Consider the following 57,671-nt stretch of genomic DNA (forward strand, 5'->3'; position numbering starts at 1 on the left):
CAGGTGTTTGATGATGGGTTCGGCCTTGGTTCCCTGAAAAATCCCTACCAAGGCACCCTTTTTGCCCTTGGCTTTCTTATTGGTGATCATGGTATAGAGTTCTCCCTGAGATAGCGCAGTCTCATCGATGGATAAATAGGTCCCCATATTCTCCGGATACAAAAGCCATGTGCGGGCATGTGACTTCTGATTCCAGGACATAAAACCACTCATGTAATCCTTATACTGACGTTGGAGTTTTTTTCCGTTTACACTACAGCCCAGGTCCGGGTACTTTGGAAATGCCCCTCATTGGGGAAACTACCGGGGTTTTTATTCCCCGGCAGGCCCGGATAGCCCCATTTAAGAGGTTGTGTTTACACCGGACCGGGATGGGTTAGCGGCTAAAGCAAACCGGTTAGCGGCAGACTTGATTAAGTTCGCCGCTTTTGTGTATGCGTATGCATTCATAAGCAACCGGGTTAACCGCTAACCCGATTGCTTACGCATTCCTTCCCTTTCCCTTTTACCGCTAAAGAGCTTCATGGCACCGTAAAACTATTCCCTTAAGCGGTTGACGTAACCCGGTTTGCCGTCAAAGCAGTTGGGTATGACATCGGAAGTAAACCCGTTAGCAGTTAACGTAACCCGGTTTGCCGTCAAAGCAGTTGGGTATGACATCGGAAGCAACCCGGTTAGCGGTTAACGTAACCCGGTTTGCCGTCAAAGCAGTTGGGCATGACATCATAAGCAACCCGGTTAGCAGCCAACCTATACCCTTTAGCCGCTAACCGGACCCCTGCCGGCGTCAAAGAGATTGCTTTAATGGTCCTTTTGTAGTTGGTAGTTAGGTTATTGATTTACTGAGTTGATAGCATGTAGTTTAGCTATTGAGGTATTATGCCGATAGCCAGTTTTTTTGGTTGTATCAGCATCTGAATAACTTAATAACCGAGTAACCCAATAACTCAATTTTTTAGTTTGTAATTAAAGCGTTATAAATGGATATGCAGCACTGAAACGCTAAATTTTAACAACGTAGAGACGGCTGAGTTTCCCGGCGTAGGTTGCGCAGCCCTGTCGAAGAATATGTACTGGCAGAAGGAGATGTTTCGACTACGCTCAACATAATGTAAACAACGATTGTCATTTATAATGCATAACGGGTATGTATACTATTAACTTAAATATATATAGTAATGATCCGGGAAAACTGCAAAAAAACATGTAATGGTTATGTAGTAAAGGCCCTCAAAACCATACTGTTTATTTTAAATAAAAATTAACATTCCGTACTTTTAAGACCTCTCCCGCTTCGTCTTTTCAATAATATCGAAACGATCTCCATATTATAAGACCTTGCTGGTTATCCCTGTTAAATTACGGAATCCCCCATTTTTCCTACATCCCGGAACGGCGCTGAATCAGCAACACACTTTTAGTATTTCCAAACGTTAAAACAATGTTAAAAAACAAGATTTGTCTTTCTGTTGACACAAGATACCTTTTCCTCCCGCGTTATAAAACCGATTGAACTCTTAATTCAAAATTAACTACTATTATGAAGAAAGTGATTATTGTGACTGTCCTGGGAAGTCTCGTTTTTACTTCTTGTGTATCCAAGAAAAAGTATGTGGCACTGGAACAGGATCTTTCTAATACCCGGAGTGTTTTACAAAAAACCACCATGGAAAAGGAAGAGCTGGAAAGCAAATTCGCTAAAATTGAACACCGCGTTTCCGAATATAATGCGAAAATCAATTCCCTTCGGGAAGAGAATGATGAAAAACTCGTTCAGGTCGGTGATCTTGCCGTGATGTCCAACAACACCAAAGCCAAAATGATGGCTACCCTGGCGAAAGTTAGCCCCGAAGAACTTGCTAAGGCTCAGACACTCGAGGACTCCATCAACCTGGCTATTTCTCATAATCTGAAGAATTCCATTACGGATAGTTCCAACAGTGAGGATATCGATATCAACGTCGATCAGACTGTTGTGATGATTTCCGTATCGGATAAATTGTTGTTCCGCAGTGGTAGTTATCAGGTCAACCGCAAGGCCTTTAGCCTTTTACAGAAACTCGCAGACGTTATTAACTCCGAGCCGAGTATGGAAGTTATGGTTGAAGGACATACCGATTCTCAGAAAGTCAAAGAAGGCGCCTATATCAAGGACAACTGGGAACTCAGTGTACAACGCTCCACAGCTATCGTCCGACTTTTACAGAATAAATACAACGTAGACCCCAAGCAGATGATCGCTGCCGGACGCGGAAGTACCATGCCGCTGGTAGAGAATGATTCTGCCGAAAACAGGGCCAAGAACAGGAGAACCCGCATTGTTATTATTCCTAACCTGGATAAATTCTTTGCACTGCTCTAATCCCGATTTCTTAACGTTCTATATATAAAAATGCCCGGAAAAATTCCGGGTATTTTTTTGCATTATTGTTACCATTACCCGGATATTTTTAAGAGAAAACAAGAGGTTAACAGTGCTGACCAATCGGTTATTATTCGTAATTTACCTTCTATGAACTCAAATTCCGGAAGATCTATGAAACTTTATTACACTTCTATCCTCTCCCTGATCATCCTTACGGTAGCCTGCAAAACAGATCGTAAAAATGATCACACTAAAACATCCGGTAGTGATTCCATTGCTCTTGTAGAAAAAGCAAAGGGCATTCACCAAAATGTCATTACCATAGACACTCACAACGACATTAACGTGCGTAATTTTACGGATTCGCTCAACTACACCATGGATCTGGACACCCAGATTACACTTCCGAAAATGGAAAAGGGCGGCCTCGATGTTACCTGGCTCATTGTCTATACCGGGCAGGATTCCCTGAACCCCGAAGGTTATGCCAGAGCCTATGATAATGCCATCTCCAAATTCGAAGCGATTCACCGACTGTGCGAAGACATCGCACCCGATCGCATAGCTCTCGCTCTCACTGCCGATGATGTACGGGAGATTCATGCTTCCGGGAAAAAAGTAGCCATGATCGGCGTTGAGAATGCCTATCCTATGGGAACAGACCTCTCCAATGTAAAAAAATTCCACGGCCTCGGGGCGAGGTATATGTCGCTTTCCCATAACGGGCACAGCCAGTTCTGCGACTCCAATACCGGCGAAAAAGATAGTATATGGCTGCACCACGGACTCAGTGATCTCGGAAAACAGGCCATCAGGGAAATGAATAAATGGGGCATTATGATAGACCTCTCTCATCCTTCTTCCGAATCCAATAAGCAAGCCATAGCCTTATCCCGGGCACCTGTGATAGCTTCCCACTCTTCCGCAAGAGGTTTGTGTAACCACAGCAGAAATCTGAGCGACGAAGAACTGCTTATGATAAAGGATAATGGTGGCGTGGTACAAACCGTGGCATTTCCGGCTTATGTAAATACAGAAAAAAACAATGCCCGAAGTACGGCGGAAAAGAATATCAAACAAAAGGTTGCAGATTCTCTCGGTCTTAAAATACTGGAAAGCGATGCTTTTTCCGTATTGTCTCCCGAAGAGAAAAAAGATTATATGGATAATGTATATGGAAAAATTAACGAGATCAGCACAAAAATTATTGCAGAAAGCGATTCGCTACCACCCGGAGTTAATGTCAAAGATTATGTAGATCATATCGATTATATGGTAAACCTTATCGGTATCGATCATGTCGGCATCAGTTCTGACTTTGACGGTGGTGGCGGGATTAGCGAATGGAATGATGCTTCTGAAACCTTCAACATTACGCTCGAGCTTGTAAGACGGGGATATTCCGAAAATGATATCCGCAAATTATGGGGTGAAAACCTGCTTCGCGTACTGGATAAGGTACAGGAAATTTCCAGGCAACTACAACAAGAGCCTATAGACAGCTAACAATACGCACCTATTATCCGCATATCCCGGTTTTCCTTTAAAGACCGGGATTTTTTGTATGATATAACCGGTTTTTTCCTTCGTTCAATAACGCTATCTTTGCATAGCGTTAAATCTGAAAAAAAGTATATTTTATGCAAGAAAAGGGGACTGTTTACGAATGGAGCCGTAAATTCTATAACCTGCTTCTGGATCAGGGGATTTCCGAATCATTATCGGTTCAGTTAAACCTAGTGCTCAATATTACTGCACTTGTCATTTTTGTACTGCTGCTCGATTTTATACTTAAAAAAATCGTCATCAGGGCTTTTGCTATCTTTTCAACCAAGACCAGGACCACTTTCGATGATTTCCTGGTACAGAGTAATTTTCCCAAATATATAGCTCATATCATACCCCTGATTATCGTAATCAGGATGACCCCTGTGGTCTTCTCTGACTTTCCGGGATGGGGTACGCTCTTTCTGAAAATGGCAGATTTTTACATGACCGTTCTTGCCGTTTGGATTTTCCGTAGTTTTTTACGCTCCCTCAAAAATTATTTACGCACCAAAGAAGTTTACAAAGACAAACCCCTCGACAGTTTTGTACAGGTATTCCTGATCTTTGCCTGGATTATAGCGGCGATATACCTGTTTACCGTACTCACAGAAAAAGACCCTATAGCTTTCCTTACGGCTTTGGGTGCTGCCTCTGCTGTTATCTTACTTATTTTCAAAGATTCTATCCTCGGTTTTGTAGCCAGTATACAGGTAGCAGCCAACGATATGGTACGTATCGGGGACTGGATTACCGTAGAAAAATACGGGGCGGACGGAGATGTCATGGAGATCAACCTCGCTACGGTGAAAGTACGTAACTTTGACAATACCATAACCACTATCCCAACATACGCTCTTATATCCGACTCGTTCCGGAACTGGAGAGGAATGCAGGAAAGCGGAGGGCGAAGGATAAGGAGGGCGCTTTACATTGCCGTAAGCAGTATCCGCTACCTTACCGAAGCGGAAATTGAAGACCTGAAAAAAATACAGCTTCTCAAATCCTACCTGGAACACCGGCAGACCGACATCAACAAATACAATACCGATAATAATGCCGATAAGAGTATATTGCTCAATGGTCGTAACCAAACTAATATGGGTGTTTTCAGGAAGTATATAGATACGTATGTAAAAAACCATCCGGCGATCAATAAAGAAATGACCATGATGGTTCGCCACCTTCCGCCCACTCCACAGGGAATTCCGTTAGAGATCTATATTTTTTCCAGTGATAAACGATGGGTCAATTACGAACATATTATGGCCGATATTTTTGACCATGTTCTCGCCGCCATTCCTTTTTTTGACCTTGAAGTTTACGAAACACCGAGTAGCAAAGATATGAAACGGCTGGCTCAGGCTACTGCCCGGCAACAATAATATACCTGCTCTATAAAAAAGCAGCCTGTGTACGTTTTTACACAGGCTGCTTTTTTGGAGTATTGATATGTCTATTTATATACGGACTCTTTTTTGAAATGCTTGACCAGAAGGTAATAAACAACCGCCCTGTACTTATTTCGGTTAGAGCGCCCGTATTTCTCGATAACAGCATCTATGGCCTTATCGAGATCAGCACTGTCTTTTAATCCGAGTTTTTTGATCAGAAAATTATTCTTCACCGTAGCTAACTCTTTCGGATCTGTACCCGATACGGTCTCCGCATCGGCATTATAAATGGATGGTCCCAATCCGACGGTTACTTGGGTTAACAGATCCATGTCTGCTTTTACACCGCACTTATCCTTAAGATCTGCAGCATACTTGGCAATAAGTTCGTCTCTTTTGCTCATCAGTAATTCTTTTTAAAGTTAATAAGGTGTTCTAATTTAACAAAAATTATCCGACTTTTATCGCAATGCCATTTTTTATTCATCAAAATTATCGGACAAATGTCGGAAATAATCGATCAAAACACCATCATTTACCGTTCTGGGTGTAAACACTTCAAGCAATCGTGGTCCTTCTGCTTCTTCATATAACAGCTTCAATCCTTTCTTCAGTCCGGCTTCATGATCCGCTTTTATGTACGTCAAACCATACATCTTGCAAAGGTGCTCGGCACTTAATCCGTGAACGGTTTCAAAGTATGTATCGAAGTTATCCGTATTTTTGTGACCGGGAAGGATCCTGAAAATGCCTCCTCCCCCGTTGTTGACTACAATAATGCGAAAATCTTCTCTTTTGTAATTATTCCAAAGGGCATTGCTGTCATAGAAAAAACTAAGATCGCCCGTAACCAGGGTGGCGGGAAGACCTGAGGCTACGGATGCCCCGATAGCCGTAGAAGTACTGCCGTCGATACCACTTGTACCCCGATTACAAAATATCTGCCAGCCCGTTTTCATAGCAAACAACTGGGCATAACGTATGGTGGCGCTGTTACTGAATTGCAACAATTGTCGTTCCGGGATAGCTTGAAAAATATGGTGATACACCTTAAAGTCCGAAAAAGGAGTACTTTCTGTATACATATCATGCTTTTTTTCCCGGCGTTCTTTTGCTTCGGACCAGTATGCACGGTAATCTCCCGCCACATAATGCATAGCAGGAATACTATTCGCGAAAAATGTGGCAGGATCGGTCTTGAAATGATAGGTAAGGCAAAAAAACGTGTCATACGCCTTTTTGGCATCCACATGATAATGCCACTTCGGTGCATATTTCCTCAAAAAGGCTTTTATTTTTTTTGAAACCACCAGTCCGCCAAACGTCAGCAGGAGTTCGGGACGGAGCTTTTCCAATGCCTCCTCCGTTTTCTCTATCGGAGCTATGATCTTATCTATACCCGGAAAAAAATCGGGATGATGGAGGTTTGATGTGGTTTCGGTAAAGACGATAACCGAAGGATCCTTTCCCAGGACATCAAGGTATTCCCGGGGAATATCACCGGGATGATTTACACCCACCAATATCATTTTCCGTTGTGCACTGTTCCAGCGCTCCAGAAACTCCGCGGTCCATGCATGTTCGTCCGCTTCCGGCATGACTTCCGGAAACCATGGTTTGAATACGGGTACATCGGCCTCCACGACTTCATAAAGCGGTTCTTCGAAAGGAACATTGATATGTACCGGTCCCTTTTGAGTAACAGCCGTATGTAAGGCAATTTGTATCTGTGCCTCGTTGAATTCGTCTTCTCCTTCTATGAGGTTGGCAGAAAACAGAATGTGATTGGCATACACGTTCTCCTGCCGTATGGTTTGTCCGTCTCCTATATCTATTTTTTCCGCAGGACGGTCGGCCGAAATGACAATCAGTGGAATATCACTGTAAAAAGCTTCACAAACCGCCGGGTAATAGTTGAGCAGGGCCGACCCGGAAGTACAGACCAATGCCGAGGGTCTCCTCGTCTGCTGGGATATTCCCATGGCAAAAAAGGCTGCACAACGTTCATCCACCACGCTATAGGCATTAAAAAAATCGTCATGGGTAAAACCAATGGTCAAAGGCGCATTTCTCGATCCGGGAGATAATACGATATCGGTTATATTTTTTGCTTTGCACAACGCAATGACCGTTTGTGCAAGTGGTATTTTAGGATATATCATGTAGTATAACTTATGCTGAACAAAACCATAAGGCTTCGAAGCCTTCATGCACGGGAGGAGCCTCCGGCACACAACAAAAGTAGAGCTCTGGCGGCTAAGAACAAAAGATTAAAGTCAATACTTTAGGCTACTACGTTGTCCGGCATAAAAAAGGCGTTCAGGGCTTCCTCAACAGTATTTTTTTCATGGTCTGCGCCTTATGGCAGGTTTCCTCCCATTCGGATTTCGGATCGGAATCCCGTGTTATACCTCCCCCGATATAGAGCGATGCCGTATGTGCTCCGAGCTGCATACAACGCAGGTTTACGTATAAAGCAGAATCTGTATTATCCGATGCTCCCTCCGTTGCCGGAACTATCGCGGTATGCAATTCGCCCAGAAATCCGGAATAAAAGCTCCGGTCATATCCTTCGTTTTCCAGGATAAATCTTTTGGCCTCTTCTTTGGGAAATCCGCATACGGCCGGTGTAGGATGCAGGCTGTTTAGCAGCGAAGCTATATTTTCTTTTTTGTAACCATCGATCAGGGAAGCTTGAATATCTGTTTTGATATGCAACAGGTTCCCTGCCCTGTGTGTCTCTGCCGCCGATATTTTCAGACTGTTTACACGAAATCGCAAGCTGTCTACTATAGCATCGGTAACCACCTGTTGCTCCTGTTTCTCCTTTTCTCCCCAGTCTACTTTGGTCGTGCCCCGGAACTTCTGGGTCCCGGCCAGTGCCATGGTATGTAGTACACAGCCTTTGATATGCAACAAGGTTTCCGGGGTCGCACCAAGCCATAATCCCGTCACCGGGTGATACCAGATATAGCAAAAGGCATCCGGATAATGTTCCAGTAACCTCCGGAAAACCGCTATGGGTTTTTCTCCGTCAATCCGGATCTCCTCCGTTCTGGAAAGCACTACTTTTTTCAGCTTTCCGTGACGGATGGCCTCCACACCTTTCCGAACCAGCTGCAGGTGCAGTTCCCTGGCTTCCTGTTCCGGACAATCCTGTATATCCGATGCTTTGTCCGGTGCATCGGTTTTCGGTTTCACGGGCAATACAGCAAACATCTTTCTACTCTCTGTGTACGGGATGAGCAGTGTATCCTTCCTCTGATCGAAAGGAGAGAATACAAAACCTCTTTCCGAAAAATCCCGTACCCGGAACACACGGTCATCATGCTGCAAGAGGGCTTTGAGTAATCCTGGTTGTTCTTCTTTCCCCGTTCGGTCATCAAAAGATTTTCTATAGGCTACAAAAGGCAGTCCTCGTTCATAATGCTGTTGTATGATCTCAAAAAAATCACTCAGATCTGTCATATCATCAATCTTCGGTTACATAAATAGGTCTGTTTCATTCGGCGCGGAAGATCAATCCTTCTTCTTCGGTAAAGTTATAGTCGTAAGTTTACAGACCGAAACCAGGTTTTCTTCTTCATCGGTCAGCATAATCTGCCATAGCTGCGTAGTTCTTCCTTTGTGCAATATCGTGGCTTTTGCATATACTGCACCACGCTTTACACTTTTTACGTGATTGGCCGCAATCTCCACACCGCGGATAAAATAATCACGGCTATCCAGAAAAACATACGCTGCAGCGCTACCCACACTTTCCGCGAGGGCTACCATAGCTCCACCATGTAAAACTCCATCGGGTTGGTATACCCTTTCATTCACCGGCATTTTTGCCACCAGATAGTCCTTTCCCACATCGGTATATTCGATTTCGAGAGTTTCCATGAGTGTATGTCTGCACATGGCATTGCACGCATCGAGTATTTGCTGCCTGTTTTTCATATTTCTTGTTTTGCGTTGTAAAAATACAAAAGAAAGCAGGAAGGAAGAAGCCTCCTGCAAAAGAAGAATAAAAACGAGCGACAAGCAGTTATCAGAAATACATACAAGACATCCGAATGGGAAAATCTGAAGCCATTCCCCTACAAAAAACAAGAGGCTGCCCAAAAGACAGCCTCCCCTAAAATGTTCTCAGGTCTTAGTCCCGAAAAACGTTAATACAGGTAATTCAATGCAACAATGTCATAGTACCCCCAATTTCCGCTTACACCGGAGTTAAAGCAAGAGAGCATTACGGAACTGGAATCATATCCGGTAGGTGTCCCTGGAATATGTACGGCACCTACACCGGCTTCTCCTTCATTAACATTCTGTCCACAGCTCTGACGGCTAAACCAGTCGGTATGACGGGACCCTAAACAATGCCCTATTTCGTGCATGATCACGTGGCGGATCACTGCTATCGAATAGCTGTTCAGCCCGGAAAAAATCTGTACGAACTTATAGGGATTTCCTCCGGAAGGAAAACCGGCCTGCCCACCGGCTCCACCGGCAGGGCTATACACTACAATATCATAAGGAGTGTAGTTGGTACCGAATGTCAGCGTAAACGTGAGACCCAGCCCAAGGTTGTTATAATTAGCAATAGCCTGTTGCAAGGCAGTCTGCATTGCAGACGACAGGCCCTGGCTGCTCCCCGTATAACCGATAACATTAATGGTTCGCGGGCTGCTTACCAGGTTATAGGTACGATACTGCTCGGACACCACTCCTCCGTGCAATTCCATCTCGGAAAGGTGTTCTTTGGACATGACGATATCGCCTTCAAGTAAATAATTGGTTTCGACACTTCCGTCGGGAAGGATCATGTCCGTAAGCTTTACATCATGTGTATTCAGCTCCAGGGAGGCAAGCTTATCCAGTACTTCCTGGCTTACTTCCTGCTGAGCTTCGATGTTATCTTCTTTGGGGTCATTCTGACAAGCGGTTAATAACAATCCTATCCCGGCTACGGCCGAAATAAAAAAATACTTCATAGTTTTCATGTAAAATTTGATTTGAGTTAATAATTATTTCTTACCATAAGCTGACGTCATAACTTACGTAGGTATCTAACAAACATAACAAAATATTTTCAAAATTTAACATTTAATTATGTTTTTTTTATTTTATTTAACGATCGTTTTTACATAATACCCCTTAATTTGTAAACATGAATACTAAAAAACTCCTTTTTACCTTACTATCTATAACTTTATTAAGTTTTTACGGGCAAACCGTAAAATGGGACGGGTTCTTACAGAAAAACGGGAAAGGGGATTACGTTCTTATACACAAAGATGCTTCGGAAAAACTCCCGGAAACTTATAAAATGGTCCGGGTATTGGACCGGGAACACATCATAGTCCTTTCCCCGGAACAACAGCCTCGATATTCCGGAAACAAAAACAGCGCCGTGCCGGTAAACGACCTGTGGAAAACAGCCCCCGGGGTCGATCTTAGCGCTTCCGAAACACAACACTATATACTCAAAACCAACGATGGCCACAGCCTGGAGGAGTTTTTGAGTATATACGATATACAGGCCGATCTTCTTTATATGAATTATTACAGGATCCAGACCTCCGGAACATTTATAGCAGAATACCTTCTACCGCTACCCTTTGTCACTTATATAGGCGCGGAGTCACTGTCCCCTTCGAAAGAGAGTGATATTCCGGATTTGAACCTCGGTATTAACAAAGTTTCCTTACTTCATCAACAAGATCCCGGCCTGACCGGCAATACCATGACGTTATCGGTAAAAGATGACCGTTATGATATCGACGATATCGATATTGCAGGCAAGCACACCACATCCGGCAACGAAGCTGCGCAGCGCAGTGCTCACGCTACTGATATGGCTACTATCGCAACGGGGCGTGGAAATACTTCTTTACACGGAAAAGGGGTTGCCCCCGGGGCCCTGTTGTCCTCTTCCGATTACCATACGCTTTACCCGGACGCTGATCTCGAAAATCTCGGTATCTTCACGCAGAATCATTCGTATGGTACAACGATCGAAAACTTTTACGGATCTGTGGCAGAAGCGTATGACACCTATATCTATGATCATCCGGACAGGCTTCATCTGTTTTCATCCGGAAACGCGGGAAACCAGACTCCTCCGGATGGCAGTTATGCAGGTATCACGGGCTATGCCAATCTTACCGGGAACTTTAAAATGGCCAAAAACATCATCACCATAGGCACCGTGAATCCGGATATGTCTGTTCCCGAATTTTCTTCCCGGGGCCCTGCATACGACGGAAGAGTAAAACCGGATCTCGTGGCTTCCAGTTCCATAGGCACCTCCAATGCCAATGCACTGGCCTCCGGAATTTCGCTTTTGATCCAACAATCATACAAAGAACAACATTCCGGAATGTATCCGCCTGCCTCCCTTGTCAAGGCCCTGCTTATAAACGGAGCCGATGATATCGGAACTCCCGGACCGGATTTCAGCAGTGGTTACGGCAACATCAATGCGGCAAAGAGTAATGATATCCTTACCGCCGGGCAGTATATCACCGGCAGTATCCGGCACGAAGAACAACAGGAGTTTATCCTTGCCGTTCCTCCAGGAGCTTCGCAATGTAAAATAACCCTATGCTGGACAGACCCTCCCGCTCAACCCAATGCCAACATTGCTCTTGTCAACGACCTCGACCTGAGAGTCCTTCACGAAGAACGGTCTTATCTTCCCTGGGTACTCAACCACGAACCGGATAAGGCGTCACTGGAGCGTGCTGCCCTACAGGCGGCAGATCATCTCAATACTACGGAACAGGTTCTCACCGGGACTGTTACCGGTAGTGATATTCGCATTCAAATCCATGGGTACCTCATTAATGAAGGTCCGCAGGATTTTTCCCTGGCGTATTCCTGGAGCTATCCGGGTGATTTTCAATGGACCCATCCCGTAGCGGGAAACAGTTTTCCCTATGGCGGCGAAAACCTGGATTTTCTGCGTTGGGAAAGTACGCTTTCTGCCGATACCGGTCAGCTCCAGGTAAGTTATGACCTGGGGGCAAGCTGGCATACACTCGACAGCGAGGTGCCTTTATCCAGGGGATATTTTTCCTGGGATCCCATAGATGAAGAAGGACATACCGCTATGGTCCGCATACTTGCGGCAGGTGAAGAATTCAGATCTCCCCCCTTCCTTATTTCGTATGCGCTTCAACCGCGTATCAGCCTCAAGTGCGGTGACATTACCGAACTCTCCTGGCGTACTAATTCTGCTGCCATAGCCTACGACCTGTTTTCTTTACAACACCATGTTATGGAATACACCACGCGGGTTACCGATACCACTGCCGTAATTTCCGGAAGTTCACCTTATCATGCTGTTGCCCCTGTATACGAAGGCGGGTTAAGAGGGGTACGAAGCAGGGCTATATCGGTGATTACGGACAGGGAGCAATGCTACTGGGAATCTATTTATGCCACAAACCTGGAAGAAGAAAACAGTAATCTTCTTTATTTTTCACTGGGAAGCGTTTACCGGGCAGCCCGCATAGAAGTATTCAAGATTGTCGGGGGTGAAGAAATTACCATAGCAGAAATATCTCCCGTTAACCGTAAAACATTCCGGATTACCGATGACGAACCAATTGAAGGAGGAAATCAGTACCGTGCCAAACTGGTACTGGATGACGGATCAGAAATTTACTCGGAAACCGTAAGTGCCATTTTCCTGGCCAGAACCCCCTTTCTGGTCTTTCCCAACCCGGTAACAGCAGAAGGTATTAGTGTTTACAGCAAAGAACTCGAAGACGGTAAAGATGCATCTATATACTTATACTCGGCAGATGGCAGACTCATGCTCCGGGAACAGATAGTCTCCGACCGGGATTTTATTTCCCTGGAAAGCCTTGCCAATGGAGTTTATTTCTACCGTATTGAGGTGGATGGTAAAAAGCGTAAATCCGGAGGGTTGATACTATATCGCTAATCGAGTACTACTATAGTTTTCCGGTCACCGGTCACCGGTCACCGGTCACCGGTCACCGTATAAAATACGTGCTGCAGACGGAATAGCCTGCCGGAAATCGTGCCCGGCACCCGGAACAATGTCCAGCTTCCAGGCAAAGGGACTTCCGAGACCGGTAGCTATACGATCTGAAATACGGAAGAAATACAAAGCCCTTTCATAACGGTTGGTCCCCTGCTGCGCATCGAGTTCCGTATGATGCCTCAACCCGGCACTATCCGGATTATTGTCATTCTCCCCTATCTGTAGTATCAGCGCTCTCGAAAAATAGTCATGCGGAGAGATCAGGGATACGGGACTTTCTGCTATCCCATAAGGAAAATGTACTTCTCGGTCCGGAACGGTGTACCAACCCGAAGAAGCAGCAATGACCCTTGCTGCTCTCGCCTCGGGTTCGAACATTACAAAGCGGTGCGCAAACTGGGCTCCGGCGGAATGTCCGTAAATATCGTAAGTATCGGCCCTGTTCCCGGTACGCAATTTAATCTCATCAAATAAAGGCTCGAGTATGGAAAAAGTCCATTGGTCTCTTGGATTCAGTGTGCTTGCAGACGGCCTGTTACCATTGATGAATACATTTCCCAGATTGTAACTGCTTCCCCCCGGATAAAAATTATCCGAAAATTCGGGAGCTACGATTATTGCTTTATACGCCTTTGTCGTCGCTGTCCAGGCATCCCTGTAATCGGCACCATTTCTGGAAGCCCCGTGTAAAACAAAAAGTACAGGCATTTGTGTTACATCCCCGTCCGGAATAAAGTAATATACCCTTACGGGAGATTCACGCAAAGGAGCATAGCCCGAATAACTAAAACTCCCCGTACCGGAAAGGACTTCATTATCAGGAGACGAAACATCATTGTTATCGCAGCTACACATCAATATAAAAATCAGTAAGGTGATCAGAAAATTCCTCATAACTAAGGATTTGCAAAGGGCTAAATATACACGCTGGCATGCACGCTACAGCATACCTGTAGCCCTCAAATCTGCATACCAGTAGGGTTACCGGTCGGTGTATTCCATGATCATCTTGTTGTATATCGTTGCCATTTCTCCCACTTTTTTGGGAATCAGTGGTTTTCGAACGGCCGCATACCCCAGAATCAGTCCGTTTTCCGGATGGTCTATAAAACACTTGCTATAGGCATGTGCCGTGAGGTGTTTTTCCTTAAATCTCCGGATAACCTCCTGGTCCGATACCGGCAACGAGATATCACCTAACACATGCAGGCTCCGTGTGGTATGCTCCCTCAATTGAAATGAAGCATGAAATTCTTGCCGGACGGCCTCCGTAAAAAGCTCCCGCCGTTCCTCCGCAACCTCAATTACATTCCTGATATGGTGGTACAGGTAGTTTTTTTCGATAAACTGGTTCATGACCACCTGGTTGGATGGCGAAACAAAACGATGTGAATGTTTCTGCAACGCTTTGACGGTATCCAGAAGATAATGAGGAACAATCATATATCCGAGACGTATAGACGGATGCAGGAGACGATTGAATGTTCCGAGGAACACTGTTCGCTGGTCCGGGTCCATACTGAATACCGAAGGCTCTTTTACCCCCCAGTTACTAACTTCGTGTTCGTAATCGTTTTCTATGATGATACTGCCGTGTTTCGAGGCCCATTTCAGCAGTTCCTGCTTACGATGACCACTCATTTTTATTCCTGTAGGATAATGCCCGGAAGGCGTGATGTGGATCAGTTTCGGCGAGGGTAATACATCTTCTTCCGGAAGACGTATCCCCTCCCCATCTGTCGAAGCCGGAACGATATCAGCTTCCAGGCTTCGGAAAATAGAATGCACATTGGGAAAAGTCGGATTTTCCAGGACCATCCGGTCGCCACGGTTAATAAGGGCATTCCCTATAAGATATAAAGATTGTAAAGACCCGGAAACGATAATGATCTGTTCGTGATCGCACCGGATTCCGCGCATCATATTCAGATACCCGGCAATGTTACGCTTAAGCACTTCAACCCCGGAGGAATTCGAATAAGAAAGTGAAGAAGCTTTTATCGTCCGCCAATAGTAATTGGAGAGGTTTTTCCATTGATTTACAGGGAAAATATCAAGCGGAGGAAGCCCCGGACGAAAGGCTATAGCTTCTTCGGAAGTCGTATTGATCAGGTCTACATTTTCTTTAAAAGCTTTTCCCTTGTCTGAAATTCCGGGATATACCGTGTTTTCGGGTATTTTATAATCGGATAATCCCTCCGGTGCCATCCGCCTAACCCTGTATCGCGCCCCCTGTCGTACTTCGATAAGCCCTTCAAGCAGTAAGAGATCGTAAGCCTTGATAGCCGTACTCCTCGATACCCCGAGATAGCCGGCCAGCGTTCTTGTGGAAGGAAGCGGAGCCCCTTCGGGAAGTTCGCGGTAAAGTATCCGGCTTTTCAGGTATTCGCTGATACGAAGGTACAGGCTCAGATCCTGACGATACACCTGTATATCCAGCTCTCCGAGCACTTTCCGGGTTAGTATATCCAAACTGGTAGTCATAATTAATCTTAACTGGTATGCTAAAGGTAATAAAAACTTTAGTCTCTTTGAAATATGATTTTAATCAAAAAAGGCTGTTTATTTTTAAATATTGACATCATAAGCTCGAATTTTTTACATAAATAAAAAACCTGCAACCATTGCCCCTTCTTTAAGCTTAACTGCATGATAAATATATTGCCGAAAATAATCCCGTAACCTTAACCATGTTCCCGGGGTGTCAATCGGCAAAAACTTATAAAAACATAGGCACAACATAACCAAGTCAAAGATGAAAACAAGTACTCCTTTTCTGTATGTTTTAGGTATTACAATACTTCTGCTGAGTGCGGTATCCTGCAAAACAGACGATGTCGAAGAAGGTTCTGTCGTCATTCCTTCCGAACCTGTCCTGATACCGGATGCAGCTTTCGGCGAATATATGCTCTACAACGGTACGCCCGGGGTCTACGAACAAACGGAAGACAATGAAGTAAAATACTATCTCGATCCGCGGGAGGTTGCATCGGTAAGCGAACTTTTACTCAGCAAAACCGGCAGTAATATCGAAGCGCTTCAAAATGCGGGGCTCGCGACTGCGGAGCTAAAGATCAGCGATCTTACGGGACTGGAATATTTTATAGGATTGCAACACCTGGTCCTGACCTCCAACACGGTCAGGAACATAGATGTATCCGCACTGATCGCACTGGAGCAACTGGAGATCAACTTCAATCTTATCGGTCAGCTCGATCTCTCCGGAAACCCCAGGCTTACCATGCTACGATACCGTGCCAGCGGAAACGCCACCGAATCGGAAGTACTTACCGAACTGGACCTGAGTTCCAACACACAACTGCGTCACCTGTTTTTGCCTAATCACCAGTTTATAAATATCGATCTTTCGAACAATCTTCAGATTGACGAATTGCTCGACCTGAGTGATAACCCCGGGCCTGACGGAGATCCGGAAACCGGCGATATCATCATCCCTGCCGCCATATACAACCAGCTCGAAGAAGCTAACCGCAGCGGGGTCATTTCCGATGCCCAGGCAGAAACTACAGTAATCCTCAGTGCGGACCCTGCTTCATTTTCCGAAAACGAAGGATCGTCTACCATTACGGCTACGCTGAACAAGATCACCGACAACGATGTAACCATCAGTTTATCTTTTTCCGGTTCGGCAACCCTCGATGAAGACTATGCCGTAGAAAACACTACACTCGTTATTCCGGCCGGAGAAACGAAGGTTTCTACCGTTATCACTGCTATACAGGATACGGATGAAGAAGGTAATGAAACCATAGAGATCACGGTATCTGATGTCAGTAACGCAGTGATCGGTATGGCATCTCCGCTGGTCCTCACTATAGAGGATGACGACAAATCGGTGCCGCTGGTCCTGAACGAAATCCTGTACGACCCCTCCAACAGCGGTCTTGACGGCGATGCCAACGGAGATGGCGTATATGCACAGAACGAAGACGAATTCATAGAACTGTACAATAATTCGGAGGAACCTCTCGATGTCAGTGGCTTTAAAGTCTACGATAGCGAAGCCCTTGAAAATGACAGTCCGCGGCATCTTATCCCCGAAGGTACGGTGATCCCGGCTCATGGTGTTCTGGTCATCTTCGGCGGAGGAACGCCTACGGGAACATTCGGCGGAGCGATCGTACAGACCTCCACTACGGGAGACCTCAATCTGAACAATGCCGCAGATGTACTTACGGTCACCGATACAAACGGAAAAGTGATCATTACTTTCGATATCGAACCGCTGTCCAATAATCCTAACGAATCGTATACCAGGAATCCTGATATTACGGGAGATTTTACAAGACACAGCGACGTTAACGGCCTGTTGTTCTCACCGGGGACCAAAACGGATGGTAGTTCTTTTAACCCTTAAAAAAAGTACGGATGTCTTATCTCGGACCTTTGATAGCCATAGTTTTTATTGTAATCGTAGCCCGGTTACTGCTCAAAAAGTTCTACCCGCATGCGGTATTGCTCATTGCCGGATTGCTTATGCTCGCTGTTTCCTTCTGGTTGCCGGGTCATGAACCCGCAGTAGAAGTCACAGGAGGGCCTTTTGTATTCGATCTTTTTCGCTATATCAATAGCTCATTTGCCGAGACAAATGCCGGCGTAGGACTCATGATCATGGCTATCGGCGGTTTTGTGGCCTATATCGATGATATCGGTGCTTCGGAGGCGCTGGTTTACCTGGCCCTGAAGCCCTTGCGACTATTCAGCAGGCAACCGTATCTCTTAGCGGTACTGGTCATCCCCATAGGACAATTATTATTTGTCTGTATTCCGTCGGCTGCCGGGCTGGGACTGTTGCTCATGGCCTCTGTATTCCCCATACTCATCAACCTCGGAGTGAGCAGGTTGTCTGCTGTATCGGTAATTACGTCGTGTACAGCCATGGGTATGGGACCTGCGTCGGCCATAACGGCAAGCGCCACTTCCATCATCGAAAAAGATACGGTATTTTATTTTCTGAAAGACCAGATCCCGCTGGCCGTTCCGCTTAGCATAACCATGATGGTCGCTTATTATTTTGTCAACAGGTACTACGACAAAAAAATGAAACGGGAGGAAATCCCGGTTCCGAAAATTGAAAAGTCCCGTCTGAAAGCACCCCTGTATTACGCCATTATCCCGATACTGCCGTTGATACTGCTCATTCTGTTCTCTCAATTGTTCGACTTTTTTGCCATACCCATCGAGCTCAATACCACAACCGTTATGTTTATATGCCTGTTCGTTGCCCTGACGTTCGAACTGGTGCGAAAAAGAAAACCGAGGGAAGTCCTTAAGTCCATGTCCGTTTTCTGGAACGGCATGGGAAATATTTTCAAGAGTGTGGTGACCCTGATCATCGCTGCCGATATTTTTTCCAAAGGACTGATCAGTCTCGGGTTTATAGACGGGCTCGTTGGAACCTCGCAAAACCTCGGATTGGGCGGGGCGGGTATCGGCATCGTGATGACGGTCATGATCTTCCTCGCATCCGTGCTTATGGGAAGCGGAAATGCCTCTTTCTTTGCTTTCGGACCGCTGGTTCCCGATATCGCGGCACAACTCGGAATGAAGAGTTCCGCCATGATTCTGCCCATGCAGTTTTCAGCCTCTATGGGAAGAACGGTTTCTCCCGTTGCCGGGGTCCTGATCGCCACGGCGGAAGTTGCGGAAGTTTCCCCGTTCGACATCGTGAAACGCAACGTCATACCCCTTGGTGCAGCCCTTATTGTTATGATTTTATATCTGTTCATATAATCCATTATTCTATGTTGACTTTAATCAAAAACGCGAATATATACGCACCCGAACATCTCGGAAAGAAAGATATCCTCATCGGCAACCGGCAGATCCTCGCCATAGAAGACTCCATAGCACCGCATGAAACCTTTACGATCTGGGACGCCCGGGGCAAAACACTAACTCCCGGTTTTATAGACCAGCATGTACACATTATCGGTGCCGGTGGCAAACACGGTTATGCATCCATGACCCCGGAAATTATGCTTGGCGAATTTATTTCCTGCGGAACGACCACCGTGGTAGGGCTTTTGGGTACCGATGGTACCGCAAGAAGCGTTAAAACGTTATATGCAAAAGCCAAGGCACTGACAAACGAAGGTATAAGTGCATATATGTTTACCAGTTATTTCAGTATAGACCCCGTAACAATAACCGGCTCCATACAGGATGACATGGTATTTATAGATAAGGTGCTGGGATGTAAGGTAGCAATAAGCGATGAACGCTCCTCCTACCCTACGGCTACCGAACTTCTTCGCCATTTGCGGGAGGTACGCGTCGGCGGACAGATTTCGGGAAAAAAGGGAATTCTCCATATCCACCTCGGAAAAATGACCTCACAGATCGATATACTGCTCGAACTTGTTGAAAAATACGAATTCCCTATAGAAAACATCTCGCCGACCCACGTGGGACGTACCAAGGCCCTGTTCGAACAGTCTCTTCAGTTTGCAAGACTCGGCGGAATGATAGATATCACCACGGGAGGAACCAAATATACCGATCCCTACAAATCGGTACTTTATGCCCTCGAACAGGGAATCTCCATAGACCAGCTCACTTTCAGCAGCGACGGTAATGCAGGACTGGGAAAAACAGACGAAAACGGGAAACTAATCGGCTTTACCAAAGCCCCGATCCATCTCAATATGGAACAGACCGCAGCACTTATCCGCGAAGGCGGACTACCCGTATCGGAAGCCATAAAACTGGTTACCTCCAATCCCGCCAAAAATCTTGCCCTGAAGCAGAAAGGACATCTCAAACCGGGATATGATGCCGACATCTGCTGTTTTGATGATGATTTTAACCTTACCGATGTCTTTGCCATGGGCAAGCAAATGATGCGTGATAAAAAGGTACTCGTCAAGGGCAACTTCGAAGCGTAGTTAAACAAAACCATCCATGAAAACGATAAAAAAACTTCTCGTAATATCCATCCTGATGGTACCTCTTTTCGGAGCGGCCCAGATATATCTGGATAAATATAATTTTGGCGAAGGGCTGAACTTTTCCGGTGAAAAAGGATATAAAATGAGGCTGGAAGGATTTATTCAGCCCTATATGGAAACCAAGAGATATACGGGTACTGACGACTCCGAACTCTACAACCGTTTCCGGATGCGGCGCCTGCGGATGCAACTCTCCGGAAGCCTCGCAGACGAAAAGCTGAGCTACCGGTTGCGGCTCGACCTCAGTGGAACATCCGAAGCCGATCTGGACGAAGCCAACAGCAATATTCTGCTCGACGCTTACATCCGGTACAGTATCGATGACAATCTGTCTGTGACATTCGGACAAAAATCAACACCAACGGACAACAGGGAACTGAATATCAATTCACAAACCCTGCAATTGCCCGAACGGAGCAGGATTACCTCCGTCTTCAGTACCATACGGGAATTCGGGGTTTTTCTGGACGGAACCTATCGTATTACCCCCGGGGGCATGTACGTGAGACCCGCTGTGGCCATAACCAACGGAGACGGACAAAATGCCTTTAAAAAGGATTACGGAGGACTCAAATACGGCGGACGACTCGATTTCCTTCCTTTCGGACTGTTCAGCAACTTCGGACAGTTCCGTGAAGCGGATATCGTCCGGGAAAGAACCCCAAAACTCGTTGTAGGTATGAATTACAGCTATAACGACGGGGTAAGCAGTCGTCGTGGAAGAAACAGCGGCAGTATTCTCTATCTCAACGATCGCAACGAAGAGGAATTACCGGATTTTATAAAACTCGGAGTGGACTTTATGTTCAAATACCAGGGATTCTCCATGCTCGGGGAATACGTCAAAGGTTCTGCAAAGGTCAGCAAAGATATTACCCAGCGGGTACGGAATGACGGTTCGGTATCCTCCGGTTTTGAAATAGACGGACAACAACATGTTGCCAATTATATAAAGAACCGCATGATGCTCGGGGAAGGATACAATATACAGGCCGGATACATTTTTACCAATCTCATTTCCGTAGATGCCCGATATACCCATCTGAGAGCGGATAAATATTCCTTTATGAACAATGGAACGTTCTATAACAGACCCAATTACTATACCATCGGGGTAAGCAAATACCTGAGCAGGAACTACGGCGCCAAAATCCAGGCATCGTTTACCTATGTCGATGCCGCACCGGGCTCTAATGATAATGCGGGGAATCCTATCGACGGGAACGAATGGGTAGGACGCCTCATACTAACCATTGGTTTTTAAACTCGTACGCCATGAAGAAACTTATTATTCTGATATTAGCATGTACAGGCCCCTTTTGCTCCGCGCAATTATTTAATCCGCAGAGCAAAAAGATTACCGCACGGTACTTTCCCGAAATGGAGGCAGAGATTAATACCCCTGCATTCCTTAAAAAAAGAGGTTTTACGAATTACACGGAAATGATGTCTTTTCTGGAACCCCTGGTAAAGCAACATCAAAAAAACATACGGCTATCTTACATCGGGAAGAGCCAGAAAGGACTTTCCATTCCCCTGCTTCTCATTAGTAACCCGAACAGCAGCGCGGAAAAGATCAGGGTATGGATACAGGCCGGAATACACGGCAATGAGCCTGCAAGTACGGAAGGGGTTCTATTCCTTATCGGACAACTGCTCGAAAACCCGGAATACCGGGACCTACTCGACCGGGTGGAAATAGGTATTATTCCTATGGCCAATATAGACGGCTCCAACAAGCAATTACGCCCTGCCGCTAACGGACTGGATCTCAACCGGGACCAGACCAAACTCATGGTTCCGGAAAGTGTAGTGCTCAAACAGGCATTTACGGATTTCAATGCGCAGGTCGCTCTCGATTTTCACGAATTCCGGCCTTATCGCCGGGATTACCTTCAGATGGGCACATTCGGGCTTACCAATGCTTATGACGTGATGTTTCTCTATAGCGGTAATCTCAATGTCCCCGAACCCCTGAGAAAATATACGGAACACGCCTTCGTAGAACGCACAGAAACACGGCTTCGGAAAAAGGGCCTGACCACGCATGCGTATTTTACGTCTTCGGACTACCAGGGCTACACGGTGTTCAACCAGGGATCTGTCAATGCCCGGTCGAGCGCTACCTCCTATGCCCTGGCAAACTGTATTTCCACCCTGGTGGAAGTCCGGGGTATCGGACTGGGCCGTACATCGTTCAAACGTCGTACAATGACTACGTTTCTTATCGCCTTGTCATACATAAAAACCGCCGCAGAAAACGGAGATGCTATCCGGGAAGTCCTCGCCGCAAGTTCCGAACAACGCAAGGATGACCCGGCAGTTGTGAAGTCCAGGAGGAAGGTTTTACGTCGCCCCCTTGATTTTATCGATCTCCACACAGAAAAAAAGACGGAAGAGACCGTCATACTCCGCGATGCTCTGCAATCTACTCCGTTGCTCGGCCGTCCCTTGCCAAAAGCCTATATCCTGTTACCAACCCAGGAAAAAATGGCAGAAAAACTACGGGTTCTAGGTGTAACCGTAGAGATGTCGGACAAAACCGTGGAAATCCCGGTAGAAACCTATCGCATCAGGGAATATTACAGGGCTGCCCAAAAATACGAAGGGACCCACCGTCAGACCGTAAAAACCACACTGTCCCCGAAAACCATAACCCTGCCGGAAGGAAGTTTCATCATATATACAGACCAGAAGAATATAGGATTAGCCGTAGAAACCCTCGAACCCGAAGCTTCCAACAGCTTTGTATCGTTTAACCTGATCCCTACGGGAGAAGGCGAGGAATTACCGGTTTACAGGTATAACAGTAACATCAAACTTTAACGAGCCAACACGACATAAGATGAAAAAAATATTTGTTTTTGCAGCTCTTTTTCTATCCGCACAGCTCATCCTGGCACAGGAAGAAAAAATAAACACCAACAAGGCCGATTTTGAGTTGGGAAAAGGACTACGGTTTTCTTTTGACAACGGCGATTATCAATTTAAGATAGGTGGTTTTATACAACCGTCATACACTTATTCCCGGATAAAAGATGAGAAAGCCGAGAACCGGTTCCGGTCTAAAAGGTCTTATTTTAATATTTCGGGAAAAGCACTCAAAGAAAAGGTAAGCTTTTTTATCCAGACCGATTTCAGCCTGGACAGTCCTTTGCTGGATGCCTGGGTTGCTTATCACCCTACCGATGATATCCGGATCACCTTCGGGCAAAAGCGTACGTTTACCAACAGCCGTGAGATGACCTACGATGAAGATGTAATGCAGTTTACGGAACGCAGCATGATAAGCACCGTGTTTAGTGATACCGGGCGGGAGTTCGGGCTATATGCCGAGGGCAGGTTTCAGTGGGGTAAAGCGGGAATCATGCCACAGATTGCCATAACTTCAGGGGACGGAAGAAATTCCTTCGGATCGGATTCGAGGGATACGGACAAAGGCGGATTAAAATACGGAGGTCGTCTTGATGTATATCCGCTCGGGTATTTCAGTGAAGGGAACACCGGTATGACCGCAGACCTTATGCACGAATCTTCCCTGAAAATGGTTGTAGGTGCGGCAGCCAGTTACAACGACGGTGCCAGTAATGCTATGGGTGAAGGCCACGGTGATTTTGCTTTGTATAACGAAGATGGAAAAGTTCAGTTACCGGATTATCGCAAGGTCTATGCCGACATCCTCTTAAAATACCAGGGGTTTTCTCTTCTGGGAGAATATGCCAATACCTCGGCTACCGGACTGGACGATATATATATCAACGAAGCTGCAAGCCTTGCACTGGCCCCGCAACAGATCAGTTCTTACCTTCTTATCGGTGATGCCTGGAATACCCAGCTGGGATATGCGACCTTATCCGGATATGCTCTTGATCTCCGGTATACACAACTGCTCCCCGAATTTAAGGACTACAGCAATTCCCTGTTGCAGGATACCAAGGCCTACACCATAGGGTTTTCTAAATATTTTAAAAACAATGCCTTTAAGCTGCAAACCAGTTTCTCCAAAATCGATTACGAGGCGGGAAAGGACGAGATCCGCGCCGAACTCCTGCTTCAGGTTGTTTTTTAACCTCATAGGTATTTCACGATACTGTACCCCGTAGTCATGAGGGCTGTCGTGTTTACAGAGAAGTGTCCGGTACATCCGGACGAGATTTAAACGCTATTGATCATGAATTTATTCGGTAAGCCCGGAAAACCGGCAAAACGCTATATGTTCCGGATATCCGGTCCGTTATTATTCCTGTTACTCGAAATTACCGGTGGGCCGGAGTCGATGTCTCCCCTGGCCTATCACGTCTTTTGCATTACGATATGGATGGCCTTATGGTGGATCACCGAAGCCGTTCCCATCGCAGTAACAGCCTTGCTTCCTATCATTTTATTTCCCATGACAGGAGCTGTACCTATCGGGATAACTACGGCTTCTTTCGGGCATAAATACATTTTTCTGTATATGGGAGGTTTTATGCTGGCTATCGCCATAGAACGCTGGAAACTTCACCGGCGGATTGCCTTGAGTATTATTTCCCTTATCGGTACTAAAGTTCCGCATATCATTCTCGGTTTTATGATTGCGAGCGCTTTTCTGTCGATGTGGATATCCAATACGGCTACAGCAGTAATGATGCTTCCCATAGGTATGGCGATTGCAGATCAGTTCCGGAAACACACGGGCGCAACGTCTTCGGATTTCGGCAAAGCCCTGATGCTCGGTATAGCATACAGTTCCTCCATAGGAGGAATTGCCACATTGATAGGTACCCCGCCAAACCTGGTTCTGGCCGGGGTACTGGAAAAGATATATGGCGTTAAGCTCGGTTTTTTCGAATGGTCCAGGTTTGCTTTTCCTCTGGCTGTAATCCTCCTGGCGATAAGCTGGAAATATCTTACCCGCTACGCTTATGACCTGCGGGAAGTTTCCTTCCCGGGGGGTAAAGAAGAGATCAGAAATATGAAACAGGAGCTCGGTCCTGTTACCTATGAAGAAAAAGCCGTTCTGGCTGTATTTGTCATCACAGCTTCAGCATGGATATTCCGTGCACTGATCCAGCAGTGGATTCCCGGTATCGATGATACCATTATCGCCATGATGGCAGGCGTTTCCCTGTTTATCATTCCGGCAAAATCCGAAAGACGAAGCCTTATTTCCTGGGAAGAAGCCGTAAAACTACCCTGGGGGATCATACTGTTGTTCGGAGGTGGAATGGCCCTCGCCGAAGGATTTTCACAGACCGGTCTCGCCAACTGGATAGCCGAACGTATGACCGAGCTCGATAATATGCCGTTCTGGGTGATCCTTATACTCCTGGTCACTGCCGTCAATTTCCTGACCGAAGTTACTTCCAATATGGCCACTACGGCTATGTTGTTGCCTATACTTGCTCCCATGGCCCTGTCGCTCGACCTGCATCCTTTCCTGATCATGACAGCAGTTACGCTCGCCGCATCCTGTGCGTTTATGCTGCCCGTGGCCACACCGCCAAATGCTATCGTATTCGGTTCGGGCTATCTCCGTATACCGGATATGATGAAAAGTGGCGTAGCCCTTAATGTAATATCCATCATCCTGGTCACCGTTTCGGTCTATTTTATTCTTCCTGTGATCTGGGGCATTGCCGCAGAACCCTTCCCGGAAGCCCTGAAATCATTTCTCTCGAAGCACTGATTGTCAACGATATTAATACACGTATTCAACACTACTAAAAACATGTTTATGAAACACGCTAATTTTCCAAAAGTCAAAAAAGCCTATCGGAATCTTCCGGTACCAGAACTGGTGGAACGTTCTGTGATTCTCGGCGAAGGCCAGCTTACGGATACCGGGGCACTGATGTGCACTACCGGAGCATTCACAGGAAGGTCTCCGAAGGATCGTTATATCGTTAAAGACCCTATTACGGAGCGTACGGTATGGTGGGGAGACATCAATATTCCCTTTGAAGCGGATAAATTTGACCGCTTATATCAAAAAATGCTGAAATACCTGGAAGACAAAGAAGTCTATGTACGTGATGTTTTTGCAGGTGCGGATCCCCGGTATACCATGAAGGTAACGGTGATCAACACGGTCGTCTGGCACAATATGTTCTGTCATAACATGTTCATTCGCCCGGAAGCGGAGGAATTAATCGCTTTCGAACCTGATTTTACCGTGATATGTTGCCCCGGATTTCATGCTGATCCCGCTTCTGACGGAACGCGGAAAGCGAATTTCTCGATCATCAACATGGAAAAAAAGATTATTCTTATCGGCGGCACCGGATACTCCGGGGAGATGAAAAAGGGTATATTTTCCGCGCTTAATTTTTTACTTCCCGTAGTCGATAATGTACTTCCCATGCACTGCTCTGCAAATATGGGAAAGGACGGCGATACCGCCATCTTTTTCGGACTTTCCGGTACGGGAAAAACAACGCTCTCAACCGATCCCAAAAGATTCCTGATCGGTGATGACGAACACGGATGGACCGAAGATAATGTCTTCAATTTCGAAGGGGGCTGTTATGCTAAGACCGTAGGGCTCTCGTACGAAAAGGAACCGGACATATACAATGCCATTACATTCGGGGCAATTCTCGAAAACACCGCTTTTTTACCCGGAGGGCGGGAAGTAGACTACAACGATATTTCCATAACCGAAAATACCAGGGTCTCCTACCCTATTACACATATCAGGAATATCCGGAAACCATCCGTAGGAACGATCCCCGAAAATATCTTTTTCCTCACCTGTGATGCTTTCGGAATTATTCCTCCCATACAAAAACTTTCCAAGGCCCAGGCCATGTATCATTTCATCTCGGGTTATACCTCTAAAGTAGCGGGTACGGAAGAAGGGATTACGGAACCTACGCCCGCTTTTTCAGCCTGCTTCGGGGCTCCGTTCATGCCATTACACCCCGCGGAATACGCCAGGTTACTGGGAGATAAGATAGAAAAACACCAGACGAGGGTGTGGCTCGTCAATACCGGATGGACCGGTGGCCCGTACGGTATCGGCTCCAGGATAAAACTGAAATATACCCGTGCGATGATCGATGCAGCATTGTCCGGCGCACTGGATGATGTAAATTACCGTCCGCACAGTGTCTTTAACAGTCTGATACCGGAAAGCTGTCCGGGGGTTCCGGATAAAGTACTCAGCCCGAGACAAACCTGGAACGATGATAAAGCATTTTATGAAACCGCCAATAAACTGGTTCACAAATTCCATCATAATTTCAAAACTTTCGAAGCCATAGCCGGAAAAGAAATATGCGAAGGAGGCCCGTTACTCAAATCGGGATATTAGCCGTATTTCCGGAAAGGCATTTGCCGTAATAAAACGAAAAAGCTGCCCGGTTTCCCCGGACAGCTTTTTTTATCTCAATCAAGGAATTATATATCCCTTTATTTTACTTCTTCGAAGTCTACATCCTGTACATCGTCGCCCTGCTGCTTATCTCCGTCTCCGGAAGCTGCTCCGGCGTCAGCTTCTGCTCCGGCCGCACCGTTTTGCTGCGCTTCGGCCTGGGCTTTATACATTTCTTCACTGGCGGTCTTCCAGGCTTCGTTTATTTTGGCAAGCGCAGGTTCTATCACTGCTACATCCTTGCTTTCATAAGCCTTTTTCAACTCTTCCAGGGCATCTTCGATCGGCTTTTTCTTATCGGCAGAAAGCTTATCCCCGAATTCTTTCAATTGCTTCTCAGTCTGGAAGATCATGGCATCCGCTTCGTTGAGCTTGTCTACCTTCTCTTTAGCAGCCTTATCCGCTTCCGCATTGGCTTCCGCCTCTTTCTTCATTTTTTCGATCTCTTCTTCGGTAAGACCCGAAGAAGCTTCGATACGGATATCCTGAGATTTTCCGGTGGCCTTATCCGTTGCAGAAACCTTGATGATACCGTTGGCATCGATATCGAATGTCACTTCGATCTGAGGTACTCCTCTCGGTGCGGGCGGAATCCCGTCGAGGTGGAAACGTCCTATGGTTTTGTTGTCATTGGCCATAGGTCTTTCTCCCTGAAGTACATGGATTTCTACGGAAGGCTGGTTATCAGCTGCCGTAGAGAATACCTGCGACTTCTTTGTCGGGATGGTCGTATTCGATTCTATAAGTTTGGTCAATACTCCACCCATAGTCTCGATACCGAGAGACAGCGGAGTTACATCCAGTAATAATACGTCTTTAACATCTCCGGTAAGTACACCACCCTGAATGGCAGCTCCGATAGCCACTACTTCATCGGGGTTTACACCTTTGGAAGGTTTCTTACCAAAGAACTTCTCTACCTCTTCCTGAATTTTAGGAATACGTGTAGAACCACCTACCAGGATTACTTCATCGATATCCGATTTGGATAATCCTGCATCTTTAAGTGCTTTTTCACAAGGCAGCATCGATCTTTTGACAAGCTCGTCCGCAAGTTGCTCAAACTTGGATCTTGTCAATGTTTTTACAAGGTGCTTGGGGCCTGAAGCCGTAGCAGTAATATAAGGCAGGTTGATCTCTGTCTGTGTAGAAGAAGACAATTCTATCTTGGCTTTTTCAGCAGCTTCCTTAAGCCGTTGCAATGCCATAGGATCTTTACGCAGATCTACGTTTTCTTCCTTGTTGAACTCCTCAGCCAGCCAGTCGATGATGACTTCGTCGAAGTCATCACCCCCGAGGTGAGTATCACCGTTGGTAGAAAGTACTTCGAAAACTCCGTCTCCGAGTTCCAGGACAGAAATATCGAATGTTCCCCCACCGAGGTCATAAACCGCGATCTTCTGGTCTTTGGTGGATTTATCCAATCCGTAAGCCAGGGCAGCCGCCGTGGGCTCGTTGATAATACGTTGTACTTTAAGACCTGCAATCTCACCGGCTTCTTTGGTAGCCTGTCGCTGAGAGTCGTTAAAGTATGCCGGAACGGTAACGACCGCTTCGGTCACTTCCTGCCCGAGGTAATCTTCGGCAGTTTTTTTCATTTTTTGCAGGATCATCGCAGATAATTCCTGTGGCGTATACAACCTTCCTTCTATATCAACACGCGGTGTATCGTTATCTCCTTTTACCACTTTATAAGGAACCCTTCCCGCTTCTTTGGAAGACTCGGAAAATTTATTCCCCATAAAACGCTTGATAGAATAAATGGTTTTATGCGGGTTGGTCACGGCCTGACGTTTGGCCGGATCACCTACTTTGATCTCTCCTCCTTCAACAAAAGCGATGACAGAAGGTGTTGTCCGCTTTCCTTCAGCATTAGGTATCACTACCGGTTCGTTACCTTCCATTACGGAAACGCAGGAGTTGGTAGTACCTAAGTCGATTCCAATAATTTTACTCATAATAGTGTGTTCTTATTTTTTTACTTGGCGTTTTTACTCGTTTGCTATTCCTTAAGTCAATCATTGTGCCAAAAGAATATCACCTCCTTTTTACTGCCATATTTAAAGTATTCCTGTCATTTTGACCGAAAACGATCGTAAAGTCCGCGGCAAAACTCCGGATGTACCCCTGTTTCCGGGGCATTATCCCTGCGATAATCCCCAAAAAGTATCAGCTTCGGCACCAGTTCGGTTTTAATTTTCAGGGTGCGGATATATCCTCCGAAAAACTCGCTTTTCCTCCTTCGGATTCTCAACTATTCGTTTATATTTGCTCTTGTGAAACTGTGTGTTATATAACACAGCCATGTTATTTAAATATATTTTATAACACGTATACTGTCTCCTTTGCCGGAAAAAAGCGGCATACGGACAGTTGTAGTAAGATGACCAGTATAGTATGGAGTGTATCAGTGTTTTTGACATGCTAAAAATAGGTATCGGACCATCAAGTTCGCATACGCTCGGTCCCTGGAGGGCCGCAGAACGATGGATTGCCGAACTGAAGGAAGAAGATTCCTTTAACGACATCACTGCTGTACATGCAGACCTTTACGGGTCATTGTCGCTTACCGGTAAGGGGCATGCCACGGATCTTGCCGTTGTTCTGGGACTCTCCGGTAAAGATCCTGAATACATCCCTATAGAAGAGATCCCGGAAGTGATCAGTGAAGTAAAATCATCCAAAAAGATACAATTCGGAGGGATCTATGCCGTAGATTTCGACATGAACAGCCACATTGTTTTTCACAAGGAATTTCTACCCTTTCATGCCAACGGTATGCGCTTTACTGCCACTTATACCAATGGAAAAACCTGTTCCGAGACCTTTTATTCCATAGGCGGAGGCTTTGTCGTAAAAGAGGAGCGTATCTCTGCAAAAGAAAACCGGAAAGCCTTTAAACAATTTCCCTTCCAGGTCGAAAACGGGGCACAATTACAGGAATATTGCAACCGTGAAAACAAGACCATCTGGGAAATCGTTCTCGAAAATGAAAAATCGCTTCGCGACGAAGAGACCATAGACCGGGAATTACTCCGGATATGGAATACCATGCTCGAATGTATGTACATCGGTTGTCATACCGAGGGGACACTCCCTGGCGGGCTGCAGGTAAGACGAAGGGCTTATGATTCTTATCAGAAGCTCAAAGGAACCTTACCTTATAATACACCCCGGGAGTGGCTTGAAACCATTCGGGATACGGAAGTAAAATTCCGTCAGATCCTGAAATGGGTCAGTTGTTTTGCACTAAGTGTCAATGAAGTCAATGCTTCTCTGGGCAGAGTAGTCACTGCCCCGACTAACGGCAGTGCCGGGGTTATCCCTGCAGTACTGATGTATTATATGGTCATAGAAAATCACGATGCGGATTTTGAGGATGTCAAGCGCTTTTTACTCGTCGCCGGAGAAATAGGCAGTATCTTCAAGAAAGGAGCCACCATATCGGCCGCTATGGGCGGATGTCAGGCCGAGATCGGCGTATCGTCTGCCATGGCTGCAGCCGGGCTTACGGCATTGTCAGGTGGTTCTACGGAACAAATCCTCATGGCCGCAGAGATCGCCATGGAACACCATCTCGGCCTCACCTGCGATCCTATCGGAGGACTGGTACAGGTACCCTGTATAGAACGTAATGCCATGGGAGCGATCAAAGCTATTAATGCTGCGGAGCTTGCCATGGACTCCGACCCCAAACATGCCAAGGTCCCGCTGGACAAAGTCGTCAATACCATGTGGGAAACTGCCAAGGATATGAACTCCAAATATAAAGAAACTTCGGAAGGCGGACTTGCCGTAGGAGTATTCCTCTCCGATTGTTAACGGACTACCAACGGCCTCCGGCACCGCCTCCGCTGCTGCTTCCTCCGCCAAAACTACCACTGCTGCTGCTTCCTCCGGAAAAGCTCCCTCCCCCTGAAGAAGAGGAAGAGCTTCTTTGCTTTTTCGGGATTTCCACAGTTCCCAGGGAAAGTGTGTAATTGCAATAGACACATTTACGGATACGCTCCCCTTTTCCACTGGCCTTATAGGTTGCCGGTTTGATCGTCTTAACCTCCGGCTGTTTGAAAGTATGATAATGACATTCCGGACATTCAGAAAAGTCTTTACCTCTTATCCCCTTCCAGCCTATACCCCTGACTTCTCCGGAAATTTGGTGTTTCCAGATTTCGTAACTCTTCGATAATGCCCATTCTTCCTTTAATTGCCCCGCATCCAGCAATGCCGTCTTTTTCTTTAACTTGTCGCGATCAAGACGCTCCCAGTTACCGGAATTATCCGGAGGCAGAAAACGCTCCTGCATGGATTTTTTTCGATTACGATACTTCAGTATACTTACCAGGGCAACAGGTGCAAACAGCAGCGGAACCACCATCCGGCGATGGTATTCTTTAAGGGCCTGCAGACGGTTTTTCTCATCCCGGAAGGATTTGATAACCTGTTGCGATCCTGTAAAGTACCGGAACGTTAATATAATACTTCCGGTAAGTGCCAGGTACCAGGGCAACAAATCGACACGCAGGAGTATATCGAGGTTCATTCCCGTAAAGAGCGATATAAAGATGCTGCCAAAGAACAATCCTATCACACAACCACATCCCCCGAGAATACTGGTTAAACCGACATTTCCCGATTTCCCCTTTAAACTCTTGCCCTTTAAAACTTTTCTCCTGAGCACAAAACTACTCCACCATACAAGACCAATAAAAACGACAAGGATTAATGCCGAATCCATAAAGATCATTTTATTCTTATGGAAAAAAGATTCTTTTCGTATTTCTGCCCTCAGCTCCCCGGCTTTGGCCGGATCAAGCAGGACTTCGCGTATCACACCGGCAGCTTCCAGCATTCCCCCGTCGTAATCCCCTGCTTTGAAATACGGTACCAGGTAGCGCTCTCCGATACGCCTCAATAACGCATCGGGGAGTACGCCTTCCATACCCGAACCGGTGATAAACCTGTAGGATCTGCGGTCCGTAGCTATAAAGAGCAAAAGCCCGTTGTCATTGTCTTTTTTTCCTATTCCCCATGCTTCGAAAAGTTCAAATGCAAAACCAAAATCATCTCCTCCCGAAAAATCGCGAATAACAACCATGGCAAACTCTGCACTTGTATGGTGCTCGATATCCGAAGCTATGGCATTCAGAGAATCGACAGTAGTGCCCCCCAGGATGTAATCCGGGTTACTTACAAAATACTCCTGTCCGTTCAATTTCGGATCGGGTATGTGCTCCACATGATATTGTGCACGGCTTTTGCTGCACAGCAACACCATGAAAACCGTAATAACAAAAAATCTTTTCATCATAAAATCCGGAAAGAATTATCCAAAACGTCACCAAAATAAACCGTGTTATCCCAAAACACCTAATTTTTTAAGAAAAAAAAGAGAAAAATACCGGTTTTCCGCGAGTAGGGTTAGTACAGCGATACAAGAATTCACCCGGTACCATCTTTAGGTTAACCGTACAATTTACTACTTTTACCATAACTTTACTTTGACGAGGCATGAATTCGGTGAAGACCATAACCTGCAGCCCCTGAAAACAAATTACAGCGTCTGCGGACTTTTCTGTTTGCAAATGGCCGTTGAAGTGTGATAGCTATTAAAATAAAAAACTAAAAAATACACTCCGATATGTCTGTTGCTAAAAAAGAATACAAGAGAATTACGGTAAAATCGCTCATAGAAATGAAAGAGCACGGGGAAAAAATAAGCATGCTAACAGCTTATGATTACTCCATGGCCAAAATTGTCGACAGTGCAGGGATCGATGTCATCCTTGTCGGTGACTCTGCCAGTAATGTCATGGCAGGACATGAAACCACACTGCCTATTACGCTCGACCAGATGATTTATCATGCTTCTTCGGTAATCCGGGGTGTAAAAAGAGCCCTCGTTACGGTAGACCTCCCGTTCGGAAGCTACCAGTCCGATCCCAAAGAAGCATTGCGGTCCGCGATCCGTATTATGAAAGAAAGCGGGGCCCACGCCATAAAACTCGAGGGCGGTAAGGAAATCAAGGAGTCCGTCAAAAAAATCCTGAATGCAGGAATTCCCGTTATGGGACATCTCGGTCTCACCCCGCAGTCTATTTATAAATTCGGGTCGTATACCGTACGCGCCAAACAAGAAGAGGAAGCGGCCAAACTGAAAGAAGACGCTATATTTCTCGAGAAAATGGGATGTTTTGCCATCGTATTGGAAAAGATCCCCGCCCAACTCGCCAGCGAAGTCGCAGAGAGCGTTTCTATCCCTATTATAGGTATAGGTGCCGGAAACGGTGTAGACGGGCAAGTCCTGGTCCTGCACGACCTGCTCGGAATGACTTACGAGTTCAGTCCGCGCTTCCTCCGCCGTTACATGAATCTCTATGAAGATATGTCCAACGCCATATCGCAATATGTGGATGATGTCAAAGACGGAGATTTTCCAAACGATAGCGAACAATATTAACAGCGTATAGAATACACGGGACGCGGACTGCTCTTATACAGGCAGTAGTCTGCGTCTCCCCTTTATTTAAACATGACGAAGTTACGTTCCGATAAAAACAACCTCAGGGTTCTTTTCGAAGACAACCATATCATCGCGATCAATAAACGTCCCGGTGATATTGTACAGGGCGATAAGACCGGCGATCAGCCCCTGAGTGAGGTTGTAAAAGAATACCTCAGGGAAAAGTATAACAAACCCGGAAATGTGTATCTGGGGGTCGTACACCGGCTCGACCGCCCGACAAGCGGTATCGTGATCTTTGCAAAAACCTCGAAAGCCCTTCCGAGGCTCAATAAGATGTTTGCCGATAAAGAAACACACAAAACGTATTGGGCCGTTGTGCAGAATGCACCGCCCGAGAATGAGGAAACCCTGGAACACTGGCTGGTTCGTAACCCGAAGCAGAACAGGTCTTATGCTCACCTCAAAGAGGTTCGTGATGCCAAGAGGGCTTCTTTGACCTATCGGATCCTGAAAAAACTGCAACGCTATTACCTGCTCGAAATAGATCTTCACACAGGCAGGCATCACCAGATCCGGTCACAGCTCTCGGCCATCGGATGTCCGATCAAAGGAGATTTGAAATACGGTTTTAACCGCAGTAATAAGGATGCCAGCATTCATCTCCATGCAAGAAAATTATCGTTTGTGCATCCGGTAAAAAAAGAAGAAATAACCATTGTCGCCCCCCCGCCTTCCGAGGATAACCTCTGGCAGGGTTGCTTGTCATAAGTCCCGGGTCGCGCTGTGCGCAAACCAGGACTTGGTATTGTACATTCCACCAAGGGACAAAGCATACATAAAAAAACCGGGCACCACGGTTTTCCCAAAAGAAATAACCGTCCTGTCCGGAGTTTTTTCTGTACTAAGGTTACGGAATGCCGACAGGCCTATTCCGCTTCACTTTTGATCACCAAACGGAAGCCTTCCCCGTGAATGTTGAGGATCTCCACATCTTCATCTCTTTTGAGGTATTTACGGAGCTTGGCTATATACACATCCATACTCCTGGAGGTAAAATAGTTATCATCTCTCCATATTTTGGTAAGGGCCAGTTCTCTTGGCATAAGATCGTTTTCGTGCAAGGCCAGAAGACGTAACAATTCATTCTCCTTGGGAGAAAGTTTTATGGGTTCTTCATCCCCGTACGTCAGGAATCTCAGTTTGGAATTCAGATGGAACTTGCCGATCTGAAATTCGAACTGGTTGCTGTCTGCCGAACCTGCAGTAGCTTTTCTTTGCAGAATGGCCTTGATCTTGAACAACAATACTTCGGAATCGAAGGGTTTGTTCAGATAGTCATCTGCTCCCGCCTTATACCCTTTCAGGACATCTTCCTTCATGGTTTTGGCGGTCAGAAATATGATAGGTATATGTTCGTTCTTTTCCCTGATTTCCTTAGCCAGTGTGAATCCGTCCTTATAGGGCATCATCACATCCAGGATGCAAAGATCGAAAGTTTCCTTACGGAATTTTTCGAACCCTTCCATTCCGTTTTTTGCTAAAACCACATCAAAATTGTTTAGCGCTAAATAATCTTTAAGAACAATCCCGAAATTGGGATCGTCTTCAACCAATAAGATCTTTTTATTTACTGCTTCCATAATCTTTATATTAAAGGTAACTTTATAAAAAAGGTACTTCCTTTATCTTTTTCACTTTCTACGTAAACCACTCCCTGGTGATCCTCCACAATATTTTTGACATAAGCAAGTCCAAGCCCGTGTCCTTTGACGTTATGGATATTACCTGTGTGCTCCCTATAGAATTTTTCGAATATTCTTTTCAGTACAGCCTTACTCATTCCCATACCCTGATCCTGTACTTTGATCACGATATTATTTTTTACATTTTCGGTATACACATCTATTTTGGGTGAATCGGGGGAATATTTAATAGCGTTGTCAAGCATATTGACCAGTACGTTGGTAAAGTGAAATTCATTGGCCAGTACCATACTTTGTTCTGCACTGAAATGGGTATTGACATAACCTCCCCGGTTCTCCACCATCAGCGAAACATGCGCTATGGCTTCCTCGATGAGATCGTGCATATCCAGGGCATCCTTGGATATTTCCAACTGGTTTTTTTCGAGTTTGGATATTCGTAAGACGTTTTCGACCTGGGCATGCATCCGTTTATTTTCGTCCCGGATCATCTGCAGATACTGTCTTACCTTCTCGGTATTGTCGAGTATCTTGGGATTTTGAATAGCATCGAGTGCCAGGTTTATAGTAGCTATGGGAGTTTTAAACTCGTGAGTCATGTTATTGATAAAATCCGTCTTGATCTCCGATATCTGCTTCTGACGGATCAGTTGATGAATGGCTCCGGAATAAGCTATGATAATAATAAGGGTGAAAATGATAGATAACAATGCCATTCCCATAATACTGGAAACGAGAAACTTCTTTTTCTGGGGGAAGGTCACCAACAGGTTAAAATCTGTTTTTCCTTCTTCATCCACTAAAATCGGAACTTTATACCTGGTACTCTCACTAAGCGCAAAATCGCGCGACCTTACTTTGGTAGCAAGACCGTTACCATACACTCCGTACTCGAAATGGAGATCGATCCCGGCTTCGGTGAGTTCCCGCTGTAACAACAATTGTATTTCCTGATCGGAAACCCTTTCACTGATTGGCTTTCGCTTGGCGTAATGTTGAAAATACGTCTCGAAATGGGCTTTGTCTATGGCCGACATCCCTCCTATTTTCTCAATACGTTCGGAGGGCGTATATGTTATTTTACCATCTAAATCTACTCCTTCTTTTACAATTATAGTCCTTCGTTTACTGTTAAAGTTTTTAATGGGAATAGAATCCGATTCACTATCAAAGAACGTAGAAGATATGCCGTAATCCTCTTCTAAAACACCGTGAGAATAGATGAAGGTTTCATTATTCTCTTCATCCTTATCTATAAAAAGTATTTGCCTGAGCTCTGCTTCCTTAAATTCTCCTATACTATCGATAAGTTGCAGGAACTTATTCGAATAATCCTCTATCTCCCTCTTCTCTATCTTGTCTGCGACCGACTTGAGGACCTGCATGACACTGTTGGAAAACTGCTCCTCCTTGTCATCTACGGCAGTCTTGATCCAGTATCCCTGTACAAAAATTATACCAATCAGGGATAAGCTCATTAAAGCCACCAACAGAACAAACAACTTCTTATTCATCAAAGCAAAATTAAGGGTTTAATGTGCAGTTTGTCTTAGCTTTAACCAAACCTTAACACAATTATTTTATATTTAACGAGAAGTCTTGTTATTTATTAAATACAAGTGTAAATCCCTTACTTGCCTCCTTGTTTCCTCCAAATCGGTATTCGTTATAATGTAATCGGAAAGGCTCTTTTTTTTGTCTTCGCTCCATTGGTTACTCATACGTTCCAGTACCGCTTCCCTGCTGACGCCATCGCGTTCCATCACTCTTTCAATCCGAACTTCGGAAGGCGCCGTTACCAATATAACGGCATCGCAATCCTTATCGGCACCGCTTTCGAACAAAATAGCGGCTTCTTTGATCACATAAGGACTCTTCTGCTGGCTGCTCCATTGCAGAAAATGTGCCCTTACGGCAGGATGAATTATAGTGTTGAGCATTTGCAATTTTTCTTTGTTTCGAAAAACGATACCCGCAATATACGCATTGTCAGGCCCCGACTCCGTGTATGCCCGGGTTCCGAAAACCTCTTCGATCTTCATCCTTATCTCGGATGTCCGCATCAGTTTCTTGGCTTCGGTATCGGCGATATATACCGGGATTCCCAATGCCGAAAACATGGAGGCTACGGTAGATTTTCCGCTTCCTATTCCTCCCGTTAACCCTATAATCATTACACGACTCGTATTATTCCCATTAATTTAACTTTTTTATCTCAACTAAACAAATAAAATAAGTCTTTTGTTTATTTATTTTTATAAAGTATCCGGAACCCCATTCGGGTTTACATTTCCGAAGCAGGTTGTTTTACCAGGATCTCCACCCCGTGTCTCGACAATTCGGTCTCTTTTACGGTTTCCGGCATTTCCGAAACCTTCAATGGCAGGTAATTCACAGAATCCGTAACGGCCCGGTAGTCGCAAATGACTTTAAAATCGGAAGGTTTTAATTTGCTGATATCCCGGAGCGCTCCGGTAAATTTAATTTCTATCTCGGAAGGAAATGTTTTGACCTCTTTATCTTCCGGAACATTAATTACGAAAACAGGTACCGTAAGTTTATTTTCCGAAAAGCGTTCGACCCTCGCCTTAATGATTACATTTTTATCTTTAAACTTGAGATGCCCGAACCCGGAAGGCACGTCGAGTGCCACAGCCGAATTGATATTTTCACTGACATTCTTCATTGTCAGCTTCACGGTAAACAGTGTATCGAGTTTATTAACCTCGACATCCGGCCCGAAAACCTCTACGTTTTCCGGTTCGACAGTCAGGCTGTCATAAATACGATAGTCTTTGGCAAAAGTAATATCGGTACGCGGTATCACGGTTATGGCTTTGGTAATATTTTCTCCGAGCGAAAAGAACAGGGTGTCTCCTGCAAACCGGCGGACTTCCACATCTTCGGGAAGGGACCCGGCAAGTTGTTTTCTCAGGTCTCCGGCAAGGAGATAATACGTATCCGATGTTTTTTTTCGCAGTGCCGAAAGGTCTATATCCACATTACGGCCAAAATATTTCATACTGAGCAGGCGCATACCTTTCGCGTTGATATCGACCTTGATATTCTTTGGCGGATCGACGAGTAATTTTTCCTGCGGAACACCACTGTATTCCGGCCGCAGCGAAACCGTACTGGTATAGCGATTGGGTAGTTTTATCAAAAACCACAGCAGGCAGGATACAAAGAAAAAAAACACAAACTGTGATGGTTTTCCTCCACGGATGCTATCGGGTATTTTCCACTTACCTGGTTTCACTGTTCTTGCTATTTAAAAAAGAGTTCCGGAAATGCTTCCTCAGGCTTGGCCTGCCCTACTTTGATACGCCACGTACTCTTTATAAAACCGTATCCATACCCTAAAAATTGTACAATGACGGCAAAAACAGCTAAAACCGCGACTTTCAAATTCCTGTTTTTATAAAAAGCATCCATAAACAATACGATAAAAAACAATAGGTACATCATTATAAATACGGGAATTCCCATACCCCATAACACTAAAGAAACGATAAGACCTGCTGTAAAAGCGGCCGGGAGCCAGTATATTATTTTTTCGGTTTGCGGATGCCAGTAATTGAGAATAGGCCGGGTCATCCCGAATTTATATACCTGTTTGTAAAATTTGGTCCATGAAATTCGTCTTTTGTGGTAGACGAAAGCATTTTGGAGCAGACGTGTATCGAACCCTACTCTCCACAAACGTATGGTGAGGTCCGGATCTTCCCCGGGATGTATTTTTCCGAATCCGCCGGTTTGTGCAAAGGCTTTCCGGGATATCCCCATATTAAAACTACGGGGTTGAAATTTACCTACAGCGTTTTTCTTTCCCCGAATTCCACCAGTAGTTATGGTAGCGGTCATTGCGTAATTTATGGCTTTCTGCAAATCGGTAAAAGACGGGTGTGCCGTATCCGGACCACCGAAACAATCGACATAGTTCGTGCGGAGTTCCCGATCTACTTCACCCAGATAATGTGGTGGCAAAATACAGTCGGAATCGAGGATAATAAAATAATTCCCTTCGGCCCTTTCCATGCCGTAATTCCGGGAATCACCCGGACCTGAATTTTTCTTGGAATAATAGGAAATATGCAACCTGTCGGAAAAAGTCTTAACCACTTCTTCGGAGGGCACTGTAGAACCATCCTCTACGATAACCACTTCAAAACAAGCGTTATAATCCATCATCGTCATGCTTTCCAGCAATTCCGAAATTTCCTCCGGCCTGTTGTAAACCGGAACGATAAAAGAAAAATTCAAATGCATCTGACAAATATATAACAAAAGCAGGTACAGCAAAGAAGTTCTCTGCATTTTGCAGAAGACCACACCATACTACGACCACTTCTTCATACCTGGCCGTATCCCCTGCCATTCCTTAAAAAATGTTAAATAGTATTTTAATCTATTTAGGAATAACAACCTCATATTTTTAATTCCTATTTTTGAAAAAAAAATACTGTGATAGCCGAAATACTGATAGCTGCTTTGTGGAGCATTTCTCCATTCGGGGAAGCCAAAGTCGGAATCCCGTACGCTGTTTTTAATCATGTGAATATCTATATATCGTTCCTGGTCTGTTTTGCGGCCAATATCCTTATATTTCCCGTAATGAGATATTTTCTCGATCATTTGAATCATTATCTTCTGAAATGGAAATTCTACAAAAGGACTGCCATCAAAGTCGCAAAACGGGTTAAGATCGGAGCAGGCACAAATGTGGCCCGGTTTGGCTTTTGGGGTATCCTGATCTTTGTGATGTTACCCGTTCCCGGCACCGGGGTATATGCAGGTACTATTGCTTCCTACTTGTTCCGTATGCCCTACCGGCAGGCCTTCCTGGCCAATGCCATAGGAATTTTTCTGTCCTGTGCCATTATCTGGGGAATGACCATAGCCACATACCACGGCACCCGGTAATATTCCGTTTGTATCTTGAGCAGGATATAAAAGCGAAAATCTGTAGTTTTTCCGGGTTACGGCTCATTCTTAAAAAATGCCGGGGCCAGAAAACCGTGAAGCAGTATCGAACAAAATACGATAAGAACAACGATGCTGTACAATTCATTCTTGAATGCTACGGGGCCATCCAGATATACAAAAGCCCAGGACAGGTAAAAAAGAGAACCTATACCGCGAATACCGAAAAAACTGATCGTAAAACGATCCTTAAAAGACATAGGAGTACCTGTAAGGGCTATCAAACCACAGAGCGGTCTTATGATAATGAGAATGCCCAGAGCTACCAGTACGGTCATCCAGGAGATTTCTTCGAATATTCCGTTGAGTACGGAACCGGCAAACAGCACGATCCACAACACCAGCAAAAGCCGCTCGATTTCATCGATAAAACTGTGCAGCTTTTTTTTATAACCGTCCTCAAGCCGGTATGAATTTCGCAGGGTCAGGCTCGTTACAAAAACTGCGAGAAAGCCATAACCATGTAGTAATTCGGTAACGCTGTATACGGCAATAGCAAGGGAAAAGGCCAATAACCCGTCCCACGTATTGATATTCCAGGTTTTCTTCAGATAGTGCTGTAGTTTGGTTACAGCGTAGCCTGTTACAAAACCGCAAACCACCCCGATAACCGTTTTCAGAAGGAGTTTATCGAGTATAAACTCCATCCATTCAAAACCTTCCGTTCCATCGTTCTGTATGAGCAAAACACCCAGATAGGTAAACGGAAAGGCAAGGCCGTCATTGATTCCCGCTTCGGAAGTCAGTGCAAATTCGGGCAGGTTCTTCTCACTTTTGTCTTTATCCACATACGTGTCTTTCAACTGAACTTCCGAGGCCAGTACAGGGTCGGTAGGCGCCATTACCGCCGCCAGAAGAACAGCAAATGGTATCGATAATGCAAAATATGTTATTCCGAGGAAAAAAATGGACAGCATGGTCAGGGGCATGGCCACAGCAACGAGGCGAAAGGGAATTTTCCAATGTTTCCGCGCATAAGCAATATCGATCTTGAAACCTGCTGTCATAATGGAAACCACTACGATGATCTCAGACAAAAACATAATCTCATCATCGTGCCAGAAGGGGGATGGCCATTCAAAAGGCACTCCTATGCCGTATATAACAACCCCAAATCCCAGCAGGAATATAGGGTAGCTGATCTTTATCTTTTTGGAGAGCGACGGAAGCCATGCCATCAATAGGACACAGATACTAATTGCTGCGAGAATTCCCAGTTGTTCTTTCAAATGACAGATTTAGGATGTTTTTGTTCTTATGCCCAAGATAGAAAATAAAAAACAATCTCAAAAGCCCGCTCCCCGACCAGCCCTCTTCCCGGGAAGGTGTATTCCCTAAAAAAACAAAACCCGGAACACCCCCAAATCTAAGGCGCAATGTCGTTTAGATCAGGAGTTCCGGGAATGGAACATAAAACATCTTTATCTATACTTCAACCGGCAGGGAGAGCAAGGGTACATGGCTTCCCGAAGCCATCATCCGCGTTTTGCTGCGGTGTACGAGAGACTTCCAGAAACCGTATTTATAAGGCACCATAATCAGTACGTCCGTTTTGGTTGATGCCATCTCTTCCCGAATCGCTTCAAGTATCTTCTTAGATTCTATATTTTTATAGTAATGTGTAATATCTTTCAGTTCGTCATCGATCATTGCCGTTGGCGGGGCAGCTTTTTGAAGTTCTTCTATCTTGTTGCTCACATGGAATACTTCCACAATGGCCGCAAAGTCGGAAGCAAAGGCATGTACCTTCTCAAAAACACTTTTCTGAACGCCTTTCACGATATCACAGGCAAACATCATATGATAAATACCTTTATACCGTGCTCCCTCCGGAATAGCAAGTATTGGGGTATTCAGGTGATGGATCGCCGTTGTTGTGGTATTTCCCATCAGGTCCTGCTCGACGGACTTTTCTGCCATTCCCATAACCAGCAGGTCTGCCCCGTACTGCCCGATACAGTATTTCACTTCTTCATAAAAATCGCCGGAAGCCAGATGCGTTTCCACTTCAACAGCATACGTGGCCTTTACATTGACTTTAAGCATATCCAGCTCTTTGTTTTTTGCCTCGATGAGCATTTGTATGGTATCGTCCGAAAGTCTTGCATTCAAGGCATGGATCGATATGTTATACAGGCTAAACAACACCAGTCTATAACTATGCTCAGCTGCCATTTTTGCAGCATATACCAGCGCATTTTCTGCTTCAACCGAGAAATCTGTGGCTACTACAATAGTTTTCATTTGTAATTTTTTAATTGTTCTTAAAGGTTTTTGATATGCCCTCTTTTACTGAGGCCATCCTAAATTGCTGAGACAAATATAGAACTGCCGGACGGGCAGGGACATGATATTTATCAGGATCACAAACTTTAAGAAACAAAAGAGAAGTTATGAAGACTATGTACCGTACAGCGCAGAAAGAGGTCTCCCGTAAGGACACCTATCTTAAACATAAAACGTAAATACCTTTGTTTGCGCCAGATATTTACACGTGAAGTACCGGCTTACCCAAAAACATACAATCGAATGATTTTAATTTTTTTAAATAAAAATCATCACCTTTATTTTTCACAAATAATAGTCCAGAATTTCTGGGAGGGTTTACCGGGTATGGGATTTTCTGGCTCGCTGATCTCCTGCATTCCGACCAGGCCGTAAGCGGTAAATTCTTTAGAAATCACAGCACTGTCATAGAAAAACAGTTCTACTCCATGATTGCTGCGAAACCTGTTTTCGGATAATAGTATTCCCTTTCCATAACGGGCATCGTTTACCGATAAAGTGACAAATACCATGATCCCCCCGGGTTGTAGCTGCTCATAACAATCGCGAATAAATTTTAGCCTGTCCTCATCGCTGAGCAGATGGACCAGAGCATAGCAGAAGATACCGTCATACATCTCCTCATCAAAAGGCATGTCGCTTACCGGGCCGTGAAACACGTTCACATCATGACCGCAATATTCACCGGCCATTGCTATGGCTGTCTTTGAGATCTCTATCCCGGTAACATCAAAACCCTGTTCTGTAAAAACCCTGGCGTTTCTGCCGTATCCGAATCCCGGAATAAGGATGTTTTTAAGGTCGTGCTCCCGGAAAAGTTTTACGATATTCTTAGTCACATCTGCCGGTTCTTCACCCCACATGGCCTTATTGTTCCGAAAACTCAATTCCCAAAATTCTGTCATACTCCTATTTTATAATGGCCTCTGATGAAAATGACGCCTTATTTAAAATTTAAATATCCGGATATATTTCAGCACTCCGTGTACTACAGACCGGGCTTTTTCATCAGTGGCCGGATAAGTATAATGAAGTTCGAGGTATTGGTGGTTTTTCAGATAGGTCACGGCCACTCCTTTAACCTGGTCTCTCTCCTGCTTTTCTTTGTAAAACACTTTAGTAAGCCCGTATGTATAACCGGACTGATCTTTTCGTTCTTCATTAAATACCGTTTCCTCTTTATCGGTATCTTTTCTGACCGTGTACAGCACCACTTTTCCTTCGGACGATTTGTATTCAAAAGAATAATCGCCGTCAAATGCTCCCTCTGAGGCCTTCAGCGGGGTGTCTTTTAATTTCAACTCCACTTCTTCCATTGCCGTCTTCGGGCTCAGGTAAATACCCCGGAAAGGATTTTTCCAGAAAGTTTCCTCGGTCCCCGTCCTTACAAGGTCCGTAACCGCAGCCTGCTCCCACTCCGGTATGTCCAGCTTCATTTTCGTATTTACTTCCTTGAGCTTATTCAATGCCCCGAGCGTATCACGATCCTGTAAGGGAACAGCAACCTCAAAGAGTAGTTTACCTCCCTGATAAAAACCTAAAAGATAACTTTTTCCCGAGGTATGTGCCCAGTACAATGCGGTCTTATATCTCTTGTGTCCGGCTTTTACGGCAGTTTCCTCAAGACTGGCATGATATGATGATAACACGGCATTGGAACCTCCGAACATCGGGTTTCCCGTTTCACTGTAGGAATCCCGTAAAAAAACCTCCTCGTCTTCGTATAATAATGCAGCGGTAACAAACAGGTCTCCCCATTTCGGGTCCTGGTACAATACCGTTTCTTCCTGGTATACCGGGGAGTTTTCGGTATAACTGGCGGGCAGCTCATCTACGGTATTATTGTATTTTCCTTTAAAGGGAAACACCTCATCGGCATTGGTAAAGACCATCCTGTTCGCATCGGTCTGCGCAAGCTCGTTAGAAAAAGGTGCGGTTCGTAACCACTGTTTTACGTTTTTCCCGGTGAGTGCGGCCGTCTGCTCATCCCAGGTAAATTCTCTTTCTTTTCCGGAACAGGCGAAAAGCAATAATGCTCCGATGATTCCGGGTATAAACCTCCGATATGACATGTTCATAGTACGTTAAACGTAATTAGTATACTGAGCTTTCAAAGTTAATATTTTACGATCAAATCATGTTACCGATTATCCGGTATATTCCTGACATATCAAACCCGGAAAAGTATCGGACTACAAACAGCTGAATACAGCTTTTACCGCTTTCCTCTCCGGGTTTGATTGTAACTCTCCATCCGTTATCCGCTGTTTCGGTCAGGGGCAGATACGGTTGGTATTTTCAGCGTTTACGCTATCCACACCGATTTTATATTGACAAATTCGCGAATCCCGTAACCGGAGAGCTCCCTGCCATAACCGCTGTTTTTGATTCCCCCGAAAGGCAATCTCGGGTCGGAAACCACGAGTTTATTGACAAAACTACTTCCCGCTTCGAGTTGCAATGCTATTTTTTCACCGCGTTCCCTGTTTCCTGTCATCACCCCGGAACCCAGACCAAATTGTGAGGTATTGGCCAGTTTTACGGCATGATCTTCATCATCGGCACGGATTACCGAAGCTACGGGACCAAAGAGCTCATTGTCAAACGCCTCCATTCCCGGTTCTACTTCGGCCAGAATTGTGGCCGGATAATAGGCGCCTTTCCCTTCGGGAACCGCTCCTCCTATAACGAGTCGCGCTCCCTGTGTTATACTTTTTTTCACCTGCTCATGTATTTCGTCTCTCAGATCCACTCTCGCCATCGGACCGTAATACGTGGATTCGTCCATAGGGTCTCCCATTTTTGCTGCCTTCATCTTTTTAGTGAAAAGATCGAGAAATTTATCATAAATGCCATTCAGAACCACAAAGCGTTTGGCCGCAATACAGGTCTGCCCGTTATTTTGCAACCTTCCGAAGGTAGCCAGGTCCGTAGCTTCTTCGAGATCGACATCGTCCAGGACGATGTAAGCATCACTCCCCCCGAGTTCCATAACGGTTTTTTTCAGGCTGGCTCCTGCAATGGAAGCCACGGAGCGCCCTGCGGGATCACTCCCGGTTAGGGTCACCGCCACTACGTCCGGGTGTTCAATAACTTCTTTTACATCTCCCGAGCTTACATTCAGATTGGTAAAGATCCCCTCGGGAAATCCGGCTTTGCGAAAGGCATCCTCCAGGGCAAAAGCGCATCCCTGTACATTCGAAGCATGCTTGAGTACCCCGGTATTTCCCGCCATAAGTGCAGGGGCCGCAAAACGTATCACCTGGTAAAAGGGAAAGTTCCAGGGCATCACCGCCAGGATTACACCCATAGGCTGAAAAGCCACATAGCTTTTCTCTGCTTCTGTTTCTACAGCTTCTTCACTCAGGAACCCTTCGGCATGTTCGGCATAGTAACGGCATATTTTAGCGCATTTCTCGATTTCTTTCCTGGACTGTTCTATGATTTTTCCCATTTCGCGTGTAGCCAGCCTGGCCAACGTTTCTTTATGGGTCTCAAACTCATCGGCCAGTTTGTTCATGAGTTCCGAGCGCTCTGCGAAGCTTGTCTTCTTCCAGGACCGGTATGCCTTTCCGGCCTGTTTTACCTTTTCGGAAGCCTCTGAGGCCGATATCCGATCGTATTCTTCTATTTTCTCTCCTGTTGCAGGATTAATGATTTTTGCACTTGCCATAATCGTTGTCTATTTTTTGAATTTGCTGGAATATTCTTTAATCAATACATTCAATATTTCGTGGTTCAGGGAATAATCCACTGCAAGGTCTATAAGCTGTATTCCCTTTCCGTTCAACGCCTCTTCCAGGTTTTCCTGAAATTCCTTTACCGAGGACGGGCGGTATCCTTTTCCTCCGAAACTTTCGGCATACTTTACAAAATCCGGATTTCTGTAATGGAGCCCAAATCTTGAGAACCCTTCATCCTGCTGCTTCCATTCGATCATTCCGTAGGCACTGTCATTGAGTACAATAACTACGAGATCCAGTTTCAGGCGCGCGGCGGTTTCGAGTTCCTGGGAATTCATCATAAATCCTCCGTCCCCGTTTATCGAAATCACTTTTTTATCCGGGTTCAGCTCTTTGGCCATCATAGCCGAAGGTAAACCAGCCCCCATTGTAGCAAGGGCATTATCGAGAATAAGGCTGTTTTGTATATAGGCGGGGTAATTCCGGGAAAACCATATTTTATACATCCCGTTATCCAGGGTAATAATTCCGTCATCGGGCAAAATGTTCCTTACAATTTTAACCACACGTTGCGGGAGTACCGGAAAACGATCGTCCTTTTCGTATTTGGCCAGGTGTTCGGATACATTCTCTTTGATCTTCAGGAAAAAATCCGGTTCCCAGCTCCTTGCAAAAGGTTCGAGGGCTTCGGTGAGTTGTAAGATGCTGTTAGCGATGTCCCCGATAACATTGAGTTGCGGGAAATAAACCTCATCGATCTCCGCAGGAAAAAAGTTGACATGGATAACTTTACGCCGGTCGCCCGCATGCATAAAAAAAGGAGGTTTCTCAATGGTATCATGGCCTACGTTGATAATCAGGTCGGACCCACTGATCGCCTCGTGAAGAAAATCGTAATCCGAAAGGGCCGCCGTACCCAGGTAAAGCGGGTGGCGTTCGTCTATGATTCCCTTGCCCATCTGGGTATTGAAAAACGGAATCCCGATCGTATCCACAAACCTGGTCAGGGCTATACTGGCCCTCTTCCTGTTGGCTCCTGCTCCTATAAGCAGGATCGGTTTTGTTGCGTTCTTCACCATTTTTACAGCCTCTGCTATCGTTTCTTTCCCTGCATAGGGCATTTTAAAATCAACGACATCAAAGAGGCGTGGATTTTCCACATCTTCCCTGGCAATATCCTCGGGCAATTCGATATGCACGGCGCCCGGACGCTCTTCCTGCGCCAAGCGAAAGGCTTCCCTGATCACCGAAGGAATATTGGAGCTATGGGTCACCTGCTTTGTAAATTTCGTAAGCGGGTGCATCATCTTAACGATGTCGAGGATCTGGAACTTTCCCTGTTTACTTTTTTTAATCGGTTTTTGCCCGGTAAGTATCACCAATGGCATGGCCCCCAATTGCGCATAGGCAGCCGGTGTTACCAGATTGGTGGCCCCGGGACCCAGCGTGGCGAGACAGACCCCGGGTTTACCGGTAAGGCGTCCGTACGTAGCGGCCATAAACCCGGCACCCTGCTCGTGACGGGTGAGGATAAATTTAATTTTCCCGGACTTCCGGACCGATTCGAGGAAATCGATGTTCTCTTCACCGGGGAGACCGAAAATATATTCGACACCTTCATTTTCCAGGGCTTTTACAAATACATCTGATGCTTTCATATGTTATAATTTACATAAACTTCCCATAAGTTCGATACCTTATTATGTTTCAGGATTACGTTGATAAAAGAGAAGTTTCTGACAAACTTTAAAGTTAATGATTTTTGAGCGAACTACCCAGGCCGGGCCGAAGGTTTCCGAAGCGATGCAAATCAGGCAGACAGATGGTTATACACCACATGTACAAAGTGTTTACAGACAATCGTCTATCCAAATAACTTATATCGCAACAGTGCCCCGCCCGCCATCAGCACTCTTTAAACGGCAACAGCATGTAAAAAGGAAGTAAAAAGAATGACCTCAGGCCGGCTTACCCGGAATAACTATACTGCCCGTGATCGCAGCCGGGCTGAAAAATCCGGGAGACTACTATTGAAGGGATACCCCCCGGATTTTATAAAACCTGACCTCAGCCCTGACGCCGCTGCCCTTACCGGCAGAAGAAAGGCAACAGCTCCCGGTAGATCACCGTTTCGAACCTTCCGGGTGTATATACTTTGGTCATAAGGTAATCTCCAACGAACTGATACGTTCGTTTTCGATGGCCAGCTTGTATGACAAGATCACAGGGCTGCCTTGAAAATTACCGGAAATTTCAGCTTTCAACACACTCACCGGTTCTCCCTGCTGAAAACTGACGGGTTTCATGACTACATTGTACTTTTCGCTGGCTTCGGCTATCCAGTTCCGGATGGCGGTTTGACCGGTATAAGTCTTTCCTTCATCGATCACAACAGCAGTCTCGGAAAAACATCCGGCATAAGATATACTGTCCTGACTGTTTTGTGCACTGACCAGGTTTTCGATAATTTCAGGGATTTGCATATTTCAGATGATATATATTATTAAATCGTAGGGATGGTTCCGCCATCTATGACAAATTCGGTTCCCGTCAGGTAATTGGCTTCCGGAGATACCAGAAAACCTACGAGCGCCGCTACTTCTTCCGGTTGTGCCGGCCGGCCTGCCGGTATTCCTCCGAGGGCTTTCATAATGCTTTCTTTTGCCTGTTCTATGGTCGTATCCGTGCTTTTGGCTATACGCTCCGCCATTCTTCCGGCGGAGTCGGTATATATCCATCCCGGAGAAACGGTCAGTACCCGTACGCCCTCGGGGGATACTTCATTGGAAAGGCTTTTACTGTAATTCAATAAACCGGCCTTGGCAGCAGCATAGGGCAATGTACTGTCGTACAAAGGCAACCGTGCCTGTATAGACGCTATGTGTATGATCACCCCGTTTTTACGGGCGATCATCTGCGGCAAAAACCCGCGATCCAGACGAACGGGGGCGAGTAAATTGGTCCGTAACGTATGCTCCCAGTCCTCATCCGTTAACACCCGATATCCTCCCCCGGGAGTCTCGGAACTTCCCATATTGTTCACAAGAATATCCAGCCTGCCAAATCTGGAGAGTACCTCTCCGACAACATAACGGGTACCCTCGGAAGTACTGAGATCTGCCGCAATAAAACACATAGTATCTATGGGTTGCTGCGGAGCATTCCTCGCCGTGATAATAACTGTTGCTCCTGCCTGCAAAAGTCTGCGGGCAACAGCACTCCCGGTCCCTTTTGTTCCCCCGGTTACCAAAGCTATCTTCCCGGATAACCCGGTATCGGGGTTCGATGATTGTTTCATGGTTATTGTTTTGAGCAAAATTGCGCAGTATCTCCCGTATAGTCAAGTACGGATCACCGAATACCATAGTGATAATTTTATCCCTGTTGATTATCCCGCGACATTGTTTTAATTTTGTGCTATGCACGAGAGAAAAATCCCCCTGAACCTGAATTGCGGCCTGGACCTCACGGGCGAAGTATTATACGGAAAGTGGAAAATACGGCTGCTTTGGTTTATTCATGAAGGTTACCGACGGCCAAGTGAGCTGCAACGGAAAATACCTAATGCCTCCAGAAGAGTGCTCACAGCCCAGTTGGGAGAATTGCGCGACCACGAACTTGTTGGCAGGAAAGTTCATCCTGTGGTTCCTCCGAAGACAGAATATTTCCTGACCGACCTGGGGCAAAGCCTGATCCCGGTTATTTCGGCACTTGGGCAGTGGGGCGATGAACACGAAGAAAAGCTACGCACCGCGATCTTAAAACGACAAAACACCCCGAAACCGTAAACTTCACCCCTCCCCGGTGAAAGCGATCTGCTATGCGGTTATGGAGTATATGCCGGTACCTTCTACCGGGGTTCAGCGTTCTTTATTGATTTCCTTCATGATCTCTCCGAATAGCGTGATGGATTTCAGCCGGGCATCGATATCAAACATATTGGAATTAATGATCAGCTCGTTTGCATGGGTTTCGTCCAGGAACTGCAGTACCTGCGCTTTTACGGATTCCTTACTTCCGATAAACGTATATTTGGTCATTTGCTCAACCCTCGGATGCTTCATTATGCTTCTTAGCTCCGTATCCATTTCCGTAGGTTCGTCTATATATTCCGTAGATGTCCCGGTAAGGATATTGATAACTAATCTCAAATGAGAGGTGTATAAGCTTTCCGCCTCACGGTCAGTATCCGCAATAAAAACATTAATACCGGCAATGACATAAGGTTTTTGCAGGGTTTCGGACGGCTGAAATTCATCCCGGTAGATTTGCAACGCACTGTGCAGTTGGGCAGTAGCAAAGTGACTTGCAAAAGCGTATGGCAATCCTTTCGCTGCTGCCAGGTGAGCACTGCTGGTACTGGAACCGAGAATAAAAATGGGTACATCCACCCCTTCGGCCTGGGTGACCCGCACTTTTGCCACCTTGTTTTCTATCGAAAAATAGGTCTGAATAGTTTCTATATCCGCCGGAAACGAATGCGATGCCTGTATAAACCCGGGTTTTATGGCGTATGCCGTGTCCTGATCCGTACCGGGAGCTCTTCCCAGCCCGAGATCGATACGGCCCGGAAATAAATTGCCCAGGGTACCGAATTGTTCTGCGATGATAAACGGCGAATGGTTGGGCAGCATAATCCCACCCGATCCCACACGCAGCGTGGAAGTAGCCTGTGCTATATGACCGATCAGGATCTGGGGTGCACTGCTTGCAATTGCCGGCATGTTGTGATGCTCCGCAAACCACATCCGCTTATACCCGGATGCCTCTGCCACCTGTGCAAGTGCCACGGCATTGTTATAGGTTTGATGAATCGTATTTCCTTTGGCTATGGTAGCCAGTTCCAATATCGAATAAGCTGTCTTCTTTGCATCCATATATTTATATATATCTATATTTTGTTTAAATAAAAAACTATAATTTCCGCAACGCTTCCAGATACTGTTCCATGACCTTCTTATTCAGGGAATAATAATAAAAACGTCCTTCTTTTTGCGGTTCTATCAATTCTGCTTCCACGAGTTTTTTAATGTGATGGCTTACGGAAGGCTGAGAAATGTTCAGCAACGATATGACCGTACTACATTCCAGCCTTTCTTCGCTGGACTGTATAGCGCTCAAAATCTTCAGACGATTGATGTCGCTAAGGGCTTTGGATATTTTCTCTATATTACGTAAGGTCAAAATCTGTACTGCATATATTGATACATGCAAATGTATGAATTTTTATTTACCCGGATTCAGAAAAACGCAAAGCAAAGAACCCTTTGATGACTTTTATAATGAATACTTCCGGCCCGAACAAAAACCGGAAAAATTTCCGGAACATTGATTGCCCTGAATATATGAAATAATCAACATGTATGATGCGGATCTTATCAGTGAACGGTCTCCGTTCCATTAAAATACCCCCGAACTATTCCGGCGATTGTTCTGCTTACCTCCGTTGGTGAATTGCAGCTGCAATTGGTCAATCCGATGACATAAATATCTTCATCCGGCAGATAAACCCCCATGGATTTATATCCGAAGATGGAACCTCCATGTTCGAAACTACGTACACCGTTCAATACATTGATATGCCAACCATATCCATAGCCTGTAAGTTTTCCATTGTTTAAGCTATGATCCGTAAATACCTTTTTCGTTAATCTTCTGCTTAACAGTGTATACTTTTTTACAGCTTCCTGCCATTTTAACATATCATCTACTGTAGACATTAAGGCTCCTGCGGAAAATGGTATTGAAAAACTTATATACCTGTTATTGACATAATGATCTCCTTCTTCGCTATATCCCGAAGCTCTGTTCCGGATAATTTTTTGATGACTGGCATAATAAGAATTATGCATTCCCAATCTCTCGAAGATATTATGCGCTACAAAATCCTGATACTCCTTCCCGGAAACTACCTCAATAATATAGCCAAGCAACATGTAACCCGCGTTACAATACTCATACCGCTCTCCCGGTGGGAAATCCACAGGTTCATTTTTGAAAAAGTTAATTAACTCCTCCGAACTCAATTCCTCCTTGGCAATGGCAGTAAGTCCTTTTATCCTTGTAAAATCCTTGATTCCGGAGGTATGTGTAAGCAAATGGTGTATGGTTATTTGTTCGCCGTTCGGATAATCCGGAACATAAGAACTAACCGTATCGTCCAACTCAAGTTTCCCGTTATCAACCAGCATCAGCACAGAGATAGCGGTAAACTGCTTGGTGATGGAACCTAACTCAAATACATTATCGGTCTTCATAGGTGTTCCCAGTTCTATATCAGAAAGGCCAAAAGCTTTATTATAAATGGTTTTACCATTTCTGGAAACCAGGAACACTCCTCCCGGTGCATGGGCCTTATATTTTTCATTCAGCACACTATCTATTTTCAATTCCAGCGATTGTCCGGTAACCGATAACTGAAAAATCAAAATCACTATCAATACCAATACTACCTTCTTCCTCATTTCACTCCTGTTTTTATAATTACATACTCTTAGACTATTCGCAAAAGATGTCGGTTACAAAATAATGAGGTGAATTTTAGTGTATTGCTTAAGAGAGGTTAACCGCCGGTGCACGGAAAAGGCACAAAAATATGTTTTTTGTCGCTCCGGGGTTTTGTTTATCGAAACTCTATATCCTGCCAAATTGCAATATTGTCAACAGATCATCCGGTATTCATTTTTAATTTTTTACCCCAAAAATTCCATATCCCCAGCCGAGAGCTCCAGGTGTAAAGCCTGGCTGTTTTCCTTAAAATGTTTCAGCTTTGAAGTTCCGGGAATGGGCAGGATCAAAGGGTTGACATGTAACAGCCAGGCGAGATTGATCTGTGCCGGTGTAGTCTTATATTTTGCTGCGATGACGGAGATTTTATTCCGGCTTTCGGACAAAGAACTTTGCAGGGAGAAAAAAGGGATCATCGGGATGCTGTGCTTTACACAAATATCCATAACTTCCTGCAGCCCCCTGACTTCCTGTCCGTATAGATTAAAGCTCGTGCGCTGTGCGTAGCCGAAAGCATTTTCCACACTGGCTACATCGCCCATCCCGAGGACCGTATTTAATTCTTCCGCATTGACATTGCTCAATCCTACATGCAGAATCTTTCCTTCCTTCTGCATTTCGAACATCGCATGCACAGATTCTTCAAAAGGTGTATCGGTTCCGGGCATTACACGGAAATGTACCAATTGAATCCGGTCCTTTTTTAAAGTCCTTAAATTATTTTCGATACTGGTTCTAAGGTTTTCCGGCCTGTCATAGACTTGCCAGCTTTTGTCTTTCCCTCTCTTTGCCCCTACTTTGGTACAGATGACCAGGTCTTCCGCGTACGGGTACAAGGCCTCGGCAATGAGCCTGTTCGTAACATCTTCTCCATAATAATCGGCCGTGTCCAGAAAGTTGATACCGCTTTCGGAAGCTGTTCTTAAAATCTGCAGCGCTTCTGTCCTGTTTGTGGGCTCTCCCCAGACATGTTCTCCGGGAAGCTGCATCGTTCCGTAGCCCAATCGGTTTACCGTTAAAGGATGTGTGGTGTTGGCTCCGATCGTGATTGTCTTTTTAATAGTCATTTTATTTTCATTTGAATTAACAACACAAAAGTGCATGAAGTCCCATGAAAATCATTTACCATTTGATAAAAAAGCCTCAGTGTACATTTTTTCTGATCCTGCTCAGCGATTGTTGCGTAATCCCAAGATAGGAAGCTATATAGGAAAGCGGGACACGGTTGACAAGGGCCGGGAATTTTTCCAGAAAAGTGAGGTAACGCGTCGTAGCATCTTCCGATACCAGGGCACTTCTCCTGTCGACTTTCTCCATCAACGCCGATTGAAATATCTTATTTATCATACTATCCCAGCCCGGAATAGTTTCGGAAAGCTCCTTCCACTGCTCTTTTGAAAATACGAGAAGTCTACAGTCGGTAATGGCCTGTACATATTCTGTAAACTGCTCGTCCTGGTATGGATTTGCCACCATGTGGTTTTCATCTACGAAATATTTAGTGACCTCATCTCCCTTATCGTTATAATAACAAATCCGAAAAACGCCTTCCAGAACAAATACTACCTGGTTGAATACTTTACCGGCTTCTGCGAGATAGGCATCCTTGAGGAGTTCGGTTTCCATGGCTCTTTCCGAAATCAACTTTATTTCCCGATGGTTTAAGGTCCCGAATTGCAATAGGTACGCTATTAGTTTCTCCATAAGATAAAAATGGTCTTTATCGCTTATTATTCATATATCCCCGGTACATTTTTACGACCTTAGCCCGTATTTTACGATCCGGTCGGGGCCGTCTACATTTCAAAACTGCCCTATTGCAATTTTTTATGGCGTTCTCCCCACTGCTCCATCTGTCGTATAACAGGTCCTAATTCATAACCTATTTTTGTCAGTTCGTATTCTACACGGGGAGGAACTTCTGCATACACCGTCCGGGTAATTATCTTATTTTTCTCGAGTTTTCGCAATTGCAGGGTCAGCATACGCTCGGTAATATTCGGAATGGCTTTTTTGAGTTCCCCGAAACGCATTTTACCCTTTAACAGCCATGAACAAATAACCAATGCCCATTGCCCGCCGATAATATTTGCTGCATAGACCTCCGAACATTCTTCTCCCAGAATTTTCTTATTCTCGAAATTGGTCGAAGTTTCCTTTACCTTACTCATTACTTACCTTTTTTATAGTACCATACAATAGGTTGCTAATATACACAACAGCCTGTTATATCTTAACTTTGTACAAATACGTCATAAAGATACAAGGCTAATTTTATAAAAAAGGACAACATGAACAACAAAACCATATTATCGGAGGCCAATAAAGCTGTTGCACAAGGAGATTACGAAACTTTTCTGACCTATTGTACCGAAGATACCCGGTGGGTTTTTGTAGGGGATCGGATCGTGGAAGGAAAGGCAGCCTTAAGACAATATATGAATGAAGTTTACCATGAGCCCCCGGTATTTTCTGTAGATACCCTTATTGAAGATGGCGATTATGTAACGGCTACAGGCGAAATAAGCCTGAAGGATGCCAACGGTAATGAAGAACATTTTGACTACTGCGACAACTGGCGGTTCGAAAACGGAAAAATGGCAGCATTAAAAGCTTTTGTGATCAAGAAATAACAGGCTTATCTTTTTTGCGTTCCCAAAGCTGTTTTCGGGTAATGTATCTCACGTAATACAGTTCTCTCTACACTTTTTCCAATGACATGCCATGTGTGGGGTAATGCAAGACTCAGCCTTGAAGCAGATCTCTTTTCACATATCAGATAATGAACACATTACATTTAAAAACATTTAATATACAGGGGCTTCCTCCAGGTACTTGGTAGCCAGAAAGGTTGTTGGTTAATTCCCGGTATTTTTTGAGCGGCTCAACTTATCTTATTATTTTTAGATATACATTCGGGGAATATGTTATCGAGAAAAGCAAAATATGCTATTAAAGTTTTGATCTATATCAATGAACATCCGGATCTGGTTCCGGTGTCTGCCAAAGAAATTTCAGAAGCTGAAAAAATAGCCTATAAGTTTCTGAAGGCGATTATGAATACCCTGAAGCAAAACAGGGTTGTTACCAGCAGGCGCGGCCCCAAGGGCGGGTACAGCTTTGTCGGGAACCCGAAAGATGTTACAGTCGCTTCGATTATGCGTATTATTGACGGGCCCATTGCACTGACTACCTGTACCTCTGAAAACTTCTACGAGACCTGCGAGGAATGCATTGACGAAAAAACATGCAGGGTACGGGGTATTTTCCTCAAAATCAGGGAGTCCATGCTTCCTGTCCTGCAAAGATCCATTATGGAGATGTAAAGTATAGAAATTATCCGAAAAAGAGGCTGCCGGTTTGAGCTCCGGCAACCTCTTGCAGCACACTTTCCATAAAGAAGTCCTAACCAATCCTTTTGTTTTCCATACCCTATATCCTGCTATCAGCGAACCCCGACCGGTTTTTAGAAGGAAAAACCTGGAAGAATGTCTTTTTGACAAAATACCGGCGTCCCGGACAACAACAAGAAATACACCATGAATTAAGTGTTTATGATTTTACCCGGACGCGGAAACCCGAGACTGTCCAGGGTCTGCTCTACAATCCGAAGTCTGTCGTTCGGACTAAAGGTCTTATAGCTTTCATAAAGAAATTCAGGATCCGACCCCGTAGGAATGCACAACTGTACAATGGTATACTCCCTGCTGTTGAACAGCGAAACCCCTGTATCTGACCCATCGTATTTCCGGGACTTTGCTACCCTGTTTCCGATATGGACTCCTTCATTCACTACAATAACCGGGGCACTACCAACAGGCTGTCCAAGGGTTTCCACAGTCACAGGAATACTGATAAAGGCCACACCGCTTTCTGTCTGAAAATCGGAAATTTCCACCAGGTCCGTTTTAAAAATCTGTTTAACTGCTCCCATAATGCTATATTTTTGAATTGATTGAATACTATATTTTATATTCTAAACACAATACCTTACTATTCCGCCGGGTAAATAGCCAAAACTCTTGTTTAACCGGTAACTCACATCCAACTTCTTAACAGCAGCTATATATGCCCCCTTTCTCAATGAAACCTGGTACTTCTCGCTGTTCTGCCATACCTTTTCAAAGGCTGAACGGATCTTCTCGTCATGGCGGTAATGAATCTCTTCTTCCAGCCAGCGTTTACCCAGACGGTTCTGGACCCATTCGTAATATGAGACAATAGCCCCTCCTGCCCCGGCGAGAATATCGGGGACCACGACTATCTCCTTTTCGCCCAGTATGGCATCTGCTCCGGGAACAAGCGGACCATTGGCCGCCTCCACTACCACCTTCGCACTAATATCACGGGCTATGGTTTCGGTAACAGTACTCTCCCTGGCCGCCGGAATAACGACATCCACCGGTATCCTGAAC

At 45.3% G+C, this 57,671-nt stretch carries 49 protein-coding genes (1 of these 49 running past the window's edge); 19 read left to right on the plus strand and 30 right to left on the minus strand.

The features are described from left to right. Positions 1–1,540: 1,540 nt before the first annotated feature. The 3 genes from BT112_RS12415 (at position 1,541) to BT112_RS12425 (ending at position 5,295) form a co-directional block, all read left to right on the plus strand. Complete coding sequence (locus tag BT112_RS12415) at positions 1,541–2,362, plus strand: OmpA/MotB family protein (protein WP_072317712.1); 822 nt, start codon at positions 1,541–1,543, stop codon at positions 2,360–2,362. Between the two features lie 174 nt (positions 2,363–2,536). Next, positions 2,537–3,871, plus strand: coding sequence for a dipeptidase (locus BT112_RS12420; RefSeq protein WP_072317835.1), 1,335 nt, complete (start codon positions 2,537–2,539; stop codon positions 3,869–3,871). A 134-nt stretch (positions 3,872–4,005) separates the two neighbouring features. After that, positions 4,006–5,295 carry a mechanosensitive ion channel family protein gene (locus BT112_RS12425; protein ID WP_072317713.1) on the plus strand — a complete coding sequence of 430 codons (1,290 nt, stop codon included), beginning with the start codon at positions 4,006–4,008 and terminating at the stop codon, positions 5,293–5,295. A 71-nt stretch (positions 5,296–5,366) separates the two neighbouring features. Here the strand turns inward: BT112_RS12425 and BT112_RS12430 are convergent, their stop codons facing one another. The 5 genes from BT112_RS12430 to BT112_RS12450 form a co-directional block, all read right to left on the minus strand. Next, positions 5,367–5,708, minus strand: coding sequence for a DUF2853 family protein (locus tag BT112_RS12430; protein WP_072317714.1), 342 nt, complete (start codon positions 5,706–5,708; stop codon positions 5,367–5,369). Positions 5,709–5,783: 75 nt separating this feature from the next. Beyond that, positions 5,784–7,466: a 2-succinyl-5-enolpyruvyl-6-hydroxy-3-cyclohexene-1-carboxylic-acid synthase gene (menD, locus tag BT112_RS12435; protein ID WP_072317715.1), complete on the minus strand. Its 1,683-nt coding sequence runs from the start codon at positions 7,464–7,466 to the stop codon at positions 5,784–5,786. 157 nt (positions 7,467–7,623) lie between these two features. Continuing rightward, positions 7,624–8,772 (minus strand): chorismate-binding protein, encoded by a 1,149-nt coding sequence (locus BT112_RS12440; RefSeq protein ID WP_072317716.1) that lies wholly within the window; start codon positions 8,770–8,772, stop codon positions 7,624–7,626. 51 nt (positions 8,773–8,823) lie between these two features. Next, complete coding sequence (locus BT112_RS12445) at positions 8,824–9,249, minus strand: PaaI family thioesterase (protein WP_072317717.1); 426 nt, start codon at positions 9,247–9,249, stop codon at positions 8,824–8,826. Between the two features lie 212 nt (positions 9,250–9,461). Next, a complete protein-coding gene (locus tag BT112_RS12450; RefSeq protein WP_072317718.1) occupies positions 9,462–10,292 on the minus strand; it encodes a M57 family metalloprotease in 831 nt (276 codons plus the stop codon). 167 nt (positions 10,293–10,459) lie between these two features. Here BT112_RS12450 and BT112_RS12455 point away from each other — a divergent pair, with 167 nt between their 5' ends. Then, on the plus strand, positions 10,460–13,243 hold the full coding sequence (locus BT112_RS12455) for a S8 family peptidase (RefSeq protein ID WP_072317719.1): 2,784 nt from the start codon (positions 10,460–10,462) through the stop codon (positions 13,241–13,243). Between the two features lie 45 nt (positions 13,244–13,288). Here BT112_RS12455 and BT112_RS12460 read toward each other — a convergent pair whose 3' ends face one another. Both BT112_RS12460 and pdxR read right to left on the minus strand, forming a co-directional pair. Beyond that, entirely contained in the window at positions 13,289–14,200 is a 912-nt protein-coding gene (locus tag BT112_RS12460; protein WP_072317720.1) for an alpha/beta hydrolase family protein, read from the minus strand. An 87-nt stretch (positions 14,201–14,287) separates the two neighbouring features. Continuing rightward, complete coding sequence (gene pdxR, locus BT112_RS12465; RefSeq protein ID WP_072317721.1) at positions 14,288–15,790, minus strand: MocR-like pyridoxine biosynthesis transcription factor PdxR; 1,503 nt, start codon at positions 15,788–15,790, stop codon at positions 14,288–14,290. 271 nt (positions 15,791–16,061) lie between these two features. Between pdxR and BT112_RS12470 the strand changes: the two genes are divergently transcribed. The 8 genes from BT112_RS12470 (at position 16,062) to pckA (ending at position 27,571) form a co-directional block, all read left to right on the plus strand. Further along, complete coding sequence (locus BT112_RS12470) at positions 16,062–17,684, plus strand: lamin tail domain-containing protein (RefSeq protein WP_139276182.1); 1,623 nt, start codon at positions 16,062–16,064, stop codon at positions 17,682–17,684. An 11-nt stretch (positions 17,685–17,695) separates the two neighbouring features. After that, the gene (gene dcuC, locus BT112_RS12475; RefSeq protein WP_072317722.1) at positions 17,696–19,060 is read left to right on the plus strand and encodes a C4-dicarboxylate transporter DcuC; all 1,365 of its coding nucleotides are present in this window, start codon (positions 17,696–17,698) and stop codon (positions 19,058–19,060) included. Between the two features lie 11 nt (positions 19,061–19,071). Next, positions 19,072–20,214 (plus strand): beta-aspartyl-peptidase, encoded by a 1,143-nt coding sequence (iadA, locus tag BT112_RS12480; RefSeq protein ID WP_072317723.1) that lies wholly within the window; start codon positions 19,072–19,074, stop codon positions 20,212–20,214. Positions 20,215–20,230: 16 nt separating this feature from the next. Further along, positions 20,231–21,541 (plus strand): porin, encoded by a 1,311-nt coding sequence (locus BT112_RS12485; protein WP_072317724.1) that lies wholly within the window; start codon positions 20,231–20,233, stop codon positions 21,539–21,541. Between the two features lie 11 nt (positions 21,542–21,552). Beyond that, a complete protein-coding gene (locus tag BT112_RS12490) occupies positions 21,553–23,103 on the plus strand; it encodes a M14 family metallopeptidase (RefSeq protein WP_083564912.1) in 1,551 nt (516 codons plus the stop codon). 19 nt (positions 23,104–23,122) lie between these two features. Then, positions 23,123–24,346 carry a porin family protein gene (locus tag BT112_RS12495; RefSeq protein WP_072317726.1) on the plus strand — a complete coding sequence of 408 codons (1,224 nt, stop codon included), beginning with the start codon at positions 23,123–23,125 and terminating at the stop codon, positions 24,344–24,346. Between the two features lie 102 nt (positions 24,347–24,448). Next, the gene (locus tag BT112_RS12500; RefSeq protein WP_072317727.1) at positions 24,449–25,945 is read left to right on the plus strand and encodes an SLC13 family permease; all 1,497 of its coding nucleotides are present in this window, start codon (positions 24,449–24,451) and stop codon (positions 25,943–25,945) included. A gap of 42 nt (positions 25,946–25,987) precedes the next feature. Beyond that, the gene (gene pckA, locus BT112_RS12505) at positions 25,988–27,571 is read left to right on the plus strand and encodes a phosphoenolpyruvate carboxykinase (ATP) (RefSeq protein WP_072317728.1); all 1,584 of its coding nucleotides are present in this window, start codon (positions 25,988–25,990) and stop codon (positions 27,569–27,571) included. Between the two features lie 98 nt (positions 27,572–27,669). Here pckA and dnaK read toward each other — a convergent pair whose 3' ends face one another. Beyond that, the gene (gene dnaK / locus BT112_RS12510) at positions 27,670–29,589 is read right to left on the minus strand and encodes a molecular chaperone DnaK (protein WP_072317729.1); all 1,920 of its coding nucleotides are present in this window, start codon (positions 29,587–29,589) and stop codon (positions 27,670–27,672) included. A gap of 439 nt (positions 29,590–30,028) precedes the next feature. On the opposite strand from dnaK, the gene BT112_RS12520 reads away from it, so the two are divergent. Continuing rightward, complete coding sequence (locus tag BT112_RS12520) at positions 30,029–31,453, plus strand: L-serine ammonia-lyase (RefSeq protein WP_072317731.1); 1,425 nt, start codon at positions 30,029–30,031, stop codon at positions 31,451–31,453. Positions 31,454–31,457: 4 nt separating this feature from the next. On the opposite strand, the gene BT112_RS12525 is transcribed toward BT112_RS12520, so the two are convergent. Beyond that, a complete protein-coding gene (locus tag BT112_RS12525) occupies positions 31,458–32,939 on the minus strand; it encodes a TPM domain-containing protein (RefSeq protein ID WP_072317732.1) in 1,482 nt (493 codons plus the stop codon). Between the two features lie 330 nt (positions 32,940–33,269). Here BT112_RS12525 and panB point away from each other — a divergent pair, with 330 nt between their 5' ends. Then, positions 33,270–34,088, plus strand: a complete 819-nt coding sequence (gene panB / locus BT112_RS12530; protein ID WP_072317733.1) for a 3-methyl-2-oxobutanoate hydroxymethyltransferase — start codon at positions 33,270–33,272, stop codon at positions 34,086–34,088. A 72-nt stretch (positions 34,089–34,160) separates the two neighbouring features. Then, complete coding sequence (locus BT112_RS12535) at positions 34,161–34,862, plus strand: RluA family pseudouridine synthase (protein ID WP_072317734.1); 702 nt, start codon at positions 34,161–34,163, stop codon at positions 34,860–34,862. A 158-nt stretch (positions 34,863–35,020) separates the two neighbouring features. Here BT112_RS12535 and BT112_RS12540 read toward each other — a convergent pair whose 3' ends face one another. The 5 genes from BT112_RS12540 to BT112_RS12560 all read right to left on the minus strand — a co-directional run bounded on the left by BT112_RS12540 (position 35,021) and on the right by BT112_RS12560 (position 40,066). After that, positions 35,021–35,734, minus strand: coding sequence for a response regulator transcription factor (locus BT112_RS12540; RefSeq protein ID WP_072317735.1), 714 nt, complete (start codon positions 35,732–35,734; stop codon positions 35,021–35,023). Positions 35,735–35,739: 5 nt separating this feature from the next. Beyond that, a complete protein-coding gene (locus BT112_RS12545; protein ID WP_072317736.1) occupies positions 35,740–37,311 on the minus strand; it encodes a sensor histidine kinase in 1,572 nt (523 codons plus the stop codon). A 72-nt stretch (positions 37,312–37,383) separates the two neighbouring features. Continuing rightward, entirely contained in the window at positions 37,384–37,971 is a 588-nt protein-coding gene (gene coaE / locus BT112_RS12550; RefSeq protein WP_072317737.1) for a dephospho-CoA kinase, read from the minus strand. Between the two features lie 110 nt (positions 37,972–38,081). Next, positions 38,082–39,056: a YbbR-like domain-containing protein gene (locus tag BT112_RS12555; protein ID WP_139276184.1), complete on the minus strand. Its 975-nt coding sequence runs from the start codon at positions 39,054–39,056 to the stop codon at positions 38,082–38,084. An 8-nt stretch (positions 39,057–39,064) separates the two neighbouring features. Beyond that, positions 39,065–40,066, minus strand: a complete 1,002-nt coding sequence (locus BT112_RS12560; protein ID WP_072317837.1) for a glycosyltransferase family 2 protein — start codon at positions 40,064–40,066, stop codon at positions 39,065–39,067. 195 nt (positions 40,067–40,261) lie between these two features. On the opposite strand from BT112_RS12560, the gene BT112_RS12565 reads away from it, so the two are divergent. Continuing rightward, a complete protein-coding gene (locus BT112_RS12565; protein ID WP_072317739.1) occupies positions 40,262–40,720 on the plus strand; it encodes a COG2426 family protein in 459 nt (152 codons plus the stop codon). Positions 40,721–40,776: 56 nt separating this feature from the next. Here BT112_RS12565 and BT112_RS12570 read toward each other — a convergent pair whose 3' ends face one another. The 8 genes from BT112_RS12570 to BT112_RS12610 form a co-directional block, all read right to left on the minus strand. Continuing rightward, positions 40,777–42,009, minus strand: a complete 1,233-nt coding sequence (locus BT112_RS12570) for a cation:proton antiporter (RefSeq protein WP_245777038.1) — start codon at positions 42,007–42,009, stop codon at positions 40,777–40,779. Between the two features lie 196 nt (positions 42,010–42,205). Continuing rightward, positions 42,206–43,024 carry a universal stress protein gene (locus tag BT112_RS12575; RefSeq protein WP_072317740.1) on the minus strand — a complete coding sequence of 273 codons (819 nt, stop codon included), beginning with the start codon at positions 43,022–43,024 and terminating at the stop codon, positions 42,206–42,208. Between the two features lie 320 nt (positions 43,025–43,344). Continuing rightward, on the minus strand, positions 43,345–43,971 hold the full coding sequence (locus BT112_RS12580; RefSeq protein ID WP_072317741.1) for a class I SAM-dependent methyltransferase: 627 nt from the start codon (positions 43,969–43,971) through the stop codon (positions 43,345–43,347). Between the two features lie 42 nt (positions 43,972–44,013). Then, positions 44,014–45,138 carry a hypothetical protein gene (locus BT112_RS12585; RefSeq protein ID WP_072317742.1) on the minus strand — a complete coding sequence of 375 codons (1,125 nt, stop codon included), beginning with the start codon at positions 45,136–45,138 and terminating at the stop codon, positions 44,014–44,016. Between the two features lie 233 nt (positions 45,139–45,371). Then, the gene (locus tag BT112_RS12590) at positions 45,372–46,739 is read right to left on the minus strand and encodes an NAD-dependent succinate-semialdehyde dehydrogenase (RefSeq protein ID WP_072317743.1); all 1,368 of its coding nucleotides are present in this window, start codon (positions 46,737–46,739) and stop codon (positions 45,372–45,374) included. A 9-nt stretch (positions 46,740–46,748) separates the two neighbouring features. Continuing rightward, a complete protein-coding gene (locus BT112_RS12595) occupies positions 46,749–48,407 on the minus strand; it encodes an acetolactate synthase large subunit (protein ID WP_072317744.1) in 1,659 nt (552 codons plus the stop codon). 501 nt (positions 48,408–48,908) lie between these two features. Next, positions 48,909–49,232 carry a hypothetical protein gene (locus tag BT112_RS12605; RefSeq protein WP_072317746.1) on the minus strand — a complete coding sequence of 108 codons (324 nt, stop codon included), beginning with the start codon at positions 49,230–49,232 and terminating at the stop codon, positions 48,909–48,911. 20 nt (positions 49,233–49,252) lie between these two features. Next, positions 49,253–50,047, minus strand: coding sequence for an SDR family oxidoreductase (locus BT112_RS12610; protein WP_072317747.1), 795 nt, complete (start codon positions 50,045–50,047; stop codon positions 49,253–49,255). A gap of 121 nt (positions 50,048–50,168) precedes the next feature. Here BT112_RS12610 and BT112_RS12615 point away from each other — a divergent pair, with 121 nt between their 5' ends. Beyond that, on the plus strand, positions 50,169–50,537 hold the full coding sequence (locus BT112_RS12615; RefSeq protein ID WP_072317748.1) for a winged helix-turn-helix transcriptional regulator: 369 nt from the start codon (positions 50,169–50,171) through the stop codon (positions 50,535–50,537). A 72-nt stretch (positions 50,538–50,609) separates the two neighbouring features. Here BT112_RS12615 and BT112_RS12620 read toward each other — a convergent pair whose 3' ends face one another. The 6 genes from BT112_RS12620 to BT112_RS12645 all read right to left on the minus strand — a co-directional run bounded on the left by BT112_RS12620 (position 50,610) and on the right by BT112_RS12645 (position 55,427). After that, positions 50,610–51,626, minus strand: coding sequence for an LLM class flavin-dependent oxidoreductase (locus tag BT112_RS12620; RefSeq protein ID WP_072317749.1), 1,017 nt, complete (start codon positions 51,624–51,626; stop codon positions 50,610–50,612). A gap of 37 nt (positions 51,627–51,663) precedes the next feature. Continuing rightward, positions 51,664–51,963: an ArsR/SmtB family transcription factor gene (locus BT112_RS12625; protein ID WP_245777039.1), complete on the minus strand. Its 300-nt coding sequence runs from the start codon at positions 51,961–51,963 to the stop codon at positions 51,664–51,666. A gap of 164 nt (positions 51,964–52,127) precedes the next feature. Next, positions 52,128–53,213: a serine hydrolase domain-containing protein gene (locus BT112_RS12630; RefSeq protein WP_072317750.1), complete on the minus strand. Its 1,086-nt coding sequence runs from the start codon at positions 53,211–53,213 to the stop codon at positions 52,128–52,130. Positions 53,214–53,441: 228 nt separating this feature from the next. Beyond that, entirely contained in the window at positions 53,442–54,323 is an 882-nt protein-coding gene (locus BT112_RS12635) for an aldo/keto reductase (protein ID WP_072317751.1), read from the minus strand. Between the two features lie 76 nt (positions 54,324–54,399). Beyond that, on the minus strand, positions 54,400–54,960 hold the full coding sequence (locus BT112_RS12640) for a Crp/Fnr family transcriptional regulator (RefSeq protein ID WP_072317752.1): 561 nt from the start codon (positions 54,958–54,960) through the stop codon (positions 54,400–54,402). A 110-nt stretch (positions 54,961–55,070) separates the two neighbouring features. Beyond that, positions 55,071–55,427: a winged helix-turn-helix transcriptional regulator gene (locus tag BT112_RS12645; protein ID WP_072317753.1), complete on the minus strand. Its 357-nt coding sequence runs from the start codon at positions 55,425–55,427 to the stop codon at positions 55,071–55,073. 120 nt (positions 55,428–55,547) lie between these two features. Between BT112_RS12645 and BT112_RS12650 the strand changes: the two genes are divergently transcribed. Together BT112_RS12650 and BT112_RS12655 are read left to right on the plus strand one after the other, a co-directional pair. Then, on the plus strand, positions 55,548–55,889 hold the full coding sequence (locus BT112_RS12650) for a nuclear transport factor 2 family protein (RefSeq protein WP_072317754.1): 342 nt from the start codon (positions 55,548–55,550) through the stop codon (positions 55,887–55,889). A 291-nt stretch (positions 55,890–56,180) separates the two neighbouring features. Next, positions 56,181–56,582 (plus strand): RrF2 family transcriptional regulator, encoded by a 402-nt coding sequence (locus BT112_RS12655; RefSeq protein WP_072317755.1) that lies wholly within the window; start codon positions 56,181–56,183, stop codon positions 56,580–56,582. A 218-nt stretch (positions 56,583–56,800) separates the two neighbouring features. Here the strand turns inward: BT112_RS12655 and BT112_RS12660 are convergent, their stop codons facing one another. Further along, the gene (locus BT112_RS12660) at positions 56,801–57,190 is read right to left on the minus strand and encodes a hypothetical protein (RefSeq protein ID WP_072317756.1); all 390 of its coding nucleotides are present in this window, start codon (positions 57,188–57,190) and stop codon (positions 56,801–56,803) included. 42 nt (positions 57,191–57,232) lie between these two features. Continuing rightward, positions 57,233–57,671, minus strand: the final stretch of a protein-coding gene (locus BT112_RS12665) for a Glu/Leu/Phe/Val family dehydrogenase (protein WP_072317757.1). Its footprint extends 869 nt past the window's final position; the window shows 439 of its 1,308 coding nt (coding positions 870–1,308); the start codon falls outside the window, past its right edge — the gene reads right to left on this strand; the stop codon is at positions 57,233–57,235.

Source organism: Sinomicrobium oceani (genome assembly GCF_900119185.1).
GTDB classification, from domain to species: domain Bacteria; phylum Bacteroidota; class Bacteroidia; order Flavobacteriales; family Flavobacteriaceae; genus Sinomicrobium; species Sinomicrobium oceani.

Bases quoted from the DNA above. Each gene is read 5' to 3' on its own strand.
- BT112_RS12415 (WP_072317712.1), top strand. From the start codon at position 1,541: ATGAAGAAAGTGATTATTGTGACTGTCCTGGGAAGTCTCGTTTTTACT.
- BT112_RS12420 (WP_072317835.1), top strand. From the start codon at position 2,537: ATGAAACTTTATTACACTTCTATCCTCTCCCTGATCATCCTTACGGTA.
- BT112_RS12425 (WP_072317713.1), top strand. From the start codon at position 4,006: ATGCAAGAAAAGGGGACTGTTTACGAATGGAGCCGTAAATTCTATAAC.
- BT112_RS12430 (WP_072317714.1), bottom strand. From the start codon at position 5,708: ATGAGCAAAAGAGACGAACTTATTGCCAAGTATGCTGCAGATCTTAAG.
- menD (WP_072317715.1), bottom strand. From the start codon at position 7,466: ATGATATATCCTAAAATACCACTTGCACAAACGGTCATTGCGTTGTGC.
- BT112_RS12440 (WP_072317716.1), bottom strand. From the start codon at position 8,772: ATGACAGATCTGAGTGATTTTTTTGAGATCATACAACAGCATTATGAA.
- BT112_RS12445 (WP_072317717.1), bottom strand. From the start codon at position 9,249: ATGAAAAACAGGCAGCAAATACTCGATGCGTGCAATGCCATGTGCAGA.
- BT112_RS12450 (WP_072317718.1), bottom strand. From the start codon at position 10,292: ATGAAAACTATGAAGTATTTTTTTATTTCGGCCGTAGCCGGGATAGGA.
- BT112_RS12455 (WP_072317719.1), top strand. From the start codon at position 10,460: ATGAATACTAAAAAACTCCTTTTTACCTTACTATCTATAACTTTATTA.
- BT112_RS12460 (WP_072317720.1), bottom strand. From the start codon at position 14,200: ATGAGGAATTTTCTGATCACCTTACTGATTTTTATATTGATGTGTAGC.
- pdxR (WP_072317721.1), bottom strand. From the start codon at position 15,790: ATGACTACCAGTTTGGATATACTAACCCGGAAAGTGCTCGGAGAGCTG.
- BT112_RS12470 (WP_139276182.1), top strand. From the start codon at position 16,062: ATGAAAACAAGTACTCCTTTTCTGTATGTTTTAGGTATTACAATACTT.
- dcuC (WP_072317722.1), top strand. From the start codon at position 17,696: ATGTCTTATCTCGGACCTTTGATAGCCATAGTTTTTATTGTAATCGTA.
- iadA (WP_072317723.1), top strand. From the start codon at position 19,072: ATGTTGACTTTAATCAAAAACGCGAATATATACGCACCCGAACATCTC.
- BT112_RS12485 (WP_072317724.1), top strand. From the start codon at position 20,231: ATGAAAACGATAAAAAAACTTCTCGTAATATCCATCCTGATGGTACCT.
- BT112_RS12490 (WP_083564912.1), top strand. From the start codon at position 21,553: ATGAAGAAACTTATTATTCTGATATTAGCATGTACAGGCCCCTTTTGC.
- BT112_RS12495 (WP_072317726.1), top strand. From the start codon at position 23,123: ATGAAAAAAATATTTGTTTTTGCAGCTCTTTTTCTATCCGCACAGCTC.
- BT112_RS12500 (WP_072317727.1), top strand. From the start codon at position 24,449: ATGAATTTATTCGGTAAGCCCGGAAAACCGGCAAAACGCTATATGTTC.
- pckA (WP_072317728.1), top strand. From the start codon at position 25,988: ATGTTTATGAAACACGCTAATTTTCCAAAAGTCAAAAAAGCCTATCGG.
- dnaK (WP_072317729.1), bottom strand. From the start codon at position 29,589: ATGAGTAAAATTATTGGAATCGACTTAGGTACTACCAACTCCTGCGTT.
- BT112_RS12520 (WP_072317731.1), top strand. From the start codon at position 30,029: ATGGAGTGTATCAGTGTTTTTGACATGCTAAAAATAGGTATCGGACCA.
- BT112_RS12525 (WP_072317732.1), bottom strand. From the start codon at position 32,939: ATGATGAAAAGATTTTTTGTTATTACGGTTTTCATGGTGTTGCTGTGC.
- panB (WP_072317733.1), top strand. From the start codon at position 33,270: ATGTCTGTTGCTAAAAAAGAATACAAGAGAATTACGGTAAAATCGCTC.
- BT112_RS12535 (WP_072317734.1), top strand. From the start codon at position 34,161: ATGACGAAGTTACGTTCCGATAAAAACAACCTCAGGGTTCTTTTCGAA.
- BT112_RS12540 (WP_072317735.1), bottom strand. From the start codon at position 35,734: ATGGAAGCAGTAAATAAAAAGATCTTATTGGTTGAAGACGATCCCAAT.
- BT112_RS12545 (WP_072317736.1), bottom strand. From the start codon at position 37,311: ATGAATAAGAAGTTGTTTGTTCTGTTGGTGGCTTTAATGAGCTTATCC.
- coaE (WP_072317737.1), bottom strand. From the start codon at position 37,971: ATGATTATAGGGTTAACGGGAGGAATAGGAAGCGGAAAATCTACCGTA.
- BT112_RS12560 (WP_072317837.1), bottom strand. From the start codon at position 40,066: ATGCATTTGAATTTTTCTTTTATCGTTCCGGTTTACAACAGGCCGGAG.
- BT112_RS12575 (WP_072317740.1), bottom strand. From the start codon at position 43,024: ATGAAAACTATTGTAGTAGCCACAGATTTCTCGGTTGAAGCAGAAAAT.
- BT112_RS12580 (WP_072317741.1), bottom strand. From the start codon at position 43,971: ATGACAGAATTTTGGGAATTGAGTTTTCGGAACAATAAGGCCATGTGG.
- BT112_RS12585 (WP_072317742.1), bottom strand. From the start codon at position 45,138: ATGTCATATCGGAGGTTTATACCCGGAATCATCGGAGCATTATTGCTT.
- BT112_RS12590 (WP_072317743.1), bottom strand. From the start codon at position 46,739: ATGGCAAGTGCAAAAATCATTAATCCTGCAACAGGAGAGAAAATAGAA.
- BT112_RS12595 (WP_072317744.1), bottom strand. From the start codon at position 48,407: ATGAAAGCATCAGATGTATTTGTAAAAGCCCTGGAAAATGAAGGTGTC.
- BT112_RS12605 (WP_072317746.1), bottom strand. From the start codon at position 49,232: ATGCAAATCCCTGAAATTATCGAAAACCTGGTCAGTGCACAAAACAGT.
- BT112_RS12610 (WP_072317747.1), bottom strand. From the start codon at position 50,047: ATGAAACAATCATCGAACCCCGATACCGGGTTATCCGGGAAGATAGCT.
- BT112_RS12615 (WP_072317748.1), top strand. From the start codon at position 50,169: ATGCACGAGAGAAAAATCCCCCTGAACCTGAATTGCGGCCTGGACCTC.
- BT112_RS12620 (WP_072317749.1), bottom strand. From the start codon at position 51,626: ATGGATGCAAAGAAGACAGCTTATTCGATATTGGAACTGGCTACCATA.
- BT112_RS12630 (WP_072317750.1), bottom strand. From the start codon at position 53,213: ATGAGGAAGAAGGTAGTATTGGTATTGATAGTGATTTTGATTTTTCAG.
- BT112_RS12635 (WP_072317751.1), bottom strand. From the start codon at position 54,323: ATGACTATTAAAAAGACAATCACGATCGGAGCCAACACCACACATCCT.
- BT112_RS12640 (WP_072317752.1), bottom strand. From the start codon at position 54,960: ATGGAGAAACTAATAGCGTACCTATTGCAATTCGGGACCTTAAACCAT.
- BT112_RS12645 (WP_072317753.1), bottom strand. From the start codon at position 55,427: ATGAGTAAGGTAAAGGAAACTTCGACCAATTTCGAGAATAAGAAAATT.
- BT112_RS12650 (WP_072317754.1), top strand. From the start codon at position 55,548: ATGAACAACAAAACCATATTATCGGAGGCCAATAAAGCTGTTGCACAA.
- BT112_RS12655 (WP_072317755.1), top strand. From the start codon at position 56,181: ATGTTATCGAGAAAAGCAAAATATGCTATTAAAGTTTTGATCTATATC.
- BT112_RS12660 (WP_072317756.1), bottom strand. From the start codon at position 57,190: ATGGGAGCAGTTAAACAGATTTTTAAAACGGACCTGGTGGAAATTTCC.